Source organism: Agrococcus sp. KRD186 (assembly GCF_017168255.1).
GTDB lineage: Bacteria > Actinomycetota > Actinomycetes > Actinomycetales > Microbacteriaceae > Agrococcus.
Genome location: NZ_JABFAP010000001.1, coordinates 1,751,084 through 1,808,408, shown reverse-complemented (window position 1 = coordinate 1,808,408; position 57,325 = coordinate 1,751,084). Strand labels below are relative to the sequence as shown.

The window sequence follows — 57,325 nt, the reverse complement described above, 5'->3', positions numbered from 1 at the left end:
ACTTCGGCGGCCGCGCGAGCGTCGTCGAGCTCTACATCTCCTACCTGCGCAAGAAGATCGACACCCTCGGCCCTGCGATGATCCACACCGTGCGAGGCGTCGGCTACCAGCTGCGCGCTGCCGAGTGACCGCGAGGAGCATCACGGCGTGAGCCAGGCTGCGGCGTCCGCAGCCCAGCTGGGCCGACGCATCCAGAACCCGTCGTCGTGGTCGCTGCGGCGACGGCTGCTGGTCGTCGTGGTGGCCCTGTTCGCGCTGCTGACCGCCGCGGTCGCGATCGCGAGCGTGATGACCATGCGCGTGGTGCTCGAGACTCGTGTCGACGAGCAGCTCACCGACCTCTCGAGCCGCACCGCGGTCGACGTCGGGCGAGCGATGGCGAGTGAGCGGCAGGCGCTCGTCGATCCCAACACGCCGGCGATGTACGCCATGCAGTTCGGCGACCAGGTGGGCGAGAACTTCGTCGTCAACCGGCTCGGCCAGCAGCTCGGGCTCTCGGTGCTCGACCGGCAGGCCGTCATGGAGGCGCAGACGGATGTGGTCACGACCGTCTCGACGCCGACCTACGGGTCGTACCGGGTGATCGCGCGCGAGGTCGGCGACGCTCGGCTCATCGTCGGCCTCTCGCTCGCCGACGCGAACCAGACGCTCGCCGCGCTCGGCTTCGTCATCGCCGTCTCGGCCATCGCCGCGGTGACGATCGTGCTGCTGCTGGGTGACATGATCATCCGCCGCGCGCTGCGGCCGCTCACCTCCGTCATCGCCACCACCGAGCGCATCTCGCAGCTGCCGCTCGCCTCCGGCAACGCGCAGCTCACCAACCGGGTGCGCATCGAGGAGCCGGCGAGCGAGGTCGAGCGCGTGCAGGAGTCGATGAACCGCATGCTCAACCACATCGAGGAGGCCTTCGCGGCGCGGTCCCTCAGCGAGCAGCGGGTGCGGCAGTTCGTGGCGGATGCGTCGCACGAGCTGCGCACGCCGCTTGCGGCCGTGCGCGGCTACGCAGAGATCACCCGCAAGCACGACGCCGAGCTGAGCCCCGACTCCCGCGCCTCGCTGGAGCGCATCGAGGCGGCGGCGCATCGCATGCAGGCGCTCGTCGACGACCTGCTACTGCTCGCCAGGCTCGACGAGGGCCGCGAGCTGCTGCGCACCGAGGTCGACCTCTCGCTCATGGTCGTCGAGGCCGTCGCCGATGCGCAGGCTGCGGGCCGCGACCATCCCATCTCGCTCGAGCTGCCCGAGGAGCCCGTGCTCGTGGCCGGCGACCAGCTGCGGCTGCAGCAGATCGTCGCGAACCTGCTCGCCAACGCCCGCGTGCACACGCCCGAGGGCACTGCCATCGACGTGCACCTGCGCGCCGAGGGCGGCGATGCGGTCATCGACATCGCCGACGCCGGACCGGGCATCCCCGAGGAGCTGCAGCGCTCGGTCTTCGAGCGCTTCGCCCGCGGGGACACCAGCCGCTCGCGCATGACCGGCTCCTCCGGGCTCGGCCTCGCGATCGTGCAGGCGCTCGTCGAGGCGCATCACGGCACCATCTCGCTCGCGAGCGAGCCGGGCCGTACGGCCTTCACGGTGCGGCTGCCGCTGTGGCTGCCGCCGGGGGCGGAAGCGGCGGCAGCGCCGTCCGGCCCGGCCGCGCCCGAGCAGTGACCGCGCGCTGAGCTTGCGTCACGCATCCGTCGTGCCGTAGTCTGTCCGCATACCAAAGACCGCTGGTCGTTGGCGCGTGCTCGAAAGGTGCGCGGCAACCGAAGGCTTGCTCGTGAGAGCGAAGGCCCGCGCAGGTGCAGAAGTCCCGTCGAGGGCCGAGCTCCGTGCGCATGCGCCGGAGCTCATTTTCATGTGTGCGCCAGGGAAGCCAGCAACGATGCAAGGAGCACCATGGCGAACAAGGAAGCTGCGGTCGCCGAGCTCTCGGAACTCTTCGAGAGCTCGAACGCCGTTCTGCTGACCGAGTACCGCGGTCTCACCGTCGGCCAGCTGAAGACGCTGCGCCGTTCGATCAGTGAGCACGCGACGTACGCCGTGGTGAAGAACACGCTGACCAAGATCGCAGCCAACAACGCCGGTATCACGGCGTTCGACGAGTCGCTTGTCGGCCCGTCGGCGATCGCCTTCGTGCACGGTGACCCTGTCGCCGTCGCGAAGGAGCTGCGTGCCTTCGCCAAGGCGAACCCGGCGCTCGTGGTCAAGAACGGCTTCTTCGACGGGAACCCGCTCACGACCGACGACGTCAACAAGCTCGCCGACCTCGAGTCTCGGGAGGTGCTGCTGGCCAAGCTGGCAGGTGCCTTCAAGGCCTCGCTGTTCGGCGCTGCCTACATGTTCAACGCCCCGCTCGCCCAGGCCGTTCGCACGGTCGAGGCGCTTCGGGTCAAGCAGGAGTCCGCGGCCGAATAGGCCACGGTCAGTTCTAGAAACAAGGAGATGACGATGGCAAAGCTGTCGACTGACGAGCTGCTCGAGCAGTTCAAGGAGCTCACGCTCATCGAGCTCAGCGAGTTCGTGAAGGCATTCGAGGAGACCTTCGAGGTCACCGCTGCGGCTCCGGCCGCGGTCGCCGCAGCCCCGGCTGCCGGTGGCGCTGCCGCTGCTGAGGAGGCTGAGGAGCAGACGGAGTTCAACGTCGTCCTCGAGGCCGCCGGCTCGGCGAAGATCCAGGTCATCAAGGTCGTGCGCGCGCTGACGTCGCTCGGCCTGGGCGAGGCCAAGGCCCTCGTCGACGGTGCTCCCGCCAACGTGCTCGAGGGCGCGAAGAAGGAAGACGCCGACAAGGCGAAGGCTGACCTCGAAGAGGCCGGCGCGACGGTGACCGTCAAGTAGTCACCCGCTGCATCGCGAAGGGCCGCATCCATCTCGGATGCGGCCCTTCGTCATGTCGCCGTGCCGCCGTGCCGTGCCGCAGCGGCGCCACGCCGCCGGTGGCACACTGGCCCCCATGAGCACGCGTGCGACGCCCGAGCAGATCGGCGAGCTGCCGAAGATCGGCCGACCCGCCACCGCGGCGCTGCTCGCCGCCGACGTCACGACGCTCGACGGCGTCGCGGCGATGGGCGAGGCCGAGCTGCTCGCGCTGCACGGCGTGGGCCCGCGGGCGATCCGCATCCTGCGCGCGGCGCTCGAGCGGGAGGGCAGGAGCCTGGGTGCCTGAGCTGCTGCCGGTCGTGCCGGGCATCGACCGCTGGGTCATGCCGGAGGCGGCCATGAACGCGGTGGTCATCGCCGACGCGGGCGAGGCGCTCGTGATCGACCCCGGCACGCTGCCATCGCGCGCTGCCGAGCTGCGCGCGGCGATCGAGGCGCGCGGCGACCGCGTCGTGGGCGTGGTCATCACGCACGCGCACTGGGACCACTGCTTCGCGCTCTCCGCCTTCGGCGACGTGCCCTCGTTCGCGCATCCGTCCGCCATCGCCGAGCTGCGCGCGCACGGCGAGGCGCAGCGCGAGGCGGTGCTGGGCTTCTCCACGGGTGCCACGGCGGATGCGGTGCGTCACCTCGAGATCGTGCTGCCGGGCACCGCGGTGCCCGAGCCGCGCACGCTCCGCATCGGCGCGCTCGAGGTGGAGCTCGAGCCGCTCGGCCCGGCGCACACCGGCGGCGACCTGGTCGCGCACGTGCCGGCCGCCGCGGTCACGATCGCAGGCGACCTGGTCGAGACGGCCGACGACCCGCAGCTCGACGGCTCGACCGACGTCAGCGGATGGCTGCGCGCGCTCGACCGCCTGGCAGCCCACGCGCAGCCGCTGCTGGTGCCCGGCCACGGCGAGCCCTGCGGCCACGAGCGGCTCGCCCACCACCGCGCGCTGCTGGAGTCCGGCCGGTCAGGCGCCGCGCAGCGGCCATGAGCCGCGCGCCGGCCAGAGGGCAACGCCGCGCGTGACGACAGCGAGCACCCGGTCGCAGAACTGCCCCGCGGCATCCTCGAGCGACTCATCGCACGCGTCGCAGCCGCACATCGGCGCCGCCTCATCCACGTCGCCGCCGAGCCCTGCGCGCGACGCGCGAGTACGCATCCTCCGGCGGCCCGCCCATGCCCCAGCGAGACCCGAAGGGAATCTCGTGCCCGTCGTCATCGAGCCATCGTCCAGCCGGCAGCGGCGGCATCGCGAACGCGGCGGGAGGGGCCATGGCCACATCCTCGCACCCGCCGGGCAGGAGCGGTCGGTGCGCGGCGCTACGGTTGCCCCATGAGCATGCGGATGGGCGGGGGCGGCGGCGGACGCGTCGCGATGCGCGACGAGAAGGCGCAACGGCGGGCCAACGAGGACGCGCCCCGGGTGCCCGACCTGGGCAAGCGCATCGTCACGCTGTTCGCCCCGCACAAGCGGCAGCTCATCCTCACGATCGTGCTCGTGCTGGTGGTCGCGTCGATCGCGGTGTTCCCGCCGCTGCTGACCCAGCGCGTGTTCGACGAGGCGCTCTTCCCGCTCGCCGGCGGCGGCGTCGACCTGCAGCTGCTGTGGACGCTCGTGGGCATCATGGTGGTGCTGTGGGTCTCCTCCAGCCTGCTGGGGATCTGGCAGACCTGGATCACCTCGCGCGTCGGCAACCGCGTGATGGGGCAGCTGCGCACGAGCCTGTTCGACCGGCTGCAGGGCATGGAGCTGGCGTTCTTCACCCGCACGAAGACGGGCGTCATCCAGTCGCGGCTGCAGAACGACGTCGGCGGCGTCGCGAGCGTGCTCTCGAACACCGTCTCGTCGGTGGTCGGCAACTCGGTCACCGTCATCGCGAGCCTCGTGACGATGCTGATCCTGTCGTGGCAGCTGACCATCGCCGCCGTGCTGCTGACGCCGGTGCTGATCATCCTGCAGCGCCGCGTCGGCCAGGTGCGGGCCCGCATCGCCACGAAGACGCAGGAGTCGCTCAGCGAGATGACCGCGATCACGCAGGAGTCGCTGTCGGTCTCGGGCATCCTGCTGGCGAAGGCGTTCGGTCGGCAGACCGACGAGTCGCGCCGCTACCGCGACGAGAACGACCGGCAGATCGATCTGCAGGTGCGGCTGATGATGAGCGGGCAGACGTTCTTCGCGCTCGTGTCGATCTTCATCTCGATCCTGCCGGCGGTGATCTACGTGATCGCCGGCTACCTGATCACCGGCCAGGCACCGGGGGCGGATGAGGGAGTGACGGCAGGCACGCTCGTCGCGTTCACGACGGTGCAGGCACGGCTGCTGATGCCGCTCATGGGCCTGCTGCGCGTCTCGCTCGACCTGCAGACCTCCTCGGCGCTGTTCGCCCGCATCTTCGAGTACCTCGACCTGGTGCCGGCGATCGTGCCACCGGCAGAGCCCAAGCCGCTGCCGCGCGAGCGCGCCGGCGAGGTGGAGTTCGACAGCGTCGAGTTCCACTACCCGGATGCGCGCGAGGGCGAGCGCGCGACGCTCGACGGCGTCTCGTTCCTGCTCGAGCCGGGCACCTTCGCGGCCTTCGTCGGCCCCTCCGGGGCGGGCAAGACCACCATCGGCTACCTGCTGCCGCGCCTGCACGAGGTGACCGGGGGAGCGGTGCGGCTCGGCGGTGTCGACGTGCGTGAGCTCGACCCGGCGGCGCTGACCGACCACATCGGCATCGTCAGCCAGGAGCCGTACCTGTTCCACGCATCCATCGCCGAGAACCTGCGCTACGCCAAGCCCGAGGCGACCGACGCCGAGCTCGACGCCGCCACCAGGGCGGCGAGCATCTATGACACCATCCACCGGTTCCCGGACGGCTACGACACGATCGTGGGCGAGCGCGGCTACCGCCTCTCCGGCGGCGAGAAGCAGCGCATCGCCATCGCTCGCGTGCTGCTGAAGGACCCGGAGGTGCTGGTGCTCGACGAGGCCACCAGCGCCCTCGACACGGTCTCGGAGCGAGTGGTGCAGGCGGCGCTCGACGAGGCGGCGCGCGGTCGCACGACGCTCGCGATCGCGCACCGCCTCTCGACCATCCGCGACGCCGACGTGATCTTCGTCATCGATGCCGGCCGCGTCGTCGAGCGCGGCACGCACACCGAGCTGCTGGCGCTCGGCGGCACCTACGCGACGCTGTTCGCCCAGCAGTCGGCAGACTGAGGCGCACGGCGGCCATTCGATGACCACCACACGACCGGCTGTGTTCATTTCTTGACAGCAATCGGCCGGAACGTCACCATAGGCGACATGGCGACGAACCGCAGCCCCGGCTCCCAGGGCGCTCTGCGCGCGGCGAACCGGGCCCGGGTGGTGCAGGTGCTGCGGGCGGCTCCCGCCACGCAGTCCGAGATCGCCGAGCGCACCGGGCTGGCGCACGCGACGGTGTCGAACATCGTCCGCGACCTGCGCGAGCGCGGCGCGGTCTCGACCGAGCCGACCGTGCACCAGGGCCGGCGCGCCAGCCTCGTGACGCTCGAGCGGGCCGAGGGGCCGACCGTCGTGGGCATCGACTTCGGCAGGCAGCACGTGCGCATCGCCGTGGCCGCCGACGACCCGGTCGTGCTGGTCGAGGACGAGGTGGTGCTGCCGGTCGGGCACCGGGCGGACGACAGCCTCGCCATCGCGGCCGAGCGCCTCGACGAGCTGCTGCAGGATGCCGGGCTGCAGCGCGGCGACGTGGCCGCGATCTGCGTCGGCGTGCCATGCCCGATCGACCTGCGCACCGGCGCCATCCTCGGTCACTCGATCCTGCCGGAGTGGGACGGGGTGACGCAGGATCGCATCGGCGAGGCCTTCGGCATGCCGGTGGAGGTGGCGAACGACTCGGATCTCGGCGCGATCGCCGAGCGCGCGTTCGGCTCGCACAGCGAGGTCGACGACCTCATCTTCGTGAAGCTCGGCACGGGCATCGGCAGCGGGCTGGTGATCGGCGGCAGGCTGCACCGCGGCTCCTTCGGCATCGCGGGCGAGCTGGGCCACGTGCAGGTGGATCCGGCCGGGACGCTCTGCGTCTGCGGCAGCCGCGGGTGCCTCGAGACGCTCGCCTCCGTGCGGGTGATGGCGCAGTCGCTCTCCGCCGTGTTCGGCAGGCCCATCACCGCGGCCGACATCGTGCGGCAGGCGCTCGACGGCGACCCTGCCACGCGGCGCGTGGTCGCCGACGCCGGGGTCGCCATCGGGCGCGCCATCGCCAACGCCGCGAACCTGCTTGCGCCCTCGGTGGTGGTGGTGGGCGGGCCGCTCGCCGAGCTCGGCGACCTGCTGCTGGAGCCGGTGCGCGACGGCTTCGAGCGCTTCGCGCTGCATGCGCTCACGACGTCGACTCGGATCGTGGGCACCTCGCTGGGATCGCGCGCCGAGGTGCTCGGTGCGGTGACGCTCGCACGCCAGAGCGCCAGGGCAGCCGCGTTCATCTGAAGATAACGATTTGATTACTTGCGTTCAAGACTTGACGCAACGTTCCGTGCCGCGTAGGTTGATCCGCGTTCCCGCCGAGGCCGGCGGGCGTGCGAAAGGAGCCAAGGGTGGCTGAGCCGGTGATCCTGTCGATGCGGAGCATCACGAAGGAGTTCCCCGGCGTGCGCGCGCTCGATGCCGTCAGCCTCGAGGTGCGCAAGGGCACCATCCACGCGATCTGCGGCGAGAACGGCGCGGGCAAGTCGACGCTCATGAAGGTGCTCTCGGGCGTCTATCCGCACGGCACCTTCGACGGCGAGATCGTCTACCAGAGCGAGCCGGTGGCATTCGGCAGCATCAACGACTCCGAGCGCGCCGGCATCGTCATCATCCACCAGGAGCTCGCGCTCGTGCCCGAGCTGTCGATCGCCGAGAACATCTTCCTCGGCAACGAGCCGCGTCGCGGCATCGCGATCGACTGGGACACCGTGCGGGTGCGCGCCACCGAGCTGCTCGCGCGCGTCGGCCTCGACGAGGACCCGGACACGCCCATCAAGCACATCGGCGTCGGCAAGCAGCAGCTGGTGGAGATCGCGAAGGCGCTCGAGAAGCACGTGAAGCTGCTCATCCTCGACGAGCCCACCGCCGCGCTCAACGAGGCCGACTCGCAGCACCTGCTCGACCTGATCGTCGGCCTGAGGGCCAAGGGCGTGACATCGATCATGATCTCCCACAAGCTCAACGAGATCGAGCAGATCGCCGACGACATCACGATCATCCGCGACGGGAAGATGATCGAGACGCTCGACATCGCAGGCGGCGCCGTCGACGAGGACCGCATCATCCGCGGCATGGTCGGCCGCACGCTGGGTCAGCGGTTCCCCGAGCGCTCCCACACCACGGGCGAGGTCTTCTTCGAGGTGCGCGACTGGACGGTGCAGCATCCGCTCTCCGCCGAGCGGCTGGTCGCGAAGGGCTCGAGCTTCACCGTGCGGCGCGGCGAGATCGTCGGCTTCGCCGGCCTGATGGGCGCCGGCCGCACCGAGCTCGCCATGAGTGTCTTCGGCCGGCAGTACGGCACCTGGCTCGGCGGCACGATCCACAAGGACGGCAAGCAGATCAGGGTGCGCTCGGTGCCGGAGGCGATCGGCCACGGGATCGCCTACGTGAGCGAGGACCGCAAGTCGCTGGGGCTGAACCTGCTCGACACCATCAAGCGCTCGATCGTCTCGGCGAAGCTGTCGAAGATCGCCCGCGGCGGTGTCGTCGACGGCCTGCAGGAGGCCGAGACGGCAGAGCAGTACCGGCGCTCGCTGCGCATCAAGTCGCCCAGCGTCGAGCACGGCGTGGACACGCTCTCGGGCGGCAACCAGCAGAAGGTGGTGCTGGCGAAGTGGATGTTCACCGACCCCGACCTGCTGATCCTCGACGAGCCCACCCGCGGCATCGACGTCGGCGCGAAGAGCGAGATCTACCAGATCGTGCGCGAGCTGGCCGACGCCGGCAAGGGCGTGATCCTGATCTCCTCCGAGCTGCCGGAGCTGCTGGGGCTCGCCGACCGCATCTACACGATCTTCGAGGGTCGCATCACGGGCGAGCTGCAGGCCGCCGATGCCGACCAGGAGATGCTCATGCGCCGCATGGCGCCGACGAAGGGTGACTGAGACATGACCGATCGCGTGGACGAGCGCCGCGGCTTCCTGGCCGAGTTCAGCATGCTCTTCGGCAAGCGGGGCTCGCTGAAGGAGTTCGGCATCCTCGGCGCGCTCATCGTGATCGTGCTGGCCTTCCAGTTCGCCACCGGCGGCACGACCCTCGCCCCGGGCAACGTCATCAACATCGTGCAGTCGCAGTCGTACATCCTGATCCTGGCGATCGGCATGGTGATGGTGATCATCGCCGGCCACATCGACCTCTCGGTCGGCTCGGTGGCGGCGTTCGCGAGCGTCGTCGTGGCGATCTCGATGAACGACTGGGGACTGCCATGGGGCGTGGCGATCCTGATCGGCCTCGGGCTCGGCCTGCTGATCGGCGCCTGGCAGGGCTTCTGGGTCGCCTTCGTCGGGGTGCCGGCCTTCATCGTGACGCTCGCCGGCATGCTGCTCTTCCGCGGCCTGAACCAGGTCGTCGGGCAGTCGCGCGGCATCGGCGTCGACCGCGGCTTCGTCGACGCGCTCGCCGGCTACCTGCCGGAGGTGGGCCCCAACACCGGCTACAACAACCTCACGCTGCTGCTCGGCCTGCTCGCGATCGCCGCGCTGGTGGTCTTCGAGCTGCGCGGCCGTGCGCGCCGCAAGCGGATCGGCGCAGAGGTGCCCCCGCAGTGGGTCCTGATCACCCGGCTGGCGCTGCTCTCGGGCATCATCGTCGCGACCACCCTGCTGTTCGCCAGCGGTCGCCCCGGCACCAGCTTCCCGCTCTCGGGCATCCTGCTGGTCGCGTTCGTGCTCGGCTACGGCTTCCTGACGCAGCGCACCACGCTCGGCCGCCACATCTACGCCGTCGGCGGCAACCGCCGCGCGGCCCAGCTCTCGGGCGTGCGCTCGCGCTGGATCGACTTCTTCGTGATCGCCAACATGTCGGTGCTGGCGTCGGTCGCGGGCATGATGTGGATCGCCCGCGCCCAGGCCGCCGGCCCCGCCGACGGCGTCACCTGGGAGCTCGACGCGATCGCGGCGGTCTTCATCGGCGGCGCGGCCGTGGCCGGCGGCATCGGCACCGTCACCGGCAGCATCATCGGCGGCCTGGTGATGGCCGTGCTCTCGAACGGCCTGTTCGCGCTCGGCACCGGCTCCGACTGGATCCAGGTGATCAAGGGCCTCGTGCTGCTGATCGCGGTCGCCGTCGACGTGCTCAACAAGCGGCAGGGCCGCTTCTCGATCATCGCGCTGCTGCAGCGCGGGCTCACCCGCGGCCGTGACCGCGACGCACCGACGTTCGCGTCGTGATCCACGCAACTCAACCCATCCCACACCGAACACCACAGGAGTACTGATGAGGAAGACCACCATCGCGGCGCTGGCCGGCATCGCCGCCGTCAGCATCGCACTGACCGGCTGCGGCCGCGCCGACACCGGCACCGGCGCTGAGGGCGAGAGCGGTGAGCCGCAGGCCGGCTTCGCCGCCGACGCCACGATCGGCGTCGCTCTGCCCGACCGCACCAGCGAGAACTGGGTGCTGGCGGGCGACCTGTTCACCAACGGGCTGACGGATGCCGGCTTCACCGGCAACGTGCAGTACGCGGGCTCGTCGAACTCGGTCGGCGACCAGCAGCAGCAGATCCAGAGCATGATCGCCGACGGCGCAGAGGTCATCATCATCGGCGCCGCCGACACCGGGCAGCTGGCGACGCAGCTCGAAGCGGCTGACGCCGCCGACATCACGGTGATCGCCTACGACCGCCTGATTCAGGACAGCGAGCTGGTCGACTACTACGTCGCCTTCGACAACTTCAACGTCGGCGTGCTGCAGGCGCAGTCCCTGCTCGAGGGTCTCGAGGCGCAGCACGGCGATGTCGACACCTGGAACATCGAGCTCTTCTCGGGCTCGGCCGACGACTCCAACTCTGCGGTCTTCTTCGACGGCGCGATGAGTGTGCTGCAGCCGATGATCGACGACGGCACGCTCAACATCGTCTCCGGCCAGACCACCGTGCAGCAGACCGCGACCGAGGACTGGGCGGCCGAGAACGCGCAGAACCGCATGGACACGATCCTGCAGGCCTCGTACGGCGGTGAGGATCTGCACGGCGTGCTCTCCCCGAACGACAACCTCGCCCGCGCCATCCTCACCTCTGTCCAGAACGCCGGCCGCGACGTGCCGGTCGTGACAGGCCAGGACTCCGAGGTCGAGTCGGTGCAGTCGATCGTCGACGGCGTGCAGTACTCCACCATCTACAAGGACACGCGCGCGCTCGTCGCTGCGGCGATCGAGATGGCGCAGGCGCTGCAGGCGGGCGAGGAGCCCACCACCACCGGCACTCAGGACAACGGCGCCTACGAGGTGCCCTCGAACCTGCTCGAGCCGGTCATCGTGACGCAGGAGAACGCCGCCGAGGCGTACGCCGAGAACCCGGACCTGGCGCCGCTCACCGAGGGGTAGTCAGCGATCCCAGCGGCGGGCGGTCCCTTCGGGGGCCGCCCGTTCGCCGTTCCACCCGGGCGGAGGCGTCCAGGTCGCCGAGCGGGTGCGTCCGGGTCGTCAGGCGGATGCGTCCAGGTCGTCCGCGTCCGGGTCCGGCAGGTCGGCAGTCGCCGCCCGCCACCGCAGCTCGAGCTCACCCATGTCGGCGGCGTGGTCGGCGTAGCGGCAGCCCAGGCCGTTGGGCTTGACGGCGATGCCCTCTTCGTCCCAGTGGGGGAGCGCGTGCTGCAGCAGGTCGCCGCCGAAGTCGCCGGCGTGGTTGGTGATGCGCCACCAGGGCAGATCGCCCGAGTAGTGCCGCATGATCGAGCCCACCTGCCGCGGACCGATGCCGCAGATGGCCGCGATCGCGCCGTACGAGGCGACGCGCCCCTCCGGTACCAGCTCGACGCAGCGCAGCACCCGCTCGATCACCAGCTCTCGGCGCGCATCCACCCGTCCATCCTGCCGCAGCCGCCTCGCTCGGATGGCCGGCGCCGAGCGGTCGCCGACGTGCGACCGGCGTCCAGCCCTTCGCCGAGCGGACGCATCGGGCGCGGTTGCTCGCGACAACCGGGCCGTCCGCGCCGCGTCGCCGCGGCGCCCCTGGCCGAGCGGTCGCATCCGGCTCGGTTCCCCCCGCACCCGGGCCACTCTGCGCCAGCTCGCCGCGGCGGTACGCTCGAGCGGTGGCAGCAGACGGCATGCGATACGCGGCATCAATCCTCGACACGATCGGCGACACCCCGCTCGTGCAGCTCACCAAGGTCACCGAGGGCGTCGCGGCGACGGTGCTCGCGAAGGTCGAGTTCCTGAACCCCGGCGGCTCTGTGAAGGATCGCATCGCGCTGCGGATGATCGAGGAGGCGGAGGCCAGCGGCCTGCTGCAGCCCGGCGGCACGATCGTCGAGCCGACCAGCGGCAACACCGGCGTCGGCCTGGCGCTCGTCGCGCAGCAGAAGGGCTACCGCTGCGTGTTCGTCTGCCCCGACAAGGTCGCCGACGACAAGCTGGCCACCCTGCGGGCGTACGGCGCCGAGGTGGTCGTGACGCCGACGGCGGTCGCTGCCGACAGCCCCGAGAGCTACTACGGCGTCGCGAACCGACTCACCGACGAGATCGACGGCGCCTACCAGCCCAACCAGTTCTTCAACCCGGCCGCGCCCGCCGCGCACGAGGCCAGCACCGGCCCCGAGATCTGGCGCGACACCGCCGGCCGCGTCACGCACTTCGTAGCCGGCGCCGGCACCGGCGGCACCATCACCGGCACCGGTCGCTTCCTGCGCCGCATCTCCGAGGAGCGCGCGACCGGCGCCAGTGATGCAGCCGGGACCGGTGAGCCCAGCGCCGTCGCACCCGGCGCCGTCGCACCCGGCGCCGTCGCACCCGGCGTCGGCGAGCCCGGCGGCCGCGTGCGCATCATCGCCGCCGACCCCGAGGGCTCCATCTACTCCGGCGGCACCGGCCGCCCGTACCTCGTCGAAGGCGTGGGGGAGGACATCTGGCCCGGCAACTACGACCCGAGCGTCGTCGACGAGGTGATCGCCGTGAACGACGCCGAGTCGTTCGCCATGACCCGCCGACTCGCGCGCGAGGAGGGGCTGCTGGTCGGCGGCTCGAGCGGCATGGCCGTCGTCGCGGCACTGCGCGTCGCCGAGGATCTGCCCGCCGACGCGGTCGTCGTCGTGCTGCTGCCCGACTCCGGCCGCGGCTACCTGCAGAAGGTCTACTCCGACACCTGGATGCGCTCCTACGGGTTCGCCGCGCCCGATGCCGAGACGACGGTGCGCGACGTGCTCACGGGCAAGGGCGGCGGCGACGGCGCGGTCCCCGCGCTCGTCCATGCGCACCCCGGCGACACCGTGCACGACGCGATCGAGATCATGCGCGAGTACGGCGTCAGCCAGCTGCCGGTGCTCACCGCCGAGCCGCCGGTGGTGATCGGCGAAGTCGCCGGCGCCGTCGACGAGCGCTCGCTGCTCGACGCCGTCTTCGCCGAGCGCGCCCAGCTCGCCGACCCGATCGCCGAGCACGTGGGGGAGCGGCTGCCGCAGATCGGCATCGCCGAGTCGATCGAGGCCCTGCGCGCCGCGCTCAAGGACCACGACGCCCTGCTCGTGCTCGAGGACGCCAAGCCCGTCGGGGTCATCACCCGCACCGACCTGCTCACCCACCTCTCGAAGGAGGCCTGACATGACGACCGAGCCCAACGCATCCGCCGTGCCTGCCGAAACCACGGTGCCCGCAGAGCACGCAGTGCCCGAACAGCGGGGCTTCGCCACGCGGGCGATCCACGACGGCCAGCCGTTCGACCCGCGCACCGGCGCCGTCATCCCGCCGATCTTCATGACCAGCACCTTCGTGCAGGACGGCATCGGCGGCTTCCGCGACGGCTACGAGTACTCGCGCGGCGGCAACCCCAGCCGCGACGCGCTGCAGCAGCAGCTCGCGAGCCTCGAGGGCGGCACGCACGCGTTCACCTTCGGCTCGGGCCTCGCCGCCGAGGACGCCCTGCTGCGCGCCGTGCTCAAGCCCGGCGACCACGTGCTGATGGGCAACGACGTCTACGGCGGCACGCACCGGCTCGTCTCGCAGCTGCACCAGAAGTGGGGCGTCGAGATCTCGACCGCCGACGCCAGCGACCTCGACGCCGTGCGCGCATCCGTGCGCCCGAACACGAAGATCCTGTGGGTCGAGACGCCCTCGAACCCGCTCATGAAGGTCGCCGACATCGCCGGGCTCGTCGAGATCGGGCACGCGGCGGGCGCGATCGTGGTCGCCGACAACACCTTCGCGACGCCCTACCTGCAGCAGCCGCTCGCGCTCGGCGCCGACGCGGTCGTGCACTCCACCACGAAGTACATCGGCGGGCACTCCGACCTCGTCGGCGGCGCGGTGGTGACGGCGGATGCGTCCCTCGCCGAGAGCGTTGGGTTCCAGCAGTTCGCGGTGGGCGCCGTGAACAGCCCGTTCGACGCCTGGCTGACCAGCCGGTCGCTGAAGACCCTCGCCGTGCGGGTCGAGCGGCATTGCCAGAACGCGCAGGCGGTCGCCGAGGCGCTCGTCGGGCACCCGGCGATCACCGCCGTGCACTACCCGGGCCTGCCGGATCACCCGCAGCACGAGCTGGCCGGGCGGCAGATGCGTGGCACTGCGGGTCCCCTCTTCGGCGGCATGGTCTCGATCCAGCTCGCCGGCGGTGTGCCCGCGGTGCACGAGCTGGTGGGGCGCACGCGGCTGTTCCAGCTGGCGGAGTCGCTCGGCGGCATCGAGTCGCTCATCTGCTACCCGAGCGAGATGACGCACGCGTCGGTGAAGGGGACCGAGCTCGCCGTACCCGAGGACCTGCTGCGGCTCTCGGTGGGGCTGGAGGAGGCCGACGATCTGATCGCCGACCTGACGCAGGCGCTCGACTCGCTCGCGTAGGCCGAGTGCCGCCGAGATGTGCACGCCGCTGGCGGTCGGCATCCGCGAACGCGGCGAAACAGCGGGGTTGAACTGATCGTCGCGTGCACATCTCAGCGGCAGCGACGCCGCTCGCTCAGCTGAGCGGGCCGTTCGCTCAGCTGAGCGGCTTGCCGCGCTGCTCGGGGAGCGTCCAGGCGGCGATCGCCGCGATCGCGAAGGCGAGCGCGAACACTCCGAAGAGCGCGATCGAGCCGCTGCCGGCGATCAGGAACGGCACCGCGAGCGGGGCGATGATCGACGCGATGCGGCCGAAGCCGGCCGCCGCGCCCGTGCCGGTGCCGCGCACGTTGGTCGGGTAGAGCTCCGGCCCGATGGCGTAGAGCGCGCCCCAGGCGCCGAGGTTGAAGAACGAGAGCGTGCAGCCCGCCGCGATGATCATGGCCTCGGTCGAGGCCGTGCCGTACCAGGCGGCCGCGCACGCCGAGCCGATCAGGAAGACGGTGAGCGTGGGCCGCCGGCCCCACTTCTCGATCAGGAACGCCGCCGCCGCGTAGCCGGGCAGCTGCGCGACGGTGATGATGAGCGTGAACTCGAACGAGCGCACCAGCGAGAAGCCCTGCTCCACCAGCAGCGACGGGATCCAGATGAACGCCCCGTAGTACGAGAAGTTGATGCAGAACCAGACCGTCCACAGTGCGATCGTGCGGCGGCGCAGCGTCGGCGACCAGATCGAGAGCTTCGGCTCGGATGCGGCCAGCTCGGTGGCTGCACGGGCGGATGCGGCTGGTGACGCCGCGGACGCCGCGGGCTCCGTGCGCGCCGACGGCGACGCATCCGTCATCTGGGTCTCCCGAGACGGCCCGGCCGGCTCGGGGATGCCCGCCGCCGCCTCGAACTCGCGCACGGTGCGCTCGGCCTCGTCGACGCGGCCCTTCGCCAGCAGGTAGCGCACCGACTCGGGCATGCCCCAGCGCACCACGATCGAGAACAGCGCCGGCGCCATGCCGATCGCCAGGCCCCAGCGCCAGCCGTCGTCCGAGGCGCTGACGACGAAGGTGCCGATGACCGCCGCGAGAATCCAGCCGAGCGCCCAGAAGGCCTCGAGCCAGACCACCACGCGGCCGCGGATCTTCTTGGGTGCGAACTCGCTGATCAGGGTCGACGCGACCGGCAGCTCGGCGCCGAGGCCCAAGCCGACCACGAAGCGCAGCACCAGCAGCGCCGCGAGCGAGCCGACCAGGGCGGAGGCGCCGGTCGCGATGCCGTAGACGAGCAGGGTGAGCGCGAAGACGCTGCGGCGGCCGATGCGGTCGGCGAGCAGGCCGCCGACGGTCGCACCGATGGCCATGCCGACGAAGCCGATCGAGGCGATCCAGCTGGCCTCGATGCTCGTGAGCTGCCACTGCTGCGCGAGCGCGGCGATCACGAACGAGATCAGACCGACATCCATCGCGTCGAGCGCCCAGCCGATGCCCGAGGTGCCGAGCAGGCGGCCGTGCTTGCGGGTGAAGGGCAGCCGGTCGAGCCGCTCGGAGCGGGTCAGGCCGTCGGTGCTGGGCAGGGCGCTCATGCTGTGGTCTCTCGTCGAGGGCGCGGGATTCGCCGGACGGCACCACGATAGTGCGGCGGGCACCCCGCCCGGATAGCGTGGCGGCATGAGCGAGCCCATCGAGATCCCAGCCGAAGCCGAGCGCACCGAGATCACCGCGTTCGTCGTGGCGTCGACGGATGCGGTGTGGCAGCTGTTCACGACGCCGGCCGGCCTCGCCCAGTGGTGGTGGCCGCAGTTCGACGATGCGCAGTACGAGCTCGACGTGCAGGAGGGCGGCATGTACCGCTTCCGCACCGCGACCGGCGGCTTCGGCGTGCAGGGCCGCTACCTGCAGCTCGACGAGCGCTCGCGCATCGTGCAGACCTGGGACTGGCTCGGCGGCGGCGAGGAGCTGCAGGGCGAGGAGCAGCTGGTGATCATCGATCTGCGCGAGACGGGCGACGGCACGCTCGTGCGCGTGACGCAGACCGGGCCGCTCGACGAGCTCGACGACCTGCGGGACGGCTGGCAGGACACCCTGACTCGGCTCGAGGAGCACTTCGACGACTGAGCGCCGCCGCGCGAGACGACGTCAGACGGATGCGTCGGCGCCGGTCGCGCGGGTGCCGCGCCACCCGCTGACGGCGTGGCCAGCGCCGAAGGCGAGCAGCGAGAGCGGCTGCAGGGTGCTCAGCAGAAGGGCGCCGTCGGCACCGGCCTGGCCGAGGCCGATGATCAGTGCGTAGGCTCCGTAGGTGGCGAGCCCGAAGCAGGCCGCGACGATCAGCATCGACCAGCTGTTGAAGCCGCTCGCGGGCCAGCTGGTGGCGATCGCGACACCGGCGGCCACGCCGATGATGAGGCGCGTGGCGTTCCAGACCTCCCCGCCGCTGGCCCCGAGCAGCCACAGGTCGGCGGGCACCAGCACGACCGCGAGCCACCAGCAGTGGAAGAGGATCAGCAGGATGCCGCCGAGCTTGGCCAGGCTGAACGGCGCCCGGTCGCCGACGAAGGCCTTCGCCAGCAGCACCGCGGCGACCACCATCAGCAGTCCGCCGGCGATCGTGCCCACCTGCCCGAGCGGGAGCGGGCTCGCCATCGGGAGCATGAGCAGCAGTTGGGGCGCCAGGCCGAGCAGCGTGCCGACGATCGCCGCGCCGCCGCCCCACAGCTGCAGCCGCCGGTGCACCGCGTGGCCGCGAGCAGCGGTCGTGTCGTGAGCGATCGGCGTGCTGGATGCCGTCATGGCCGGGCCTCTCCATCAGGTGCTCCGATCTTGCCACAGCCCGGCCGAAAGCGGCGCGAGACTCGTTCGCTGGGCTAAGCAGGCGTAGGCTGGCGCGACGCTGTCTGACACGAAGAGGATTCCCATGCTGCTCGCCATCGTCAACGCCCACGTCGTGCCCGTGGAGGGCGAGGAGTTCGAGGGCACGATCCTGGTGCGAGACGGGCGGATCGCCGAGCTCGGCGCCGACGTGACGGTGCCCGAGGGCGCGACGGTGCTCGATGTGGCCGGTGCGCAGGTGACGCCGGGGCTGGTCGACGCGCACGTGCACCTGGGCGTGCACCCCGAGGGTGACGGCAACGGCGCCAGCGATACCAACGAGATGACGAACCCGAACACGGCGGGCGTGCGCACGATCGACGCCATCGACCCCTTCGACGAGGGCTGGGATCTGGCGCTCGCGGGCGGCGTCACGACCGTCAACGTCAACCCCGGCTCCGGCAACCCGATCGGCGGCCAAGCCACCACGCTCCACACGCACGGCCGCATCGTCGACCACATGGTGCTGCGCGAGCCCGCCGGCATCAAGAGCGCGCTGGGCGAGAACCCCAAGCGCGTCTACGGCGAGAAGAAGCAGACCCCATCCACGCGCCTCGGCACCGCGAAGATCATCCGGGATGCCTTCGTCGCGGCGCAGAACTACCAGCGGCGCCACGCCGACCCCGACAACGACAAGCGCCACGACGTCGACCTGACGATGGAGGCGCTCGGCAAGGTGCTCGCCCGCGAGATCCCCTGGCGCCAGCACGCGCACCGCGCCGACGACATCGTCACGGCCCTGCGCCTCCAGGCCGAGTTCGGCTACGACCTCGTCATCGACCACGGCACCGAGGCGCACCTGGTCGCCGACCTGCTCGCAGAGCGGGGTGTGCCGGTGCTCATCGGCCCGCTGTTCACGACGAAGTCGAAGATGGAGCTGCGCGGCCGCTCGATCGCCAACCCCGGCAGACTCGCGGCCGCGGGCGTCGAGATCTCGATCATCACCGACCACCCGGTCATCCCCATCTCCTTCCTGGTCCATCAGGCCGCCTTCGCCGTCCGCGAGGGCCTCGACCGCGAGACGGCCCTCAGGGCCATCACCATCAACCCCGCGAAGGTGCTCGGCATCGCCGACCAGGTGGGCACGCTCGAGCCCGGCAAGCGCGCCGACCTGGTCGTCTGGAGCGGCGACTGGATGGACCCGATGGCCCGCCCGCGCACCGTGCTCATCGACGGTGCCGTCGTCTTCGAGCACGACGCGACGACCGGCGAGGAGCGCGTCGCCCCGCGCAGCGACGTGCCGCTCGTGCTCGCGCAGGAGTGAGCAGCGCCCCCGGCGCCGAGTTCAGCAGGCGGCACCGCGTCACGACGCTGATCGTGCTCGGGCTGCTCGCCGGCCTCGGCCCCTTCACGATCGACCTCTACCTGCCGGCCTTCCCGGCGGTGAAGGACGACTTCGGCACGACGGATGCGGTGGTGCAGCTGACACTGTCGGCCACCACGCTCGGGTTCGCATTCGGGCAGTTGGTGATGGGGCCGCTTTCCGACCGTGTCGGCCGGCGCAGGCCGCTGCTCGTCGCCACGGCCGTGCACGTGCTCGCGAGCGTCGCCGTCGCCATGGCGCCCGACATCGTGACGCTCATGCTCATGCGCGTCGTCCAGGGGTTCGGCGCGGCCGCCGGCACGGTGGTCGCGATGGCGATGGTGCGCGACCTCTTCGGCGGCAAGCAGCTCACCACGGCGCTGTCGCGGCTCGCGCTCGTGATCGGCATCGCCCCGATCGCCGCCCCGGTGATCGGCTCCTGGCTGGTCGGCTTCCTGCACTGGCGCGGGCTGTTCTGGGTGCTCGCCGCGTACGCCGTGCTCGTGATCGTGCTGCAGCTGCTCTTCCTGCGCGAGACGCTCCCGCCGCACCTGCGGCACGAGCGCGGCCACTCGACGCTCGGGCAGCGCTACCGCGCGGTGCTCACCGATCGCGTCTTCGTCGGCGTCGTGATCATCGGGGCGAGCATCTTCGGCGGCATGTTCGCCTACATCTCCACCGCCTCGCTGCTGCTGCAGGAGGTCTACGGCTTCACGCCGGGGCAGTTCGGCCTGGTGTTCGCGCTCTGCTCGGTCGGCGTGCTGATCGGCACGCAGACGGCAGGCCGTGCCGCCAACCGCTTCGGGCCGCAGTGGGTGCTGGCGGTCTCCACCGCGCTGCTGGTGGTCTCGGCGGCCGGCATCGTCGCGCTGGATCTCGCGGGGCTCGGCGTCGCAGGGCTGGTGCCGCCGCTGGCGGTGTTCGCCTTCGCCTTCGGGCTGTCGATGCCCTGCGTGCAGACGCTGGCGCTCGTCGGCCACTCCAGCGAGGCCGGCACCGCGGCGTCGCTGCTGGGCGCCTGCAACATGTCGATCGCCGGCCTGGTCAGCCCGATCGTCGGCCTGTTCCGCATCGAGAACGCGATCCCGATGGGCACGATCATGTTCCTGTGCGGACTGCTGGCGACCGCGTCCCTGTGGTTCGTCGTGCGACCGCGCACGGTGCCGGCGATCGAGTGAGGCGTGCGAAGATGGCGCCATGACTGACGAGCTCTCGAAGGCCCAGGCTGCACTGGAAGCGGCCCGCAAGGCGCAGCTCGAAGCGGCGGCGAGGCTCGCGGAGCTGCAGGCGAGCGAGGCGCGTGTGAAGAAGGACTCGCCGCCCGCACCCGCCGACATCGACTCGCCGGGCGAGGCGCCGCCGGTGGCCGAGAGCTTCGAGGAGGCCCCGGTCTCCGCGCCGCAGCCCGCCGACCCCGAGCAGCCGGTCGAACCGGGCGAGACGGTCGAGGAGCATGCGCTCGTCGGGCCGCTCAGCGCCGACGCCGTCGGTGAGATCCGCGCCGGCTACGCCTTCGACGGCGCCGCGCTCGAGATGGGCGCGCTCGTCAACGGCGAAGCCGACGCCGAGACGCCGGTGCGCATCCCGCTGTCCATGGTCAATCGCCACGGCCTCGTCGCCGGCGCCACCGGCACCGGCAAGACCAAGACGCTGCAGGTGCTCGCCGAGCAGCTCTCCGCCGCCGGCGTGCCCGTGTTCGCCGCCGACATCAAGGGCGACCTCTCCGGCATCGCGACGGCTGGGGAGTCGAGCGACAAGCTGCTCGCGCGCACTGCCGGCATCGGGCAGGCCTGGGAGCCTGCGGCGTCCCCGGTCGAGTACTTCGCGCTGGGCGGCATCGGCCACGGCGTGCCCATTCGCGCCACCGTGCTCGACTTCGGCCCGACGCTGCTGTCGAAGGTGCTGGGGCTCAACGACACCCAGGAGTCGAGCCTCGGCATCGTGTTCGCCTACGCCGACGAGCAGCAGCTGCCGCTGATCGACCTCAAGGACCTGCGGGAGCTGCTGCTGTGGCTCACCAGCGACGAGGGCAAGGACGACCTGCGCAGGCTCGGTGGCATCTCGACGCAGACCGCGGGCGTGATCCTGCGCGAGATCACCGCCTTCAGCGGCCAGGGGGCGGATGTCTTCTTCGGCGAGCCCGACATCGACACCCGCGAGTTCCTCCGCACCACCCCCGACGGCCGCGGCGTCATCAGCCTGCTCGAGGTGCCGGGCGTCGCCGACCAGCCCGCGCTGTTCTCCACCTTCCTCATGTGGCTGCTCGCCGACCTGTTCGAGGATCTGCCGGAGGTCGGCGACGTCGACAAGCCCAAGCTGGTGTTCTTCTTCGACGAGGCGCACCTGCTGTTCAAGGACGCCTCGAAGGACTTCCTGGCGGCCATCGTGCAGACCGTGCGACTGATTCGCTCCAAGGGCGTGGGCATCTTCTTCGTCACGCAGACGCCGAAGGACGTGCCCGACGACGTGCTCGCGCAGCTCGGCTCCCGCGTGCAGCATCAGCTGCGCGCGCACACGCCCGACGCCGAGAGCGCGCTGCGGGCGACGGTGCGCACCTACCCCAAGAGCGACTACGACCTCGAAGAGGTGCTGACGAGCCTCGGGATCGGCGAGGCGATCGTCACCGTCATGAACGAGAAGGGCGCGCCGACGCCGGTCGCCTGGACGCGCCTGCGCGCACCGCAGGGCTCGATGGACCCCACTCCGGCCGCCGAGATCGATCGCACGGTGCAAGCCTCGGCGCTGCTGGCGAAGTACGGCGAGGCCGTCGACCGTGAGTCCGCCTACGAGCGCCTGCAGGCCAAGCTGCAGGCGGCGCAGAAGGCGGAGCAGGACGAGCAGGCGCGCGAAGCCGCCGAGGAGGAGGCGAAGCGGCTGGAGGCGGAGGCGAAGCGCAACCGATCGAGCCGCGGCTCCGGCCGCTCTAGCTCCGGTGGCTCGAGCGCCGGCGGCGGCAACGTGATCACCGACTTCCTCGGGTCTCGCTCGGGCCAGGCCATGATCCGGGACGTCGTGCGCGGCATCTTCGGCAACCGGCGACGGTGAGCCAGCCTGCTCCGCGCTCCCGCGACATCCGGCCCCGCGACATCCGGCCCCGCGTCATCGGGGCATTGCGGCTCCGGGAGGTGCAGCTGGCCCTGACGCTGATGGTGGCGCTGGTGCTGGTGGCGCTCTCGGTCGTCAGTGCGAACGTCTGGGATCAGCCGTGGCCGTGGATCGTGGCGATCGGCATGGCAGCGGCGACCGCGCTCGCGGTGGCCTCGCCCTCTGCCGGTGTGCAGATGCGCATCATCGTGCCCGCGCTCGACCTGCTGGCGCTGACGGCGCTCATCGCCGATCCGCAGGCGCCGCGCATCGTGGCGCTGCTGGCCGTGATGCCGGCGTTCTGGCTCGGCGTCACGGTGCGCAGCCGAGGCATCGGCATCGTCGCGATCGCCGGCGCGGCGCTGCTCGTGCTGATGGCGCTGCGCATCCCGCAGTCCACCGGTGTCACGCTGACCGCCAACGTGGTGGGCGTCGTGATCGTGCCGCTGGCGCTCGTGGCCACCGCGTGGTTCGCCTACAGCTACGCCCGCACGATCGAGCGGCAGCAGCTCTCCATCCTGCAGCGGGAGCGCGCGATGCAGGCGATCGCGAAGCAGCGCGAGGCCGACGCAGGGCTGCTCGACGCGATCTTCGAGACGGCTCGCGTCGGTCTGCTGCTGCTGGACGCGGATGGCAGCGTGCTGCGCGTGAACTCCACGCTCAGGGGGCATGAGGCGCTCGCGGGCGACGGCATCGACGCCATGCTGGACGGCGCGCGCTTCCTCGAGCTCGACACGCGCCGCGAGCTGCCGCCCGCTGACGCGCCGTTCCTGCGGGCTGCTCGAGGCGAGGCCTTCGACAACGTCGTCTGCTGGGTGGCGCGCCCCGGCCAGGAGATGTTCGCGATCACGATGTCGTCGCGGCCGCTCTTCATCGACGAGGAGTTCCGCGGCTCGATCGCCTCGGTCGACGACGTGACCGTCTACATGCGCATGCTGGAGGATCGCGACGACTTCGTCGCCCTCGTCTCCCACGAGCTGCGCACGCCGCTGACCTCGATCGCCGGGTTCCTCGAGCTGGCCCTCGACGAGGAGCTGCCCGACTCGCTGCGCTCGTGGCTGTCGATCGTGCAGCGCAACGCCGACCGGCTGCGGGCGCTGGTCGAGGATCTGCTGATCGTCGGCGAGATGAGCCGGGGCGAGGTGCACCTGCAGGCCCGGCCGACCGAGCTCCGGTCGCTCGCCGAGGAGGCCGTCGCGACGCTCGACCACCGCGCGCGCCGCCGGGGCGTCGCGCTGCGCCTGGTCGACGGCCCGCCCGTGCAGCTCGAGGCCGATGCTCGACGCATCACGCAGGTGATCGAGAACCTGGTCTCGAACGGCATCAAGTACACGCGCGAGCACGGCCGCGTCGACGTGCACGTCGAATTGGAGGGGACGGATGCGGTGGTGCGCGTCGTCGACGACGGCCCCGGCGTGCCGCCGGACGAGGCGGCACGCGTCTTCGAGCGCTTCTACCGCGCCGCCGAGGCGCGGGCATCCGGCGTGCAGGGCGCGGGCCTGGGCCTGTGGATCTGCCGCATGATCGTGCACGCCCACGGCGGCACGCTCGATTTCACGAGCGAGCCGGGCACGGGTTCAACCGCGTCCTTCCGCGTCCCCGGCGCGGCCTGACGCATCCGTCGTCCCGGCGAAGCCGGCGCGCGTCATCTCTCCCCAGACCTGCGTGCGGCCCGTCAGGCCCGCCCACCAGCCCTGCAGGCGCCAGACGGCGGTGAGCTGGCGGTAGCCGAGGCTCTCGGCCAGCACCGCCCAGAGCGTCGCGCCCAGGTCGCGCCAGCGCTCGTAGCGGTGGAAGCTCGCCTCCTCGACGATGACCGCAGTGAGCGTCACGAGCGTGCCGTAGCCGTAGGAGACGACGATCAGGAACACGGCCATGCCGGTGTTGAGGGCGCCGGTGGCGAAGCCGAGCACGATCAGCACCAGCCCCAGGATCTCGAGCAGCGGCGCGAACAGCTCGAACAGCCAGTAGTACGGCAGCGCGACCGCGCCGATGCGGCCGTAGCGCGGGCGCAGCAGCATGCCGCGGTACTTCCAGAGCACCTCCCACAGGCCGCGATGCCAGCGGCGCCGCTGCCGGGCGAGCACCTGCAGCGTCGATGGCGCCTCCGTCCAGCTGACCGGCTCCGGCACGTAGACGACCCGCTTGTCGCGCCTGCCGTCGCGGATCCAGCGCTGGATGCGCATCACGAGCTCGAAATCCTCGCCGATCGAGTCGGGGTCGAGCCCGCCGACCTCGAGCAGCACGTCGCGGCGGAACATGCCGAACGCGCCGGAGATCAGCACGAGCGCCTGCAGATCCGACCACGCCGTGCGGCCGAGCATGAAGGCCCGCAGGTACTCGACCACCTGGATGCGGGCGATGAGCTGCTTCGGCATGCGGATCTCGACGATGCGGCCGCCCAGCACGCGGCTGTTGTTCACGATGCGGATGGCGCCGCCGGTCGCGACGACGCGGTCGGGGTCGTCGGCGAAGGGCTTCGAGACCGACAGCAGCGCATCCGGCTCGAGGATCGAGTCGGCGTCGACCATCACCACGAGGTCCTTGCTCGCGAGGTCGAGGGCCGCGTTGACCGAGTCGGAGCGGCCGGAGTTCTGCTTGTCGATGACGGTCAGCGGCACGACGCCGCCCCGCGAGCGCCACACCGCGACGATCTCGCCGCGCACCGGCAGGCGGCCCGGGATGTCGCGGTCGTCCGGCACCAGGTCGAACGCCTCGCGCAGCACCTGCATGGTCGCGTCGGTGCTGCCGTCGTTGACGACGATGACCTCATGGTCGGGATAGCGCAGGTCGAGCACCGAGCGCACGCTCGTGCGGATCACGGCGGCCTCGTTGTAGGCGGGCACCAGCACGCTCACGCCCGGGCTGAGCGGCGACGCGGCCATCGCCTCGCGACCGGTGTGGTCGCTCTCGCGCAGGTGGCGCACGAAGTGCCGCGACGCCAGCAGCACCAGCACGAGCATCGCGGTGTTCGAGAGCAGGAAGTAGATCGCGCTGGGCCAGGACAGGGCGAGGATGATCGTCGAGACCGCGTCGTGCAGCCAGCTCATGCCAGGGCCTCCCGAGCGATGCCGGCGGCGCGGCGCACGGCCGGCACGCCCTGCGCCTCGATGCGCGCGAGCGCGCCGGTCGTCCACGCCGGCGGCATCGCGGCGAGCGTCGCCGCCGCAGCCTCGCCGTCGCGGCCGTCGGCGAGCGCGGCCTCCAGCAGCACCGGCACCGCCGCGGCGACCGGCAGCCGCTCGAGCGAGCGGATGGCGGCCAGCCGCACCGACTCGTCGTCGTCGTCGAGCAGCCCGACCAGCCGCTCGCCGACGCCCGGCGCCTGCAGCAGGCCGGCGACGCGCGCGGCACCGCGCCGCACCCCCGCGTCGGGATGCTCGAGCGCCAGGCGCACGCGGTCGCCGGCGGCGAGGCCCTGCTGCAGCAGCGCCGAGGCGGCCGCGTTGTTGGGCACGCCGCTGTCGGTCGCGAGGGCGGCGATGACGCGTTCGACCGCCTCGGGCTCGGTGTATGCGCCCAGGGCGCGGATCGCGACGGTGCGCACAGCCGGCACCGGGTCCTCGGCCAGCCGGCACAGCAGCGCGAGCGCGCCGGGCGGCTGCAGCAGGCCCAGCGCCTCGGCGGCGTCGGCCCGCAGCGCGGGGCTGCGATCCTCGGAGAGCGCGAGCACGCGCGGCACGATGCCGGCGGCGTCGCCGACCGCGCGCAGGCGGTCGGCTGCCTCGCCGGTGACATCGCGCAGCATGGCGAACACGGTGCGGCGCACGTGTGCCCGCTCGTCGGCACCGAGCGCGCGCACCCGCGCGAGCAGCGCATCCGTCTCATCGTCCTCGGCGACGGTCGCGGCCAGCACGAGGGGGCGGATGCGCTCGTCGAGTCGCGCGCGCACGCTCGCCCGCCGACGGCGCAGGGTGCGCTGCACGACCAGCGATGCGAGCATGCCGAGCGTGATGCCGGCGGTGATGAGCAGGACCGCCTGCATCACCCCGTCGGTCAGCCAGCTCATCCCAGCGCGGCGGTCACGCGCGCGAGCAGGGCGCGCGGGCTGAACGGCTTGGTCACGTAGTCGTCGGCGCCGGCGGCGAAGCCCGCCTCGATGTCCTTCTCCTGGCCGCGCGCCGTCAGCAGGATGACGGGCGTGCGGTCGCCGCGCTCGCGCACCGCTCGCAGCACGTCGATGCCCGACATGCCGGGCATCATCACGTCGAGCACGATCACCGACCAGCCGCCGGCGAGGGCGGCCTCGAGGCCCTGCGAGCCATCGGGCTGCATGACCACCTCGTGCCCGGCCGACTCGAGCTTGATCGCGACCAGGTCGCGGATGTCACGGTCGTCATCGACGACCAGGATGCGGGCGCTCACGACGGGCTCCCCGCGCGGCGCCGTGACCGCGGATCGCTCTGTCGCATGCGAACTCCATCGTGACTGGATGCATTGTCGGCGGAGGATAGGGGATTCGAACCCCTGAGGGCTTGCACCCAACACGCTTTCCAAGCGTGCGCCATAGGCCACTAGGCGAATCCTCCATGCTGACCCCGAGAGGCCAACCCTGCGATTCTAGCCCGAGACGGAAGGAGGCGGGGACCGCAGCCCCCGCCTCCCCTCGGAATCGCTCCTGCTACGGCAGCTGGCCGCGGCCCGTCGAGGCGCCCGGTGCCGACTCCGCGTACACGTAGGTGCGGTCGGTCGAGCCGTTCACCTCGTAGAGCACGACACCCAGGTACTGCTCGTTCGCACCCAGGCCGTTCCACGTCACCTCGACGTCGAACGCCTCACCCGTGCTCACCTGCTGGCTGGCAGGGCTCGCCGTCAGCTTGCCCTTCCCGCCGTTCGGCGAGACCGCGGCGTGCTCGAGGAGGAACGGCGTCTCGGCGCCGCCCGCCACCGAGTACACCTGCACCAGCGCCAGGTAGTTGCCCGGCTGCGGGTCCTCGAGCATGACGACCTCGTCGGCCGATGCGGTGCCGCCGACCCACTGCTCTACCGCCTGGCCCGCATCGTTCAGGCGGTAGATGTACAGGTCGAGGTCGGCGACGCTCTCGTCGCCGTTGAGCACGAAGTCGTGCACGAGCTCGCCCTCGCGGATCGTCACCGGGTAGACGAACTGGTCGCCCGTGACACCGCTCTCGTCGGCAAGGCCCTGGTACGGGGCGAGGCCGGCCGTGGCGACCGTGAGCTCGCCGGTGGTGCCGGCCAGTCCCTCGACCTCGATCACGTCGCGGCGACCCTCGCCCTCGACCCACTCGGGGACGACGATGGCGAGCGGGCGCACGGCGATCGGGGAGCGCACCGCGTTCGTGTCGTTCGACCAGGTGAGGAAGCCCGTCGCCCACTGCTCGGGCTCGGCCGACTCGGTGGTGAAGGTGACCTCGTACGAGACCTCCTCGCCCACCTCGGTGAACTCGAGCGTCGACGGCGTGACTTGCACGTCGATGCCGGCGACACCCTCGACCGACACCTGGTAGGTGCCGGTCTCGAGCGCGGTCAGCGTGCGCGTGACGGTCTGCGTGCCGGCGAGCGAGCCGATGCCGATCGACGGGATGTTGAGGTCGCTCGCATCGAACGCCTCGCCGACCCAAGCGTCGGGCAGGCCGTAGCCGAGCCCGCGCAGGTAGCCGTACCAGTCCTCCTTGTCGTTCTGGTAGATCAGCCCCGGGTTCAGGTACGACGGCGACTCGATGATGCCGGCGCCCTGCGAGAACGGGTCGGTCTCGCGGGTGTCGTCGGCGCGCACGGTGTCAGCCGCGCTCGTCATCATCGCGCTCTTGACCTCTGCCGGCGTCGCGAGCGGGTGCTCGGACAGGTAGACCGCTGCCAGGCCCGCGATGTGCGGTGCTGCCATCGACGTGCCCGACAGGAACGCATAGCGGTCGGGACCGCCCGGCGCCTGGTACGAGCCGGCGACGATGCCCACACCGGGGGCGGCGATGTCGGGCTTGATGATGTCCGAGCCCTCAGCCTCCACCGGTCCGCGCGACGAGAAGCCCGCCACCACCGGAGCCGGCGTCGCCACACCGGACGTGTTGCCCGGGGTGAAGGTGACCGTCTCGTTCGCCTCCGCGGCAGCCAGTGCCTGGTCGCGGAACTGCGCGTCGATGTGCACCGTCGGCACCGTGTGGTCGTCGAGGTCGATCGAGCTGGGCGTCACGTTCGCGAGGAGCACGCCGATGGCACCGGCGTCGCCGGCGACCTCCGACTTCTCGACGCGCGCGTTCATGCCTCGGTCGCACAGCACGATCTTGCCCGCGGCGCCCGCGGGGTCGAGCGAGCCGGGCAGGCAGAGCGCCGCGTTCGCGATGCCCTCTTCGGTCGCGGCGGAGGGGATGTCGCCGGCGTAGACGAGCGTGCCGCGCACCTCGCCGTCGAAGGGCACCGTGATCGAAGCACCAGCGACCATCGACTCGTCGGCGAAGGTGACCGTCGCCTCGTAGTTCGGGATGGTCGTGGCCGCGACGGTCGTGTACCAGGGCGCTGCGTGGTCGAGCGTCGAGGAGCCGGGGCCGGAGTTGCCGGCCGAGGCCGACACGAAGATGCCGGCCGCGGCCGCACCGAGGAACGAGACATCGGTGGCGGTGGCCACCGAGGTCGCCGCGCCGCCGCCGATCGAGTAGTTGATCACGTCGACGCCGTCGACCACAGCCTGGTCGATCGCCTGGACGAGGTCGCTCGTGGCGCAGCCGTCATCGGTCGTCACTGCGGGGTCCGGTCCCGACCAGCACACCTTGTACGCGGCGATGCGCGCCTCGGGTGCGACGCCCGACATCGTGCCCAGGTCGGCGCCGCCGACCGAGGTGATCGCGACATCCGCGTTGCCCGCTGCGGTCGATGCCGTGTGCGAGCCGTGGCCGTCGCCGTCGCGCGGCGAGACGTACTCGCCGGGCACCTGGTCGGCCGAGCCGAGGCGGTCGACGCCGAAGCCGTCGACGTAGTAGCGCGCGCCGACGATCTTGGTCGAGCAGTCGGCGGCGGTGAAGCCGTCGCCCACCTGGCAGACGCCGGTGAAGGTCGATCCGTCGCTCTTGGCGTACGTGATCGTCTCGCCGTCGAGGTAGGGCTCGTCGCCCGCCACGGTGCCGAGCGGCTCACCCGCGAAGAAGGGGTTCTCGGGCGCGATGCCCGTGTCGATCACGCCGACGACCACGCCGTCGCCGGCCTCGCCCATGCCGCCCACCTGATTCCACAGCTCATCCAGCTGCAGGTAGTCGTTGGCGGGGGAGCTCTGCGTCTGCAGGATCTCGTTCGCCTCGACCGAGCGCACGCCCGCAAGTCGGGACAGCTCGGTGGCCTGCTCGGCCGTCAGGTCGGCGACGAAGCCGTTCATGGCGGCCGTGAGGCTGGCATCGATCGTCGCGCCGACCTCGGCCGCGACATCCTGCTGACGGTCGTTGAGGTGCGCCGAGTAGGCGCGAGCCGCGCGCGAGTCGGTGTCCAGGTCGCTGCCGCGCTGCGGTGCGGTGGCTGCGAACCCGGAGACGCCGCCCTCATAGGTGGCGAGGGCGTCCTCTGCGAGGACGACGATGTAGCGTCCGTCCTCGAAACTGAGCGCGGAGCCTGGAGATGCGGCTGCGTTCGCGGTGGTCGCGCTCAGGACTGCGCCGCTCGCGCAGAGCGCGACCGCCGTCCCGATCGCAGCCACGCGGCGCAGCGTCGTCCGCGCTGTGCTGTGTGAAGTCACGTTCTTCCCTTCAGTGGCGTGCCGTCGTTGGCACTGCCGTCCATGATGAACCTATGCTCAGGATATGCTGAAGATCAGCGCGAACCGTTATCGTTTCGTAACCTTCGAGTGGCGCTAGCCTGGGCGCGTGCCGACACGAATCGTCATCGCTTCTCCTGAGGGCCACGCCGGAAAATCGATCGTCGCGCTCGGGCTCGTCGAAGCCCTCGGCCGCCGCGTCGGCAGGGTCGGCGTCTTCCGCCCCATCGCCCGCTCCGAGCAGGAGCGCGACCGGGTGCTCGAACTGCTGCTCGCGCACGAGGCCGTCGACCTCTCGTACGAGGAGGCGATCGGCACCACCTACGCCGCCGTGCACGACGACGCCGAGGCGGCGCTGGCGACCATCGTCGACCGCTATCACCGCATCGATGAGCGCTTCGACGCGATCGTGATCGTCGGCTCCGACTACACCGACGTCGGCAGCCCGACGGAGCTCGGCTTCAACGCCCGCGTCGCGGCCAACCTGGGCGCATCGGTGCTGCTGGTGCTCGGCGGTCGCGACCCGGAGACCGACACGCCCCGCAGCGCCGACGACCTGCGGCAGCTCGCCGACGTCACCACCGCAGAGCTCGCGCAGGCACACGCATCCATCGCCGGCATCATCGTCAACCGCGCGGAGCCCGCGGCCATCGAGGGCATCCCGGAGGCGCTGGCGGATGCGGTGCCCCCGGGCGTGCCCATCTGGTCGATCCCTGAGGATCGGCTGCTGAGCGCGCCGAGCGTCGGCTCGCTGTTCGCCGCCGCCGACGCCGAGCTGGTGCGCGGTGACGCCGAGCTGCTCGCGCGCGAATCGCTCGGCACCGTGGTCGCAGGCATGTCGATGGAGCACGTGCTCGAGCGGCTGATCGAGGGCGGCATCCTGGTGATGCCGGGGGATCGCTCGGACGTGGTGGTGGGCACGCTGCTGGCCCAGCAGTCGGAGACCTTCCCGTCGATCGCCGGCATCATCCTCAACGGAGGCTTCGAGCTGCACCCGGCGGTGCAGCGACTGCTCGACGGCCTTGAGCTCGAACTGCCCATCGGTGCCAGCCCGCACGGCACCTACGAGACCGCCAGGCGCATCGCCACCACCCGTGGCTCGCTCATCGACGGCACGCAGCGCAAGCGCGACACGGCGCTGGCGCTGTTCGAGCAGCACGTCGACGCGGATGCCCTGCTCGAGCGGCTCGAGGTCGCCACCACCGACGTCGTCACGCCGCTCATCTTCGAGCACAGCCTGATCGAGCGGGCGCGCCAGGACGTGCGGCACATCGTGCTGCCGGAGGGCGACGACGACCGCATCCTGCAGGCCGCGTCCACGGTGCTCGCCCGCGGCATCGCGCGGCTCACGATCCTCGGCGACGAGGCCACGATCCGGCAGCGCGCCGCGGGGCTCGGGCTCGACATCTCGGCCGCCCGCATCATCGCCACCGACGACGCCGAGCTGCGGCCGAAGTACGCCGCCGAGTACCAGCGCCTGCGCGCGCACAAGGGCGTGCGCGAGGAGCAGGCGATGGAGCGACTGCTCGACGTCAGCTACTTCGGCACCCTGATGGTGCACCTGGGCGACGCCGACGGCATGGTCTCCGGCGCCGCCCACACCACCGCCCACACGATCAAGCCCTCCTTCGAGACCATCAAGACCAAGCCGGGCGTGTCGGTGGTCTCGAGCGTGTTCCTGATGGCGCTCGCCGACCGCGTGCTGGTCTACGGCGACTGCGCCGTGATCCCCGAGCCGACCGTCGAGGAGCTCGCCGACATCGCCGTCTCCTCCGCGGCGACGGCGAAGGAGTTCGGCATCGAGCCGCGCGTGGCGATGCTCTCCTACTCGACGGGCGAGTCGGGCACGGGCGCCGAGGTCGAGCGGGTGCGCGCGGCGACCGAGCTGGTGCGCGAGCGCGCACCCGAGCTGCCGGTGGAGGGCCCGATCCAATACGACGCGGCGGCGGATGCGGCGGTGGCGCAGAAGAAGATGCCCGAGTCGCAGGTGGCCGGCCGGGCGACCGTGTTCGTCTTCCCCGACCTCAACACCGGCAACAACACCTACAAGGCCGTGCAGCGCTCGGCCGGCGCGCTCGCGATCGGGCCGGTGCTGCAGGGGCTCAACAAGCCGGTCAACGACCTCTCGCGCGGTGCGCTCGTGGGCGACATCGTCAACACCATCGCGATCACCGCGATCCAGGCGCAGGGAGCCGGGACGGACGCGCCCGGCACCGACAATGACGGCGCCCAGGAGGCATCCGCATGACCGCATCCGTCTTCGTCATCAACGCCGGCTCGTCGAGCCTGAAGTACCAGCTGGTCGAGGTGGAGTCGGGGAAGGCGCTCGCGAGCGGCCTGATCGAGCGCATCGGCGAGACCACCGGCGTCGCCACGCACGAGGTGCCAGGGCAGGACGACGTCACCGAGCGCCGCATGATCGCCGACCACGAGCACGCCTTCGGCTGGGTGCTGCAGCAGTTCGACCGGCACGGACCCGACCTCGACGGGTCGAACCTGCTCGGCATCGGGCACCGGGTCGTGCAGGGCGGCGCGCGCTTCGACACGGCGGTGCGCATCGACGACGACGTCGCGCAGCAGATCGACGACCTCGCCCCGCTTGCGCCGCTGCACAACCCCGCGAACCTGCAGGGCATCCGCTCTGCGCGCGCGACCTTCGCCGGCTACCCGCACGTGGCCGTGTTCGACACCGCCTTCCACCTGACGATCCCGCCGGCGGCGCACCGCTACGCGATCGAGGCGCAGGTGGCCGCCGAGCATCGGGTGCGCAAGTACGGCTTCCACGGCACCAGCCACCAGTTCGTCTCGCGCCGCATGGCCGAGCTGCTGGAGCGGCCCCTCGATGAGGTCAACTCGATCGTGCTGCACCTCGGCAACGGCGCTTCGGCGACCGCGGTGCGGGGCGGGCGCAGCGTCGAGACCTCGATGGGCATGACGCCGTTGGCGGGGCTCGTGATGGGCACGCGCTCCGGCGACATCGACCCGGGCGTGATCTTCCACCTGCACCGCGTCGCGGGCATGTCGATCGACGAGATCGACGTGCTGCTCAACAAGCGCTCCGGGCTGCTCGGCATGACCGGCACCGGCGACATGCGCGACGTGCAGCAGGCCGCGGCTGCGGGGATCGAGCGGGCTGTCGAGGCTCTGGATGTCGTGGCGCACCGGCTGCGCGGCACGGTCGGCGCCTATCTGGCGCACCTGGGTCGCACGGATGCGATCGTGTTCACTGCGGGCATCGGCGAGAACTCGGCGCCGGTGCGGGCGGCGGCGCTCGCGGGGCTCGAGGGGCTCGGCATCGTCCTCGATGCGGAGCGCAACGCCGGCCGGGGCGAGCGCCGGATCTCAGCCGACGCCTCGGCCATCGAGGTGTGGGTCGTGCCGACGAACGAGGAGCTGGAGATCGCCCGGCAGGTGGCGGCGCTGGTGAGTTGAGCCGCGCCCGACCGGCCGGTCAGCGCTCGGCGAGGGCACCGATCGCGAACTGGCTGAGCTGCTCGGTCGGCAGCGCGTCGCCCTCGTGCTCGCCCATGAAGTCCTCCGTCGCATCGGTGCCGCAGACGGCGAGGATGCGCTCGGGGCCGCCCGGGTGCAGCGGGATCCACTCGGTGACGTCGTACACCGTGCCCTCGATCGCGACCCAGCAGGAGGCCGAGTCGTCGTGCTGCGCGACTTCGGAGATGCCGATGCCTTCGGCGCCGTCGGCCGGCGCCTCGGGGGTGGGCGAGGCGGGCGAGGCGGGCGAGGGGGTGCCGCCCGTGCTGGGCGCGGCGGGCGATGCGACGGTGTCCTGCCAGACCTGGGTCGCGCCGGTGTGGCCGGTGAGCACCGCCACGATGATCGAGCCGAGCGCGAGCGCGGCGAGCACCGTGCCGATGACGAGGCCGACGACGCCGTTGGATCGGCGGCGACGTGCCAGGCGGCGCTGCCACAGCCACCAGGCGAGCGTGCCGGCGAACAGGATCGCCGACATCGCCAGCACCCAGTTGCCGAGCTGCTCATGCCGTCCGGGATCGCCGACCCGCTGTGCGAGCGCCTCGCCCGAGAGCTTCGCGACCGGCGCACCGGCCGTCGCGATGCCGAGCACCGCGATCACCGGCCATGCGAGCGAGGCGCGCCAGCGCGGCACCAGCAGCACCAGCAGCACGCCGATGGCCCCGAGGGGCAGCAGCACCACCGGCACGTGCACCGCGAGCGGGTGCAGCGGCAGGCCGAACGCGAGGTCGAAGGGGCTCTCCGAGCCGCCGAGCGGATGCATGCGGCAACGCTACAGCGCGCTCGGCTTCGCGCTCGCCGCCGCGTTCGGTAGGATGGATGCGGCTCCCCGCGTGGCGCCATCCAGGCCAAATCCCCCAGGTCGGAGACGAAGCAAGGGCAACCGGGCTCTGGCGGGTGCGCGGGGAGTCCTTCGCGTCTGTGGAGGCGTCGGCGCGCGTCACCGGCGGCAAGTAGCCTGGGGCACATGGTCGCCGCCCTCTACCGCCGCTATCGGCCGGAGTCGTTCGCCGAGCTCATCGGGCAGGCGCACGTCACCGATCCGCTGCGCACGGCGCTGCGCGCCGACCGCGTGAACCACGCCTACCTCTTCTCGGGCCCGCGCGGCTGCGGCAAGACCACCAGCGCGCGCATCCTGGCCCGCTGCCTCAACTGCGCCGAGGGGCCGACGCCCGAGCCGTGCGGCGTCTGCGACTCGTGCGTCGAGCTCGGCCGCGACGGCGGGGGATCGCTCGACGTGGTCGAGATCGACGCGGCGAGCCACGGCGGTGTCGACGACGCGCGTGACCTGCGCGAGCGTGCCACCTTCGCGCCCAGCCGCGACCGCTACAAGGTGTTCATCATCGATGAGGCCCACATGGTCACCAGCGGCGGCTTCAACGCGCTGCTGAAGATCGTCGAGGAGCCGCCCGAGCACATCAAGTTCATCTTCGCGACCACCGAGCCCGACAAGGTGATCGGCACGATCCGCTCGCGCACGCACCACTACCCGTTCCGCCTCATCGCGCCCGCGCCGATGCTCGAGTACGTGCAGCAGCTCTGCGCGCAGGAGGGCGTCGAGGTCGACCCCGGCGTGCTGCCGCTGGTCGTGCGCGCCGGCGGCGGCTCGGCCCGCGACACGCTCAGCCTGCTCGACCAGCTGATCGCCGGTTCCGAGGCTCGCGTGACGTACGAGAGCGCCGTCGCCCTGCTCGGCTTCACGCATGGCGAGCTGCTCGACGAGATCGTCGGCGCGATGTCGGCGACGGATGCGTCCCAGTTGTTCGCGTCCATCGACCGCGTCGTGCAGTCGGGGCAGGATCCGCGCCGCTTCGTGGAGGACCTGCTCGAGCGGCTGCGCGACCTGATCGTGGCGCGCGCGGCCGCCGACCCGGCCGCCATCCTGCACGGTGTGCCGGAGGACGAGCTGCGCACGCTCGTCGAGCAGGCGGGCGGCTTCGGTGCGGCCGAGCTCTCGCGCGCGGCCGACATCGTCGCGAAGGCGCTCACCGACATGGCCGGTGCCACCAGCCCGCGCCTGCACCTCGAGCTGATGGCCGCGCGCCTGCTCGTGCCCGAGACCGGCGAGCCCGAGGTGGGCACGCTGGCGCGCGTCGAGCGGCTGGAGCAGCGCCTCGACGGCGCCGCACCGGCGCCGCGGCCGGCCGCTGCTGTCGCGCCCGCCGCGCCCGCTGCCGTCGCGCCCGCCGCGCCCGCTGCCGTCGCGCCCGCCGCAGCCGCCGCGCCCGCCCGCACAGAAGCAGCGCCGGCCGCTGCGCCCGAGGACCCGATCGAGATCGCCGGACCCGATGCGGCGGGTCCACCCGTCCCGGCGGGGTCCACGGCTGCGCGTGCTCCCGCGTCCGCAGCAGCAGCGGCGTCCGCCGATGAGCCTGCGCCTGGGTCAGCTGCCGCGCCGCCTGCAGCTGCCCCCGCGGCCGCGCCGCCTGCAGCTGCCCCCGCGGCCGCGCCGGTGGTCGCGGCTCCGGCCGCGCCGATCACGTTCCAGCAGCTGCGCGACTCGTGGGACGAGGTGCTGCAGCAGCTCGCCGAGCAGCACCGCGCCGCCTGGATGCTCGTCTCGAACACCACGCCGGTCGAGCTCAAGGACGGCGACGTGCTGGTGCTCGGCTTCCAGTCGGATGCCGACGTGCAGCGCTTCCGCGAGGCGCAGGGCGGCAAGCCCAGCGTCGCCGACCTGCTTCGCACGGCGATCAAGTCGCTGCTCGGCATCGAGGTCAAGTACATCCCCCGCACCCGCCAGGGGCAGCGCGGCAGCGGCTCCGCGGCCGAGCAGCCGTCCGCAGCCGGCGACGACGTTCACCGAGCCGGGTCAGCACCGGCGCCCTCGGTCGCAGCACCGGCGCCTTCGGGCCCCGCACCGGCACCCGCCGAGGCACCCACCCCGGGCGCCTCGGTGTCGCCAGGAGCGCCCGGCTCTCGCATCGCATCCGCACCTGCACCCTCCTCGGCTTCCGTTCCCACCACGCCCGCGTCACCCGCAGCGTCCGGCGCCCGCGGCTCCCGCAGCGCGGCGGCGCCCGCGACTGCCGCGGCGGTCACCGGCTGGGCGGTCGCCGCCATCCCGAGCGATGCCGAGGCGCCGCCGGAGGACCTGCCGGAGCAGCCGCTGCCGGACCAGCCCGAGCCCGACCCGCTGTCGTTCGTCTCCGCGCCGGAGGCGCCCGCGCTGCCCGTCTCGGCGCCCGCAGAGGCGACCGCGCGCCCGGCGCCCGCCGGCCCGTCGCTCGACGAGCTCGCGCAATCTGCTCCGGCACCCGAGCCGGCGCTGTCGGCGTCGCAGGCGGCCCGCTACGGCGAATCGGTCGTGCGCGAGGAGCTCGGCGCCGAGCTGATCGAGGAGCGCCCGCGGGTGCGAGGGGAGCGCTGACATGTACGACGGCATCGTGCAGGACCTGATCGACGAGCTCGGCAGGCTGCCGGGCGTGGGCCCGAAGTCGGCCCAGCGCATCGCGTTCCACATCATCCAGACCGAGACCTTCGACGTCGACCGGCTGGCGACCATCCTGCACACCGTGCGCGAGCGGGTGCGCTTCTGCGTCATCTGCGGCAACGTCGGCGAGCAGGAGCGCTGCGCCATCTGCCGCGACCCGCGCCGCGTGCCCACCACCATCTGCGTGGTCGAGGAGGCGAAGGACGTCGTCGCGATCGAGCGCACCCGCGAGTACCGCGGGCTCTACCACGTGCTCGGCGGGGCGCTGAACCCCATGCAGGGCATCGGCCCAGACCAGCTGCGGGTGGCATCCCTCATGACCCGACTGCAGGATGCCGCGATCGAAGAGGTCATCATCGCCACCGACCCCAACGTCGAGGGCGAGGCCACCGCGACCTACCTCATCCGCTCGCTGCTGCCGCTGGGCGTGAAGGTGTCGCGCCTGGCGAGCGGGCTGCCCGTCGGCGGCGACCTCGAGTTCGCCGACGAGATGACGCTGGGCCGCGCATTCGAGGGGCGTCGCGCCGTCGAGCGCTGACCACGGGGGCGGATGCGGCACCCACCGACGCCTAGACTTGGGAGGTCCAGGGGTGCAGAGGAGCGGTGTGAGCCTCATCGTGCAGAAGTACGGCGGGTCCAGTGTGGGCGACGCCGAGGGGATCAAGCGCGTCGCGAAGCGGGTCGTCGAGTCGCGCCGACGCGGCGACGACGTCGTCGTGGTGGTCTCGGCGATGGGCGATACGACCGATGAGCTGCTCGACCTCGCGCACCAGGTGGTGCCGAGCCTGCCCACGGGCGGGCGAGAGCTCGACATGCTGCTGACCGCCGGCGAGCGCATCTCGATGGCGCTGCTGGCGATGTCGATCAAGGCGCAGGGCGCCGAGGCGGTCTCGTTCACCGGCAGCCAGGCCGGCATGCTCACCGACGACAAGCACGGCGCCGCCCGCATCATCTCCGTCACGCCCGGCCGCGTGCGCGACGCCCTCGACAAGGGCCAGATCGCGATCGTGCAGGGCTTCGCCGGCTTCAACAAGGTCACCGGCGACATCACCACGCTCGGCCGCGGCGGCTCCGACACCTCCGCGGTCGCCCTGGCGGCAGCGCTCGGCGCCGATGTCTGCGAGATCTACACCGACGTGGACGGCGTCTTCTCCGCCGACCCCCGCGTCATCCACCGAGCCCGACGCATCCCTCGTGTCACGAGTGAGGAGATGCTCGAGCTCGCCGCCGGCGGTGCGAAGGTGCTGCACATCCGCAGCGTCGAGTACGCGCGCCGCCACGGCGTCACCCTTCATGTGCGCTCGTCGTTCACCAACGACGAGGGCACCATCGTCTACGACCCAGAGAGAGTGGGGTCCACTATGGAAGAGCCGATGATCGTGGGAGTCGCCCACGACCTGTCCCAGGCGAAGGTCACCGTCGCCGGCGCACCGGACGTGCCCGGCACCGCGGCGGGGATCTTCACCATCGTCGCCGAGACGGGCGCCAACATCGACATGATCGTGCAGAACGTCTCGGAGGTCGGCACCGGCCGCACCGACATCTCGTTCACGCTGCCGATGGAGGAGGCCGGCGCCGTGCTCGACGCGCTCGAGGCGCACCGCGAGTCGGTCGGCTTCGAGCAGCTGCGCTACGACGACCAGATCGGCAAGCTCGTGCTGGTCGGCGCGGGCATGCGCACGAACGCCGGCGTCTCGGCGCGACTGTTCACGGCGCTGTCGGATGCAGCCATCAACATCGAGATGATCTCGACCTCCGAGATCCGCATCTCGGTCGTCACGCGGGCCGACCAGCTGATCGAGGCCGTGCGGGTCGTGCACACGGCGTTCGAGCTGGACGCCGAGCAGGAGGCCATCGTGCACGCGGGGACCGGACGATGATCCGCGTGCTTCGCGATGAGCCGGGCCCGGTGCGCCCGGTGCGCATCGGCGTGGTCGGCGCCACCGGGCAGGTGGGCGGCGTGGTGCTGCAGCTGCTGGCTCAGCGCGAGCTGCCGATCGAGCAGCTGCGACTGTTCGCCTCCGCGCGCTCGGCCGGCAGGACGCTCGAGTTCCGCGGCACCGAGATCACCATCGAGGACGCCGAGCAGGCCGACCCGAGCGGGCTCGACATCGCGATCTTCTCGGCCGGCGGCGCCACCTCGCGCCGACTGGCGCCCACGTTCGCCGAGGCCGGCGTCATCGTCATCGACAACTCCTCCGCCTGGCGGATGGACCCGGACGTGCCGCTGGTGGTCTCCGAGGTCAACCCGCACGCCATCACCGGTGCGGTCAAGGGCATCATCGCGAACCCCAACTGCACCACCATGGCCGCGATGCCGGTGCTGAAGCCGCTCGACCTCGCCTCCGGGCTCGTGCGCCTCGTGGTCGCCACCTACCAGGCAGTCTCCGGTTCTGGCGTCGCCGGCGTCGAGGAGCTGCGCGGGCAGCTCGAGCGCGCCTCCACGCAGCACCCCGAGCGGCTCACGCACGACGGCTCGGCGATCGACTTCGGCGAGCCCGGCGTCTACACCCAGACCATCGCGCACAACGTGCTGCCGCTGGCCGGCTCGATCGTCGACGACGGCTCCGGCGAGACCGACGAGGAGCAGAAGCTGCGCAACGAGTCGCGCAAGATCCTGCAGCGGCCCGAGCTGCGCGTCGCCGGCACCTGCGTGCGGGTGCCGGTCTTCACCGGCCACTCGCTCGCGATCCACGCGGAGTTCGAGCGCGACCTGAGCCCCGAGCAGGCGCGCGAGCTGCTCGCGCAGGCGCCCGGCGTGCAGCTGGTCGACGTGCCGACCCCGCAGCAGGCTGCAGGCGCCGACCCCGCGCTGGTGGGACGCATCCGTGCCGACCAGTCGGCGGAGCCCGGCAAGGGCCTGGTGCTGTTCGTCGCGAACGACAACCTGCGCAAGGGAGCCGCCCTCAACACGGTGCAGCTCGCCGAGCTCGTCGCGCAGCGGCTCGACTAGCGCGCTGCTCCCGCAGCGACGCCAGCGCCCCGGCCCGTCTCGGGCCGGGGTCACGGCGCGATCAGACGATCCGGTCGTCCGCTTCCTCAGCGCCGACCTCGTCGGCATCCGCCTGCGGGGCGGCCGCGCCCGCGTCCGTGGACACATCCACCCATTCGGTCGCGAACTCGCCCCCGCCACCGCTGCGCGCCTCGGGTGCGCTGGAGCCCGCGTCGGCACCGCCGACCCGCGACTCCACCCAGTGCTTGGCGTCCGCGGCCTTGCCGCCGATCGTCTGCCCGGCGTCCTGCGCCTGATCACCGATCTGCTCCGCACGGTCCTTGACCCAGCCGGCGGCGTCGCCGAGCTTGTCCTTCGCGTCGTCCAGGATTCCCATCTCCGGCTCCTCTCGCCACTGCCGACCGTTCGGTGTCGACGCGCCAATGGTAGGCCCGTCCCCAGGGCTGCTCCTGTGTACCCCGAATTCCGGTTGTCGACGCTTGTTCTAGAATCGGACCCGTGAGCAAGTCCATCGATGTCGCCCTGATCGGCGGAGGGATCATGAGCGCGACGCTCGGAGCCCTCCTGCACCGCCTCGAGCCGTCGTGGTCGATCGAGGTGTTCGAGCGACTGCCCGAGGTCGGGATGGAGTCCTCGAACCCGTGGAACAACGCCGGCACCGGGCACGCCGCGCTGTGCGAGCTCAACTACATGCCCGAGGGCGCAGACGGCTCGATGACGACCGACAAGGCCGTCACCATCAACGAGCAGTTCCAGCTCTCGCGCCAGCTCTGGTCGTCGTTCGTCGAGGACGGCACGCTGCCCGACCCGAAGGGCTTCATCTCGCCCACCCCGCACATGACCTTCGTCTGGGGCGAGGACAACGTCGACTACCTGCGCCGCCGCTGGGAGCTGCTGAAGGACGAGCCGCTGTTCTTCGGGCTCGAGTACTCCGAGGACGCAGAGGTCATCCGCGAGTGGGCGCCGACGCTCATCCCCGGGCGCAAGAAGTCGCAGCCGATCGCCGCCACCCGCTCGACCGACGGCACCGACGTCGACTTCGGCGCACTGACGCGGATGCTGATCGGGAAGCTGGCGGAGGACGGCGCGCGGGTGCACACCAACGTCACCGTCACCGGCCTCAAGCGCCGCTCGGACGGCGACTGGCGGCTGCGGGTGCGCAGCGAGGTCGGGCAGACGGCCAACGAGGTGCACGCGCGCTTCGTCTTCGTCGGCGCGGGCGGCGGCGCGCTCAAGCTGCTGCAGCAGTCGGGCATCCCGGAGGCCAAGGGCTTTGGCGGCTTCCCCATCACGGGCGCCTTCCTGCGCACCGACAACCCTGAGGTGGTCGCCCGCCACACCGCGAAGGTGTACGGCAAGGCCAGTGTCGGCGCACCGCCGATGTCGGTGCCGCACCTCGACACGCGCGTGGTCGACGGCGAGGCGAGCCTGCTGTTCGGCCCGTACGCGGGCTTCAGCCCGAAGTACCTGAAGACCGGCAGCTACACCGACATGTTCGAGACGATCAAGGGCCACAACCTCTGGCCCATGATCCGCGCGGGGCTCGCGAACTTCGACCTCGTCGGCTACCTGATGGGCGAGGTCTTCGCCTCCCGCCAGCAGCGCCTGGATGCCCTGCGCGAGTTCATGCCGGACGCGAAGGACGAGGACTGGCGCCTCATCACCGCCGGCCAGCGGGTGCAGGTGATGAAGCGCGACCCCGACAAGGGCGGGGTGCTGCAGTTCGGCACCGAGGTGGTCACGGGCGCCGACGGCACGATCGCCGGCCTGCTCGGCGCATCGCCGGGGGCATCGACCGCCGTGCACATCATGCTGACGATCTTCGAGCGATGCTTCCCTGAGCGCATGCCGGCGTGGAAGACGACGCTCACCGAGCTGATCCCGAGCTACGGCACCAAGCTCAACGACGACGCCGGGGCCGCGCGCGAGGTGCTGGCGCGCACCGCGCGCACGCTGCGCCTGGTGGAGACACCGGAGCCCGAGCTCGCTCCGGGCGCTGCGCGCTCGACCGCATGAGGTGATGGCAGATGACTGCGACCGCCGCAGAGACCGGCACTCCCCGCACCGTCTCCATCGTCGCGAGCGGCACGCTCGGCGCGGCCCTGCGCGCCGCGGTCACGGCTGATCCCCGGCTGCGACTGAGCGCCGTCGCCCCGCGCTTCACCGACCTGGTCGTCGACGCCGGCTTCCCCGGCGATGTCGTTGTGCTGGCGGAGGAGCCCGGTCGTCAGCTGTTCGCCCACGCGGTCACCGCCGCGGCCGCCGGCGCCTTCGTGGTCGTGCACGCCGATGCCGATGACGAGCTGCGGCAGTCGCTGGAGGAGGCCGGAGCCGTCATCGTGCCGCTGGCCGATGCGGCGACGGGCGTCGTCGAGCGGCTCGCGACCGTGCGCCAGGGGCGTCGTCGCGGCAATCGCGTTGCCATGGACGACTCGCCCCCGCGTCCGCGGCTGTCGCCGGGGGAGCGGCGCGCGCTCGCGCACTACGTGCAGGGACTCACGACCGTGCAGGTCGCCGCCGAGATGGGCGTCGGCTACGAGACGGCGAAGACCTTCCTGCGCCGGGTGCGCGCGAAGTACGCCGCAGTGCAGCGCCCCGCGGGCAAGCGCATCGAGCTGAGCCTCCGCGCTGAAGAGGACGGCATCCTCTAGTCGTGGCGAAGCTCTACTTCCGCTACGGCGCGATGAACTCCGGCAAGTCCACCGGCCTGCTGCAGACCGCCTTCAACTACGAGGAGCGCGGCCAGCGCGTGCTGCTCGCCAAGCCGGCCATCGACACGAAGGGCGAGCACGGCATCGTCTCGCGCCTGGGGGTGACGCGACAGGTCGACTTCGTGGTCGCGCGCGACGAGTCGGTGATCGAGCGCTTCGAGCAGGCGGCGGCGCGCAGCGACGAGCCGGTCGCGTGCCTGCTGGTCGACGAGGCGCAGTTCTTCACCTCGGCGCAGGTCGACGAGCTGCTGCGCATCGCGGTCGAGCGCGGCGTGCCGGTGCTGGCCTACGGCCTCCGCACCGACTTCCTCACGCACGCGTTCCCCGGCTCGGCGCGGCTGCTCGAGCTCGCGCACTCGCTCGAGGAGCTCAAGACCATCTGCCGCTGCGGCCGCAAGGCGATGTTCAACGCCCGCAAGGTCGGTGACGGATTCGTCTTCGACGGCGACCAGGTCGCCATCGACGGCGAGGCGGTCACCTACGAGTCGCTCTGCGGCTCGTGCTACCTGCAGGAATCGGCCGGCCGGCTGGGTTCCCCGCTGGCCGAGTAGGCCGCCGGGCCGTATTGAGGCCACGGACGACGAGAGCCCCCGCCTGTCGGCGAGGGCTCTCACATCTGGTCGGGGTGACAGGATTTGAACCTGCGACCTCGTCGTCCCGAACGACGCGCGCTACCAAGCTGCGCCACACCCCGATGTCACTGCGCCAGAGCGGAGACCCCGGTGAGCAACCGCACCAGTCTACCCGATGTCGCGGGGCCGCAGCGACACCGCGACCGCCTCCGGGGGAGTGCCGAGCCGGAACGGCGCGTAGATCGAGGCGCCGATGCCCTGCGAGACGTTCAGCGGCACCGCGCGCCCCTCGTGCGCCCAGGTGCTGAGGCCCGAGGCCTGCTCGCGCGGGATGTCGCAGTTGGTGACGAGCGCGTGCCCGCCTGGCACCCGCACCTGGCCGCCGTGCGTGTGCCCGGCGAGGATCGCATCCGCCCCCAGGTCGACGAAGGCGTTGAGGATGCGCTGGTACGGCGCGTGCGTGACGCCGAGGGTCACGCGGGGCCCGTCGCCGAGCGCCTTGCGCATGCTCGAGAGCGCGGCTTCGGTCTCGTCGAGCCGATCCCAGTGGCGGTGCGCGTCGGCGACGCCGAAGGCCGCGACGCTCGTGCCGCGCACCTCGATCGCGCGGGCGGCGTTGTTGAGGTCCAGCCAGCCGAGCGCTGCGTAGGCGCGCTCGAGGCCGGCGGTGTCGAGCCGGCTCGCGTGCGACTCGCCGGGCGGCTTCGAGGGCCCGCCGAAGTAGCGCAGCGGATTCTTGGGCTCGGGCCCGTACACGTCGTTCGAGCCGTGCACGAAGAAGCCGGGCACGCCCTGGAAGACGCGCAGGGCATCGGCCAGCGCGGGCACCGCGGCTCGGTGGCCGAGGCTGTCGCCGGTGTTGACGATGAGATCCGGCTCGAGGCTCGTGAGGCCCTCGAGCCACTCGAGCTTGCGCTCCTGCCAGGGCGCCAGATGGATGTCGGCCAGGTGCAGCACCAGGATCGGCCGGGCGCCCGCGGGCAGCACCCGCAGCGTCTCGTGACGGATGCGGAAGGCCTGCGGCTCGATCGCGGTCGCGTAGGCGGCCACCGCGGCGCCGGCGGCGAGCACGCCGCCGAGACCCAAGCCGAGCGCTCTGGGGCTAGCAGCCAGGGTCGCCTCCCGAGGCGTTGGTGCCGACGACGACCGAGATCGGGTCGCCGGGTGCGCCGGGAGCTTCGGGCAGCGGATTCTGCGCGAGCACGGTGCAGAGGTTCGCCTCGCCGTGATCCTGCCAGGTGATCTGCACCAGGTCGGGGTTGAAGCCGGCGCTGGACAGCGTGGATCTGGCATCGCTGATCGACTGCGCCGAGAGGTCCGGCCAGGTCTGGCCGGCCGCATCCGGCGGAGTCGTCTCCTCCGGCTGCTCGGCGTCGGGCGCCAGCGCTCCGTTGGAGGGGTAGATGATGATCGGCGTCTGCGTGGTCACCAGCGAGCCCGCGCCGGGCGCGGTGTATTCGACCATGCCGCTCGCCTGGATGCCGTCGATCGGGTCTGCGACCTGCACCTCGAAGCCGGCGGCCGCGAGCGTGGCCTGCGCGTCGGCGACGCTCTGGCCGGTCACGTCCGGCAGCGCGTTCGCGTCACCCTGCAGGGTGTCCTGGTCGGGGGAGAGGAACTGCCCACCGGGGTAGCGGTTGATCGCCTCTGTCATCACGCCGCGGAAGATCTGCGAGCGCACGTTCCAGAGGTTGAGCTCGTCGAGGTTGTTGCTGCCCTTGATGTTGCCGACCCACACGGAGGTGGCGACGGTCGGACTCGCACCGTTGACCCAGGTGTGGCGGACGCCGTTGGTCGTACCGGTCTTCGAGATGACCGGGGTGCTGCCGGCCGGGTTGTTCAGCGGGTTGCGCTGCGTCACCTCGTCCAGCACGAGCTGCATGACCGACGCGACCTCGGGGGTGATCGCCTGCTGGCAGTCCTGCCCCGGGGGTGCGACCTCGGAGCCGTCGCGGGCGACGATGCGGTCGATCGCGATCGGCTCGCAGTGGATGCCGCCGTTCGAGATGGTCGCGAAGGCCTCCGCCATGCTCATCGGCGTCACGGGCCACGCTCCGCCGATGATCGCGGAGGGCAGCGGCACGAGGTTGTTCTCGATCACCTCGCGGGTATTCGGGTCGATCGAGCCGGCGTCGCCACGCTCCACGCCCATGGCGGCCGCGGTGTCCATCACGTCGCAGAGATCGAGCTGGCTCGCCATCCGCAGGGTGCCGGTGTTGACGGAGTTCACCATGATCTCCGTCGGCGTCATGCGCGAGTACTGGTTGCCCTCGTTGTTCTGCGGCTCCCAGCCGCCGGCTTCGATGGCGGTGGCTCCGGGGTTGCACGAGGCGGTGAACTCACCCGTCGTCCAGTTCTCCTCGGTCGCATCGACCTGCTCGTTCACCGAGCGCCGGTCGATGATCCACTGCGCGAGGGTGAAGATCTTGAACCCGGAGCCCGGCTGGAAGCCGATCGAGCGGCCATCGCGGTAGTCGACGTTGTAGTTCACCGCCGTCGCCGTCATCGACGGCACCTCCTCGCCCTCGGGCAGCGCGGGGTCGGCGCGCGGGTCGTAGTCCTTGTTCTGCACCATGGAGAGGATGCGTCCGGTGCCGACCTCGAGCTGCGTCACCGCGCCGCCGAACCAGTCTGCGTAGTCGTTCGGCGCATAGGCGTCGACGACTGCCTGGTTGGCGTCGTTCAGGCTCAGGTCGATCGAGGTGTAGATGCGGTAGCCGCCCTGGAAGAGGGCTCGCGCGTTGTCGGCCTGCTCGGCGCCGAGGATGTAGTGGCCGTCGACCTTGTCGTTCTGCAGCACGCGCTGCACGTAGTCGCAGAAGAACCGCGCGGAGTCGTGCCCGGCGATGCAGCCGTTGTTCGCCGGCGAATAGGTCACGAAGTTCTCGTCGACCGGCGTCGCGAGCGCCTCGGCCTGCTCGTCGGCGGTGATGTAGCCCTCGCCCGCCATGCTGTTGATGATGAAGTCGCGGCGCTCCTGGTTGCGCGGCCAGTTCTCGGCGTTGAAGAGGTTGCGCGTGGAGGGGTTCTGCACGGTGGCGATGAGCGCCGCCGACTCGGCGACCGTCAGCTCCGACGCCGACTTGCTGAAGAGGCGCTGCGCACCCGACTCGATGCCGTAGACGTTGCCGCCGAAGTTGGCGAGGTTGAGGTAGGCCAGCACGATCTCGTTCTTCGTGTACACCTGCTCGAGGCCGATCGCGAGCCGCATCTCGGCGAGCTTGCGCTGGTACGACTCGGTGTACTGCGCAGCGCAGGTCGCCTGGGCGGCCTCATCCTCGGGATCGGCGAGGCACGCGTCGATCGCGATCTGCATGCGCACGAGCTGCATGGTGAGCGTCGAGGCTCCCGAGTCGCCGCCGAAGCCCAGCTGCGACATGCCGGCGCGGATGACCGAGGGCGCGTCGACGCCGCCGTGGGTGTAGAAGCGGCGGTCCTCGCCGGCGACCAGGGCGTTCACGGCGTTGGTGGGCACGTCGCTCCACTGCAGCACTTGGCGGTCCTGGGCGTAGAACTGGGCCATCTCGACCGGCTGGCCGTCGCGCATGCCGTAGATGCGGTTGCGCTCGGCCTGCTGGTTGATCTGCGCGTACGAGGGGAGGCTCTCGAAGAGGTCGAGGCCGCTGTTCGCGGTGCTGCTCGCGACCGCGAGCGCGGGCGTCAGGGTCGCCGAGATGAGGATCCCGGCGATCGCGGAGAACCCGATGATCCCGAGGATCGAGCCCAGCAGGCTTCCTGGCTTGTGTCGTGTTGCGGCCATAGCATGCCAGGGTACGGGAACAACCTATGAGGGCGGGGACGACAGACGATGGCAAGAACGACGTGGGAGTACGTGACGACACCGCTCCTGATCCACCGGGAGACGGCGATCCTGAACACCTGGGGCACCGATGGCTGGGAGCTCGTGCACGTCGCGAACGGCCCAGAGGGCGGCATGGTCGCGTTCCTGAAGCGCCCGGTCGAGTCGGAGGAGCCGGCATGAGCGTCGCCGAGCGGCTGAGCGAGCTCGGCATCACGCTGCCGACGGTGGTGCCGCCGGTGGCCTCCTACGTGCCTGCGGTCTCGGCGAACGGGTTCGTCTACACCTCCGGCCAGCTGCCGATGGTCGATGGTGCGATGCCCCGCACCGGCAAGGTCGGTGGCGAGGTCTCGGCTGAGGATGCCAAGGCCGATGCGCGCCAGTGCGCACTCAACGCGCTCGCCGCGATCGAGGCCGAGATCGGCTCGCTCGACCGCGTCACCCGCATCGTCAAGGTGGTCGGATTCGTCGCCTCGGCCGAGGGCTTCACGGGCCAGCCGGGCGTCGTCAACGGCGCGAGCGACGTGCTGGGCGAGATCTTCGGCGACGCTGGCAAGCACGCGCGCAGCGCCGTCGGCGTCTTCGAGCTGCCGCTCGGCGCGCCCGTCGAGGTGGAGCTCATCGTCGCCTACGCGTAGGCGCTCCGCGGAGCGCCCACGCACATGCCCTACGCGCGGAACTGCTCCTTGATCGCGTCGACCACGCTCTGGTCGGCGAGCGTCGTGGTGTCGCCGAGCGCGCGGCCCTCGGCGAGATCACGCAGCAGCCGCCGCATGATCTTGCCCGAGCGGGTCTTGGGCAGATCCGGCACGATGAACACCTGCCGCGGGCGAGCGATCGCGCCGATGTCCTTCGCCACGTGCTGCCGCAGGATCTGCTCGGCCTCCTCGACCGAGTGCTCGTTCGACGCCGACTCCTTCAGGATCACGAAGGCGACGACCGCCTGGCCCGTGGTCGCATCCGTCGCCCCCACCACCGCCGACTCGGCGACCCCCTCGTGCGCGACGAGCGACGACTCTATCTCGGCGGTCGAGAGCCGGTGGCCGGAGACGTTCATGACGTCGTCGACGCGGCCGAGCATCCAGATCTCGCCGTCCTCGTCCTTGCGGGCGCCGTCGCCGGCGAAGTAGGTGTCGCCGAACTTCTCCCAGTAAGTCTGGCGGTAGCGGTCGTCGTCGCCCCAGATGGTGCGCAGCATCGACGGCCACGGCTCGGGGATGACGAGCAGCCCGCCATCGCCGTTCGCGACCGGCGTGCCCGACTCGTCGTACACATCCGCTTCGATGCCCGGGATCGGCACCTGCGCGCTGCCGGGCTTGAGCGTCGTCACCGAGGCGAGCGCCGAGATCATGATCGCGCCGGTCTCGGTCTGCCACCACGTGTCGACCACCGGGGTGTGGCCGCCGCCGATGACGTCGCGGTACCAGATCCAGGCCTCGGGGTTGATGGGCTCGCCCACCGAGCCGAGCACGCGCAGGCTCGAGAGGTCGCTCGTCTGCGTGTGCTGGCGGCCGAGCTTCATGAAGGTGCGGATGGCCGTGGGGGCGGTGTAGAAGATCGTCACGCCGTAGCGCTCGATCATCTGCCACGGGCGCTCGGGCGTGGGGGTGTCGAAGGTGCCCTCGTGCATCACCTGCGTCGTGCCGTTGGCCATCGGCCCGTAGACGGTGTAGCTGTGACCGGTGACCCAGCCGATGTCGGCGGTGCACCAGAAGACATCCGACGCGGGCTTCAGGTCGAACACGTGGCGATGCGTGAACGAGGTCTGGGTCAGGTAGCCGGCGCTCGTGTGCAGGATGCCCTTCGGATTGCCCGTCGTGCCGGAGGTGTAGAGGATGAACAGCGCGTGCTCGGCGGGGAAGGCCTGTGCCACGTGCTCGGCGGGCGCATCCGCCATCGCCTCGTGGTACCAGACGTCGCGGCCGTCCACCCAGTCGATCTCGTTCTCGCCGCGCTTGACGACCAGCACGTTGCGCACGCCGTGGCCCGGCTCGCGCAGCGCCTCGTCGACGGTCGGCTTCAGTGCGAAGACCTTGCCCTTGCGCCAGGCGCCGTCGGTGGTGATGACGAGCGTCGCGCCGGCGTCGTCGATGCGGCCGCGCAGGTTCGAGGGGCTGAAGCCGCCGAACACGGCCGTGTGCACGGCGCCGATGCGGGCGCAGGCGAGCATCGCGGCGACCGCCTCCGGCAGCATCGGCAGGTAGATGGCGACGCGGTCGCCGGCCTTGACGCCGAGCTCCTCGAGCACGTTGGCGAGCCGCTTGACCTCGGCGGTCATGTCGGCGTACGTGAGGGTGCGCCGGTCGCCCGGCTCGCCCTCCCAGTGGAAGGCGACGCGGTCGCCGTTGCCTGCCTCGACGTGCCGGTCGAGGCAGTTGACGGCCACGTTGAGCGTGCCGTCGTGGAACCACTTCGCGTGCGGCGGCTGCCAGTCGAGCACCTCGGTGAAGGGCTTCTCCCACTGCAGCTGCCTCGCCTGCTCGGCCCAGAAGCCCAGGCGATCCTCGCTCGCCTGCTCGTAGAGCGCGGCGGACGTCGCGGAATCGCCTGCCAGCGCCTCCGGCGGCGCGAAGCGGCGGGTCTCGTTCAGCAGGTGATCGATGCGGTCAGACACTGGTTCTCCTCACAGACGGCACTGTCGGGGCGAGCCTACTCGCGCGCCGCTGTCAGATTGCGTCGTGTTGCGCTCACCGGCTGAGCGCTTCCCGCCTACCATGGTCTGCGTCGGCCTGGCCGACGTGAGCAGGTGCACGGCGGATCCCCCATTCGCCTTCCTGCGGCGGCGCCCCCTTCCCCCAAGGTGGGCGCCGCCTTCTCTCACCCGCCTGGCGCGCCCCCGACCGGCCTGCGCTCGTGCTTCGCTGCACCGGGTCGCCCGCGGTTCTCCACAGACGGATGCGTCCCGGCCGCGGGCGGGTGCGGTGCGGCCCTACCGTGCGAGCCATGACTGCACGAGCCGGGCCCGCGTTCGGGCGGGGGACGGGCATCCCGTTCGTCGCCGGCGCGCGGCCGGCCGTGCCCACCGCTTCGCCCGCCAGGACCGGCTCGGGCGGCGGCTCGCTGCGCGAGTTCGGCGAGCTGGCCCCGCTGGTCGCGGAGGCCGCGGTGACGGATGTGTTCGTGACGGCCGGGCAGGTCTGGGTCGACCGGGGTGCGGGTGCCGAGCGCGCGCCGCTGCTGCTCGACGCGGCGCGGGCGCGCTCGCTCGCCATCGCGCTGGTGGCCGCCGGCGGCAGGCACGTGGACGAGGCGACGCCGTGCGTCGACGTGCGGCTGCACGACGGCATCCGGGTGCACGCGGTGCTGCCGCCGGTCGCCGTGGCGGGCGCGCAGCTGTCGATCCGGCTGCCGCGGGTGGCGGCGCTGTCGCTCACAGAGCTCGAGGCGAGCGGTGCCTTCGCGCTCGTGCCGCTCGAGCGGGTGCGGGCGCTGGTCGATCGGCGCGCGAACGTGCTCGTGACCGGTGCCGGCGGTTCGGGCAAGACGACGCTGCTGGGCGCGATGCTCTCCGGCGCCGCCAGCACCGAGCGCATCGTGACGATCGAGGATGTCGCCGAGCTGCGCATCCGGCACCCCCATGTCGTATCGCTCGAGGCGCGGCAGGCGAACGCCGAGGGCGCCGGCGCGATCGGGCTCGAGCAGCTCGTGCGCGAGGCGCTGCGCATGCGGCCCGACCGGCTGGTGCTGGGGGAGTGCCGCGGTGCGGAGGTGCGCGAGCTGCTGTCGGCGCTCAACACGGGCCACGACGGGGGCGCCGGCACGCTGCACGCGAACTCGCTCGACGACGTGCCGGCCAGACTCGAGGCGCTCGGCGCGCTCGCAGGGCTGACGCCGACGGCACTCGCGCGCCAGGCGGTCAGCGCGATCGACGCGGTGCTGCACGTCGAGCGATCCGACGGCGAGGGAACGCCGATTGCCGAAGCGGATGCCGACCACCCGCCGGGCCCGGTGCGGCGGGTGGCGGCCATCGGCGAGCTGGCGCTCGACGGCGAGCGGCTGGTGGTGCGGCCGACGTGAAGCGCGAGGCAAACGAGGCCGCGGCCACCGTGCACCGCGTGGCGGCGCTCGTGGCCGGCGGGCTGCCGATCGAGCGGGCGTGGGCGGTGCTGGGCACGGATGCGGCTGCGGTCGCCGCGCAGGTCGGCGGCGGGCAGGCGGGCGGCGGGCTGATCACCGCAGTGCTCGCGGTCGCGCAGCAGACGGGCGCGCCGATGGCGCCCACGCTCGAACGGCTGGCCGGGCTGCTGCGGGAGCAGGCGGCGCAGCGACGCGCGCTGGAGTCGGCGCTCGCCGGTCCGCGGGCGACTGCGAAGCTCGTCATGCTGCTGCCGATCGTCGGCCTCGGCTTCGGGCTGGCGCTCGGGCTCGATGTGCTCGGTGCTGCGCTCGGTGGCGGCATCGGCACAGGGTCGGTGCTCGCGGGTGCGGTGCTGCTGGTCGCGGCCTGGGCATGGTCGCGGGCGATCGTGCGCAGAGCAGCGCGCGGCGACCCGGCGCCCGGGCTCGCGCTCGACCTGGTCGCGGTGGCGCTCGCGGGCGGCGGGGCGGCCGATCGTGCGCGGGAGCTCGCAGCCGCTGCGCTCGCGGATGCCGGCGTGCTCGCGAGCGGCTGGGAGGATGTCGATGCCGCACTCGATTTGGCGCGCCGGGCGGGCGTGCCTGTGCGCGGCCTGCTGCTCGCGGAGGCGTCGGCTGCGCGCACCCGGGCGCGGCTCGACGGCGAGGCGCGCGCGCAGCGGGCCGCCGTGCAGCTGGCGCTGCCGCTGGGCGCCTGCGTGCTGCCCGCCTTCTCGCTGCTGGTAATCGTGCCGCTCGTGGTCTCGATGCTCTCGGGTGCGCTCACGCCGCTCGCGTAGCCGCCGCCCCGCCCGCGGCACCGCGCAGGGAATGACGGTCCTGCGCAGGAGTGACGCATCACTCGTGCAGCAAGTCGGCATTCCTGTGCAAGGCGTGGCCGTAGCGCCCATGGCTCGCCGCCGCGGATCCGTGGCGGGATGACCGCAGTCATCCACAGGCGGGGCTCGCAGCCGCACGCGGGTGCACTCGCATGTCGCACCCTTGGGGCTCCCAATGGAGAGGAGGCGAGCATGAGGATGCTCGAGAGACTGGTGCAGGAAGAGGACGGCGCGGCGACCGCCGAGTACGTCATCGCGACGATGGCGGCGGTGGGGTTCGCCGGGCTGCTGGTGGTGATCCTGCGCTCGGATGAGGTGCGCGGCATGCTCACCGACATGGTGCAGCGCGCACTGACGGTGCAGTGACCGATGCTCGAGCAGGTGGCTGCGGGTCGTAGGGGGCAGGCCCGGCCCGGTCGTCGCCTGCGCGGGCTGCTCCGCGGCGAGCTCGGGGCAGTGACCGCCGAGCTCGCCGCGGCGCTGCCCGCAGCGGTGCTCGCGATCGCGATCGCGGTCGGCGCGGTCGCCGCGACGGCCGCGCAGGTGAGCCTCGAGCAGTCGGCGGGTGCGGCGGCCCGCGCCGCCGGTCGCGACGATGACCCGGCGGCGTACGCCGACGGAGCGGCGCTGAGGCTCGAGCAGCAGGGCGAGCTCGTGTGCGCGGTGCTCTCGCGCGACGCGCTCGGGGGAGCGCTGACGCTGACGGCGCGGAGCTGCGCGCACGGGGGCGGGCGGTGAGACACTCCGGTGGTCGAGTAGCTCGACGGAGTCGGGCGTATCGAGACCGGCAGCGAGTGTCGTCTCGATACGCCCCTCCGGGGCTGCTCGACGAGCACGTGAGCGGCGAGCGCGGGGCGGGGGCGGCGCTCGCGCTCGCGGTGGCGACGGCGGCGCTGCTGCTGGCGATGCTGGTCGTGGGCGCTGGCACCGCGGCGATCGCGCAGGCGCGTGCGGCGGCGGCCGCCGATGCGGCGGTGCTGGCCGCGGCGGACGCGCTCGCCGGGTTCGCCGACGGCAGCCCCTGCGCGCTGGCGCAGGCGGTGGCGACCGCGAGTCACGCGAGGCTCGCCGACTGCCGGATCGACGGGCTGGAGGCGCGCGTGACGGCCACCGTCCCGGTCGGGCCGCTCACCGCATCCGTCACCGCCCGTGCAGGGCCGCCACCGTGACGCAGCACCCCGTGCGCGGCCCTCCGCCGCCAGCGAACGCGGTGCACCCGGCTGTGAGCGCGCAATGACACCGTGTGTACAGTGTCGAATCGTGGCCCGGTCGGGCCGACACCCCTTTTTTCTATAGAGCAGTGAGCGTGAGCATGGGCAAGAAGCTCGTCATCGTGGAGTCCCCGGCGAAGGGGAAGACGATCGAGCGGTACCTGGGCGATGGCTACCAGGTGCTGGCATCGGTCGGGCACATCCGCGACCTCGTGAGCCCTCGCGACCTGCCGGCCGAGCTGAAGAAGGGCTCGTACGGCAAGTTCGCCGTCGACGTCGACAACGGCTTCGCCCCCTACTACGTGGTGAGCGACGAGAAGAAGAAGACCGTGAGCGAGCTGAAGAAGGCGCTTAAGGATGCAGACGAGCTCATCCTCGCCACTGATGAGGACCGCGAGGGAGAGGCCATCGCCTGGCACCTGCTCGAGGTGCTCAAGCCCAAGGTGCCGGTGAAGCGGATGGTGTTCCACGAGATCACCGAGGAAGCCATCCAGCAGGCCAAGGACGAGATGCGCGAGCTGAACATGCCGCTCGTCGACGCGCAGGAGACCCGCCGCATCCTCGACCGCCTCTACGGCTACGAGGTCAGCCCGGTGCTGTGGCGCAAGGTGCGGCAGGGCCTCTCGGCCGGCCGCGTGCAGTCGCCCACTGCGCGCCTGATCGTCGACCGCGAGCGCGAGCGCATGGCGTTCGTCGCCGCCGACTACTGGAGCCTCACCGCGCAGTTCGAGGCCCCTCAGTCGACGACACAGGGCAGCCGCTTCGGGGCGCGTCTCGTGCGGCTCGACGGCGCGCGGGTCGCCACCGGCAGCGACTTCGACGACCGCGGCCAGATCAAGGGCGTGCGCACCGTTCTTGATGCCGCCGCCGCCGAGACGCTTGCCGCCGAGCTCTCGCGATGCGCCTTCAAGGTCTCGGGCGTCGAGTCGAAGCCCTACCGCCGTCGCCCCTCGGCGCCGTTCACGACCTCGACGCTGCAGCAGGAGGCCGGCCGCAAGCTGAAGCTCTCGGCGAAGCAGACGATGTCGGTCGCCCAGTCGCTCTACGAGCAGGGCTACATCACCTATATGCGCACCGACTCGCCCGCACTGTCGAAGCAGGCCATCAATGCCGCACGCACGCAGGCGACCGCGCTGTACGGCGCCGGCTCGATCCCGCAGGCCGCGCGGCACTACGCCGGCAAGTCGAAGTCGGCGCAGGAGGCGCACGAGGCCATCCGCCCCTCGGGCGAGAGCTTCCGCACCCCGAGCGAGGTGCGCTCGTCGCTCACCCCGAACGAGCAGCGCCTGTACGAGCTGATCTGGAAGCGCACGGTCGCGAGCCAGATGATCGACGCGACCGGTCAGACCGCGACCATCACCATCGCCTCTGGGACGACCAGCCGCGGCGTCGCCGAGTTCACCGCATCCGGCACCGTGATCACCGAGCCGGGCTTCCTGCAGGCCTACGAGGAGTCGAAGGACGCCGCCCGCTACGCGGACGAGGCACAGGCGGATGCGTCCTCGGGCGAGTCGAGGCTGCCGGACGTCAAGGAGGGGGGCGCCGTCGACCTCGCCGAGCTGGAGCGCAAGGCGCACGCCACGACGCCCCCGCCGCGCTACACCGAGGCGAGCCTCGTGAAGGCGCTCGAGGAGCTCGAGATCGGTCGCCCGTCGACCTACGCGTCGATCATCGACACGATCGTGCGGCGCGGCTTCGTCACGCAGCGCGGCGGCGCGCTGGTGCCGAACTGGATCGCGTTCTCGACCATCAAGCTGCTCGAGGAGAACCTGGGCGACTACGTCGATTACGACTTCACCGCCGCGATGCTCACCGATCTCGACCGCATCGCCGACGGCGAGCTCGACCGCAACGACTGGCTGCAGCGCTTCTACTTCGGCAGCGACCAGCACCCTGGCCTGCAGTCGACGGTGGCGAACCTCGGCGACATCGATGCCCGCGCGGTCAACTCGATCCCGGTCGCCGAGGGTGTCACGCTGCGCGTGGGCCAGTACGGCCCCTACCTCGAGGGCACCGACGCCGATGGCGAGGTCAAGCGCGCCAACATCCCCGAGGACCTGACGCCCGACCAGCTCACGCCTGAGAAGGCGCAGGAGCTGTTCGCCGCCGAGCCTGTGCAGGATCGGATGCTCGGTCAGCACCCCGAGACCGGACTCGACGTCGCAGTGAAGAACGGCCGCTTCGGACCGTACATCGAAGAGGTCCTGCCGGTCGAGCTCGACGACGACGGCAAACCCGTGCCCCCGAAGAAGGGCAAGGCCGCGCCCAAGCCGCGCCGCGCATCCCTCTTCAAGTCCATGGAGCCGGAGTCGGTCGACCTGCCGACGGCGCTGAAGCTGCTCGGGCTGCCCCGGGTGGTGGGCGTGGACCCGGAGTCGGGCACCGAGATCACCGCGCGGCCCGGCCGCTACGGCCCGTTCCTGTCGAAGGGCACCGACACCCGTTCGCTCGACGACGAGGAGCAGATCTTCACGATCACGCTCGAGGGCGCGCTCGAGAAGTTCGCGCAGCCCAAGTACGGCGCGCGCAAGGCGGCATCGGCGCTCAAGGAGTTCGACGCCGACCCCGTGAGCGGCAAGCCGATCAAGCTGCGCGACGGCCGCTTCGGCCCGTACGTCACCGACGGCGAGACGAACGCGACCATCCCGCGCGGCGAGGACGTCGAGGCCGTCACCTTCGAGCGTGCGGTCGAGCTGCTGCAGATCAAGCGCGACAAGGGACCGGCGAAGAAGCCCGCGCGCAAGCCCGCTGCGAAGAGGCCGGCCGCGAAGAAGCCCGCTGCGAAGAAGCCGGCCGCCAAGAAGCCGGCCGCGAAGAAGTCTGCCGCGAAGCAGACCCCGCCGACCGAATGAGCGAGCACCGATCCCAGCAGCAGCGACGCATGAGCAGCAACGCATGACCGGCGCCTTCATCACCCTCGAAGGCGGCGACGGCTCCGGCAAGTCGACGCAGGCTGGCCTGCTGCAGGCGTGGCTCGAGGACCGCGGCCGCACGGTCGTGCGCACGCACGAGCCAGGCGGCACCGAGCTCGGCGTCGAGATCCGCCGGCTCGTGCAGCACACCGAGGGGCACGTCGCGCCGCGCGCGGAGGCGCTGCTGTTCGCCGCCGATCGCGCGCACCATGTCGCGACGCTCGTGCGGCCTGCGATCGAGCGCGGCGACGTGGTGGTGCAGGATCGCTACCTCGACTCCTCGGTCGCCTACCAGGGTGCCGGGCGCGAGCTCGACCCGCAGCAGGTGCGCGATCTGTCGCTGTGGGCGATCGACGGGCTGCTGCCGCACCTGACGATCCTGCTCGATATCGACCCGGCGGTCGGCCGTGAGCGGATGGCCGGCCGCGAGCACGCGCCCTACGACCGGCTGGAGGACACGGGCCTCGACTTCGCGCAGCGCGTGCGCGATGCCTACCTGTCGCTCGCCGAGGCCGAGCCGAACCGCTTCGTCGTCGTCGACGCATCCGCTGCACCCGAGAGCGTGCACGCGAGCGTCGTGTCGCATGTGCGTGCGATGCTCGACATGCAGCGCTGAGCGCTGCACGGGACGGTTGACGGTGGGGGAGCGCGCATGACGGGCGGCTGGAGCGAGATCGTGGGGCAGACCGACGCGGTCGCGCAGCTGCAGCGCGCGGCCAGCGATGCTCCCGGCTCGACGACCCATGCCTGGCTGCTGACCGGGCCGCCCGGATCGGGCCGCTCGAATCTCGCCTACGCGTTCGCGGCCGCACTGCTCTCGCCGCCGAGCGGCATCGACCCCGAGATCGAGACGCTCGTCACCGCGCGCACGCACCCCGATCTGGTCACGCTCTCGACCGAGGGCGTGCTCATCACCATCGCGCAGGCCCGCGCCGTCGTGCAGCGGGCATCGCTCGCGCCCTCGAGCTCGCGCCACCGCGTGGTGGTGGTGGAGGACGCCGACCGGATGGCCGAGCGCACCTCGAACGCACTCCTGAAGGCGCTCGAGGAGCCGCCGCCCGAGACGGTCTGGATCCTCTGCGCGCCGAGCGAGGCAGACCTGCTGCCGACCATCCGCTCGCGGGTGCGCACCCTCACGCTGCAGGTGCCCGACCCCGATGAGGTGGCACGGCTGCTGGTGGAGCGCGACGGGGTGGAGCGGGACGTCGCCGAGCGCGCGGCCCGCGAGGCGCAGAGCCACATCGGGATGGCGCGCCGGCTGGCGCAGAGCCCGGAGGCGCGGGCCCGCCGAGCGGAGACGCTCGACATCGCCATGCGTGTGTCGACGTCGGCGTCGGCGGTGCTGGCCGCTGCCCGCTACGTCGAGATCGCGACCGCCGACGCCGACGCGCTCTCCGCCGAGCGCGACGAGGTCGAGCGCGCGCAGGCGCTGCGGCAGCTGGGCATCGAGCCCGGCGGCACGGTGCCACCGCAGCTGCGCAAGCAGCTGAAGGAGCTCGAGGAGGCGCAGAAGCAACGGGCCAAGCGGGGCATGCGCGATGGCGTCGACCGCATCCTCGTCGACCTGCTCTCGCTCTACCG

General features: G+C 71.7%; 50 protein-coding genes, 2 tRNA genes and 1 other RNA gene (2 of these 53 cut by a window edge). 38 read left to right on the top strand and 15 right to left on the bottom strand.

Annotated features, from left to right (window positions below):
* The 6 genes from J1M46_RS08655 to J1M46_RS08630 all read left to right on the top strand — a co-directional run.
* Positions 1–128 carry the final stretch of a response regulator transcription factor gene (locus tag J1M46_RS08655; RefSeq protein WP_092917692.1) on the top strand. The gene continues 616 nt to the left of window position 1, outside the view, so the window shows 128 of its 744 coding nt (coding positions 617–744); its start codon lies off the left edge, out of view; its stop codon occupies positions 126–128.
* Between the two features lie 19 nt (positions 129–147).
* Positions 148–1,656 (top strand): ATP-binding protein, encoded by a 1,509-nt coding sequence (locus J1M46_RS15780; RefSeq protein WP_206447441.1) that lies wholly within the window; start codon positions 148–150, stop codon positions 1,654–1,656.
* Positions 1,657–1,887: 231 nt separating this feature from the next.
* Positions 1,888–2,406, top strand: a complete 519-nt coding sequence (gene rplJ / locus J1M46_RS08645; RefSeq protein WP_092916379.1) for a 50S ribosomal protein L10 — start codon at positions 1,888–1,890, stop codon at positions 2,404–2,406.
* A 33-nt stretch (positions 2,407–2,439) separates the two neighbouring features.
* On the top strand, positions 2,440–2,829 hold the full coding sequence (rplL, locus tag J1M46_RS08640) for a 50S ribosomal protein L7/L12 (RefSeq protein WP_206447440.1): 390 nt from the start codon (positions 2,440–2,442) through the stop codon (positions 2,827–2,829).
* A gap of 115 nt (positions 2,830–2,944) precedes the next feature.
* A complete protein-coding gene (locus tag J1M46_RS08635; protein ID WP_206447439.1) occupies positions 2,945–3,157 on the top strand; it encodes a hypothetical protein in 213 nt (70 codons plus the stop codon).
* Positions 3,150–3,851 carry an MBL fold metallo-hydrolase gene (locus tag J1M46_RS08630; protein ID WP_206447438.1) on the top strand — a complete coding sequence of 234 codons (702 nt, stop codon included), beginning with the start codon at positions 3,150–3,152 and terminating at the stop codon, positions 3,849–3,851. The genes J1M46_RS08635 and J1M46_RS08630 overlap by 8 nt, the downstream gene beginning before the upstream one ends.
* A gap of 121 nt (positions 3,852–3,972) precedes the next feature.
* On the opposite strand, the gene J1M46_RS08625 is transcribed toward J1M46_RS08630, so the two are convergent.
* Positions 3,973–4,134, bottom strand: a complete 162-nt coding sequence (locus J1M46_RS08625) for a DUF6226 family protein (RefSeq protein ID WP_206447437.1) — start codon at positions 4,132–4,134, stop codon at positions 3,973–3,975.
* Positions 4,135–4,193: 59 nt separating this feature from the next.
* Between J1M46_RS08625 and J1M46_RS08620 the strand changes: the two genes are divergently transcribed.
* The 5 genes from J1M46_RS08620 to J1M46_RS08600 all read left to right on the top strand — a co-directional run bounded on the left by J1M46_RS08620 (position 4,194) and on the right by J1M46_RS08600 (position 11,399).
* Positions 4,194–6,062 (top strand): ABC transporter ATP-binding protein, encoded by a 1,869-nt coding sequence (locus J1M46_RS08620; protein WP_206447436.1) that lies wholly within the window; start codon positions 4,194–4,196, stop codon positions 6,060–6,062.
* Positions 6,063–6,149: 87 nt separating this feature from the next.
* A complete protein-coding gene (locus J1M46_RS08615; protein ID WP_206447435.1) occupies positions 6,150–7,319 on the top strand; it encodes an ROK family transcriptional regulator in 1,170 nt (389 codons plus the stop codon).
* Between the two features lie 131 nt (positions 7,320–7,450).
* Positions 7,451–8,962, top strand: a complete 1,512-nt coding sequence (gene mmsA, locus J1M46_RS08610) for a multiple monosaccharide ABC transporter ATP-binding protein (protein ID WP_206448652.1) — start codon at positions 7,451–7,453, stop codon at positions 8,960–8,962.
* A gap of 36 nt (positions 8,963–8,998) precedes the next feature.
* Complete coding sequence (gene mmsB, locus J1M46_RS08605; protein WP_446698591.1) at positions 8,999–10,246, top strand: multiple monosaccharide ABC transporter permease; 1,248 nt, start codon at positions 8,999–9,001, stop codon at positions 10,244–10,246.
* 46 nt (positions 10,247–10,292) lie between these two features.
* Positions 10,293–11,399 carry a substrate-binding domain-containing protein gene (locus tag J1M46_RS08600; RefSeq protein ID WP_206447434.1) on the top strand — a complete coding sequence of 369 codons (1,107 nt, stop codon included), beginning with the start codon at positions 10,293–10,295 and terminating at the stop codon, positions 11,397–11,399.
* Positions 11,400–11,498: 99 nt separating this feature from the next.
* Here the strand turns inward: J1M46_RS08600 and J1M46_RS08595 are convergent, their stop codons facing one another.
* Entirely contained in the window at positions 11,499–11,876 is a 378-nt protein-coding gene (locus tag J1M46_RS08595) for an MGMT family protein (protein ID WP_342384327.1), read from the bottom strand.
* 248 nt (positions 11,877–12,124) lie between these two features.
* Between J1M46_RS08595 and J1M46_RS08590 the strand changes: the two genes are divergently transcribed.
* Positions 12,125–13,612 carry a pyridoxal-phosphate dependent enzyme gene (locus J1M46_RS08590; RefSeq protein WP_206448649.1) on the top strand — a complete coding sequence of 496 codons (1,488 nt, stop codon included), beginning with the start codon at positions 12,125–12,127 and terminating at the stop codon, positions 13,610–13,612.
* Between the two features lies 1 nt (position 13,613).
* On the top strand, positions 13,614–14,846 hold the full coding sequence (locus J1M46_RS08585; RefSeq protein WP_206447433.1) for a cystathionine gamma-synthase: 1,233 nt from the start codon (positions 13,614–13,616) through the stop codon (positions 14,844–14,846).
* Between the two features lie 136 nt (positions 14,847–14,982).
* Here J1M46_RS08585 and J1M46_RS08580 read toward each other — a convergent pair whose 3' ends face one another.
* Complete coding sequence (locus J1M46_RS08580; RefSeq protein ID WP_206447432.1) at positions 14,983–16,398, bottom strand: MFS transporter; 1,416 nt, start codon at positions 16,396–16,398, stop codon at positions 14,983–14,985.
* Between the two features lie 85 nt (positions 16,399–16,483).
* Between J1M46_RS08580 and J1M46_RS08575 the strand changes: the two genes are divergently transcribed.
* On the top strand, positions 16,484–16,930 hold the full coding sequence (locus J1M46_RS08575) for an SRPBCC family protein (RefSeq protein WP_206447431.1): 447 nt from the start codon (positions 16,484–16,486) through the stop codon (positions 16,928–16,930).
* Positions 16,931–16,951: 21 nt separating this feature from the next.
* On the opposite strand, the gene J1M46_RS08570 is transcribed toward J1M46_RS08575, so the two are convergent.
* Positions 16,952–17,605: a hypothetical protein gene (locus J1M46_RS08570; RefSeq protein ID WP_206447430.1), complete on the bottom strand. Its 654-nt coding sequence runs from the start codon at positions 17,603–17,605 to the stop codon at positions 16,952–16,954.
* Positions 17,606–17,729: 124 nt separating this feature from the next.
* Here J1M46_RS08570 and J1M46_RS08565 point away from each other — a divergent pair, with 124 nt between their 5' ends.
* The 4 genes from J1M46_RS08565 (at position 17,730) to J1M46_RS08550 (ending at position 23,683) form a co-directional block, all read left to right on the top strand.
* Positions 17,730–18,947: an amidohydrolase gene (locus J1M46_RS08565; RefSeq protein WP_206447429.1), complete on the top strand. Its 1,218-nt coding sequence runs from the start codon at positions 17,730–17,732 to the stop codon at positions 18,945–18,947.
* Positions 18,944–20,164, top strand: coding sequence for a Bcr/CflA family efflux MFS transporter (locus J1M46_RS08560; RefSeq protein WP_206447428.1), 1,221 nt, complete (start codon positions 18,944–18,946; stop codon positions 20,162–20,164). The genes J1M46_RS08565 and J1M46_RS08560 overlap by 4 nt, the downstream gene beginning before the upstream one ends.
* 19 nt (positions 20,165–20,183) lie before the next feature.
* A complete protein-coding gene (locus J1M46_RS08555) occupies positions 20,184–22,031 on the top strand; it encodes a helicase HerA-like domain-containing protein (RefSeq protein ID WP_206447427.1) in 1,848 nt (615 codons plus the stop codon).
* 80 nt (positions 22,032–22,111) lie between these two features.
* Positions 22,112–23,683 (top strand): ATP-binding protein, encoded by a 1,572-nt coding sequence (locus J1M46_RS08550; RefSeq protein WP_206447426.1) that lies wholly within the window; start codon positions 22,112–22,114, stop codon positions 23,681–23,683.
* Here J1M46_RS08550 and J1M46_RS08545 read toward each other — a convergent pair.
* From J1M46_RS08545 to J1M46_RS08525, 5 genes are all read right to left on the bottom strand, one after another.
* Complete coding sequence (locus tag J1M46_RS08545) at positions 23,648–25,120, bottom strand: glycosyltransferase family 2 protein (protein WP_206447425.1); 1,473 nt, start codon at positions 25,118–25,120, stop codon at positions 23,648–23,650. The genes J1M46_RS08550 and J1M46_RS08545 overlap by 36 nt on opposite strands.
* The gene (locus J1M46_RS08540; RefSeq protein ID WP_206447424.1) at positions 25,117–26,079 is read right to left on the bottom strand and encodes a HEAT repeat domain-containing protein; all 963 of its coding nucleotides are present in this window, start codon (positions 26,077–26,079) and stop codon (positions 25,117–25,119) included. Before J1M46_RS08540 ends, J1M46_RS08545 begins: the two co-directional genes overlap by 4 nt.
* Complete coding sequence (locus J1M46_RS08535; protein ID WP_206447423.1) at positions 26,076–26,435, bottom strand: response regulator; 360 nt, start codon at positions 26,433–26,435, stop codon at positions 26,076–26,078. Before J1M46_RS08535 ends, J1M46_RS08540 begins: the two co-directional genes overlap by 4 nt.
* A 79-nt stretch (positions 26,436–26,514) precedes the next feature.
* A tRNA-Ser gene (locus tag J1M46_RS08530) sits at positions 26,515–26,599 on the bottom strand.
* Between the two features lie 92 nt (positions 26,600–26,691).
* Positions 26,692–29,709 (bottom strand): S8 family serine peptidase, encoded by a 3,018-nt coding sequence (locus J1M46_RS08525; RefSeq protein WP_206447422.1) that lies wholly within the window; start codon positions 29,707–29,709, stop codon positions 26,692–26,694.
* Positions 29,710–29,875: 166 nt separating this feature from the next.
* Between J1M46_RS08525 and pta the strand changes: the two genes are divergently transcribed.
* Together pta and J1M46_RS08515 are read left to right on the top strand one after the other, a co-directional pair.
* The gene (gene pta, locus J1M46_RS08520) at positions 29,876–32,014 is read left to right on the top strand and encodes a phosphate acetyltransferase (RefSeq protein WP_206447421.1); all 2,139 of its coding nucleotides are present in this window, start codon (positions 29,876–29,878) and stop codon (positions 32,012–32,014) included.
* Positions 32,011–33,198, top strand: coding sequence for an acetate/propionate family kinase (locus J1M46_RS08515; RefSeq protein ID WP_206447420.1), 1,188 nt, complete (start codon positions 32,011–32,013; stop codon positions 33,196–33,198). Before pta ends, J1M46_RS08515 begins: the two co-directional genes overlap by 4 nt.
* Positions 33,199–33,217: 19 nt before the next feature.
* Here J1M46_RS08515 and J1M46_RS08510 read toward each other — a convergent pair whose 3' ends face one another.
* Entirely contained in the window at positions 33,218–34,021 is an 804-nt protein-coding gene (locus J1M46_RS08510; RefSeq protein ID WP_206447419.1) for a cytochrome b5-like heme/steroid binding domain-containing protein, read from the bottom strand.
* 57 nt (positions 34,022–34,078) lie between these two features.
* On the opposite strand from J1M46_RS08510, the gene ffs reads away from it, so the two are divergent.
* The 5 genes from ffs to J1M46_RS08485 all read left to right on the top strand — a co-directional run bounded on the left by ffs (position 34,079) and on the right by J1M46_RS08485 (position 39,644).
* Positions 34,079–34,175, top strand: an RNA gene (gene ffs, locus J1M46_RS08505) — signal recognition particle sRNA small type.
* A 50-nt stretch (positions 34,176–34,225) separates the two neighbouring features.
* Positions 34,226–36,628, top strand: a complete 2,403-nt coding sequence (locus tag J1M46_RS08500; protein ID WP_206447418.1) for a DNA polymerase III subunit gamma and tau — start codon at positions 34,226–34,228, stop codon at positions 36,626–36,628.
* Between the two features lies 1 nt (position 36,629).
* On the top strand, positions 36,630–37,229 hold the full coding sequence (gene recR, locus J1M46_RS08495) for a recombination mediator RecR (protein ID WP_206447417.1): 600 nt from the start codon (positions 36,630–36,632) through the stop codon (positions 37,227–37,229).
* A gap of 67 nt (positions 37,230–37,296) precedes the next feature.
* Positions 37,297–38,571, top strand: a complete 1,275-nt coding sequence (locus J1M46_RS08490; protein ID WP_206447416.1) for an aspartate kinase — start codon at positions 37,297–37,299, stop codon at positions 38,569–38,571.
* Between the two features lie 5 nt (positions 38,572–38,576).
* Entirely contained in the window at positions 38,577–39,644 is a 1,068-nt protein-coding gene (locus J1M46_RS08485; RefSeq protein WP_342384326.1) for an aspartate-semialdehyde dehydrogenase, read from the top strand.
* Between the two features lie 61 nt (positions 39,645–39,705).
* Here the strand turns inward: J1M46_RS08485 and J1M46_RS08480 are convergent, their stop codons facing one another.
* Positions 39,706–40,020, bottom strand: a complete 315-nt coding sequence (locus J1M46_RS08480) for a hypothetical protein (protein WP_206447414.1) — start codon at positions 40,018–40,020, stop codon at positions 39,706–39,708.
* A 122-nt stretch (positions 40,021–40,142) separates the two neighbouring features.
* Here J1M46_RS08480 and J1M46_RS08475 point away from each other — a divergent pair, with 122 nt between their 5' ends.
* The 3 genes from J1M46_RS08475 to J1M46_RS08465 are packed head-to-tail and all read left to right on the top strand — an operon-like array spanning position 40,143 to position 42,906.
* Positions 40,143–41,660, top strand: a complete 1,518-nt coding sequence (locus J1M46_RS08475; RefSeq protein ID WP_206447413.1) for a malate:quinone oxidoreductase — start codon at positions 40,143–40,145, stop codon at positions 41,658–41,660.
* Positions 41,661–41,671: 11 nt separating this feature from the next.
* Entirely contained in the window at positions 41,672–42,295 is a 624-nt protein-coding gene (locus tag J1M46_RS08470; protein WP_206447412.1) for a helix-turn-helix transcriptional regulator, read from the top strand.
* A gap of 2 nt (positions 42,296–42,297) precedes the next feature.
* Positions 42,298–42,906, top strand: a complete 609-nt coding sequence (locus J1M46_RS08465; protein WP_206447411.1) for a thymidine kinase — start codon at positions 42,298–42,300, stop codon at positions 42,904–42,906.
* 66 nt (positions 42,907–42,972) lie between these two features.
* On the opposite strand, the gene J1M46_RS08460 is transcribed toward J1M46_RS08465, so the two are convergent.
* The 3 genes from J1M46_RS08460 to J1M46_RS08450 all read right to left on the bottom strand — a co-directional run bounded on the left by J1M46_RS08460 (position 42,973) and on the right by J1M46_RS08450 (position 46,687).
* A tRNA-Pro gene (locus tag J1M46_RS08460) sits at positions 42,973–43,049 on the bottom strand.
* 46 nt (positions 43,050–43,095) lie between these two features.
* Complete coding sequence (locus J1M46_RS08455; protein ID WP_206448763.1) at positions 43,096–44,013, bottom strand: metallophosphoesterase; 918 nt, start codon at positions 44,011–44,013, stop codon at positions 43,096–43,098.
* A 16-nt stretch (positions 44,014–44,029) separates the two neighbouring features.
* The gene (locus J1M46_RS08450; RefSeq protein WP_206447410.1) at positions 44,030–46,687 is read right to left on the bottom strand and encodes a transglycosylase domain-containing protein; all 2,658 of its coding nucleotides are present in this window, start codon (positions 46,685–46,687) and stop codon (positions 44,030–44,032) included.
* 48 nt (positions 46,688–46,735) lie between these two features.
* On the opposite strand from J1M46_RS08450, the gene J1M46_RS08445 reads away from it, so the two are divergent.
* Positions 46,736–46,909: a hypothetical protein gene (locus J1M46_RS08445; RefSeq protein WP_206447409.1), complete on the top strand. Its 174-nt coding sequence runs from the start codon at positions 46,736–46,738 to the stop codon at positions 46,907–46,909.
* Positions 46,906–47,364 carry a RidA family protein gene (locus J1M46_RS08440; protein ID WP_206447408.1) on the top strand — a complete coding sequence of 153 codons (459 nt, stop codon included), beginning with the start codon at positions 46,906–46,908 and terminating at the stop codon, positions 47,362–47,364. Before J1M46_RS08445 ends, J1M46_RS08440 begins: the two co-directional genes overlap by 4 nt.
* A 29-nt stretch (positions 47,365–47,393) precedes the next feature.
* Here J1M46_RS08440 and acs read toward each other — a convergent pair whose 3' ends face one another.
* Positions 47,394–49,340: an acetate--CoA ligase gene (acs, locus tag J1M46_RS08435; RefSeq protein WP_206447407.1), complete on the bottom strand. Its 1,947-nt coding sequence runs from the start codon at positions 49,338–49,340 to the stop codon at positions 47,394–47,396.
* A 329-nt stretch (positions 49,341–49,669) separates the two neighbouring features.
* Between acs and J1M46_RS08430 the strand changes: the two genes are divergently transcribed.
* From J1M46_RS08430 to J1M46_RS08395, 8 genes are all read left to right on the top strand, one after another.
* Positions 49,670–50,743, top strand: coding sequence for a TadA family conjugal transfer-associated ATPase (locus J1M46_RS08430; protein ID WP_241249067.1), 1,074 nt, complete (start codon positions 49,670–49,672; stop codon positions 50,741–50,743).
* On the top strand, positions 50,740–51,582 hold the full coding sequence (locus J1M46_RS08425) for a type II secretion system F family protein (protein ID WP_206447405.1): 843 nt from the start codon (positions 50,740–50,742) through the stop codon (positions 51,580–51,582). The genes J1M46_RS08430 and J1M46_RS08425 overlap by 4 nt, the downstream gene beginning before the upstream one ends.
* Before the next feature lie 231 nt (positions 51,583–51,813).
* On the top strand, positions 51,814–51,987 hold the full coding sequence (locus tag J1M46_RS08420) for a DUF4244 domain-containing protein (RefSeq protein ID WP_092916267.1): 174 nt from the start codon (positions 51,814–51,816) through the stop codon (positions 51,985–51,987).
* 3 nt (positions 51,988–51,990) lie between these two features.
* Complete coding sequence (locus tag J1M46_RS08415; RefSeq protein WP_206447404.1) at positions 51,991–52,359, top strand: hypothetical protein; 369 nt, start codon at positions 51,991–51,993, stop codon at positions 52,357–52,359.
* 56 nt (positions 52,360–52,415) lie between these two features.
* The gene (locus J1M46_RS08410; protein ID WP_342384325.1) at positions 52,416–52,790 is read left to right on the top strand and encodes an Rv3654c family TadE-like protein; all 375 of its coding nucleotides are present in this window, start codon (positions 52,416–52,418) and stop codon (positions 52,788–52,790) included.
* A 143-nt stretch (positions 52,791–52,933) separates the two neighbouring features.
* Positions 52,934–55,684: a type I DNA topoisomerase gene (gene topA / locus J1M46_RS08405; RefSeq protein ID WP_241249515.1), complete on the top strand. Its 2,751-nt coding sequence runs from the start codon at positions 52,934–52,936 to the stop codon at positions 55,682–55,684.
* Positions 55,685–55,727: 43 nt separating this feature from the next.
* Positions 55,728–56,360, top strand: a complete 633-nt coding sequence (gene tmk / locus J1M46_RS08400; RefSeq protein WP_206447402.1) for a dTMP kinase — start codon at positions 55,728–55,730, stop codon at positions 56,358–56,360.
* A gap of 36 nt (positions 56,361–56,396) precedes the next feature.
* Positions 56,397–57,325, top strand: the 5' portion of a protein-coding gene (locus J1M46_RS08395) for a DNA polymerase III subunit delta' (RefSeq protein ID WP_206447401.1). It continues 220 nt past the right edge of the window; only the first 929 of its 1,149 coding nucleotides appear in the window; the start codon lies at positions 56,397–56,399; its stop codon lies off the right edge, out of view.

Excerpts from the sequence above, each read along its gene's own strand:
- rplJ (WP_092916379.1), top strand. The coding sequence starts at position 1,888 with ATGGCGAACAAGGAAGCTGCGGTCGCCGAGCTCTCGGAACTCTTCGAG.
- rplL (WP_206447440.1), top strand. The coding sequence starts at position 2,440 with ATGGCAAAGCTGTCGACTGACGAGCTGCTCGAGCAGTTCAAGGAGCTC.
- J1M46_RS08635 (WP_206447439.1), top strand. The coding sequence starts at position 2,945 with ATGAGCACGCGTGCGACGCCCGAGCAGATCGGCGAGCTGCCGAAGATC.
- J1M46_RS08625 (WP_206447437.1), bottom strand. The coding sequence starts at position 4,134 with ATGGCCCCTCCCGCCGCGTTCGCGATGCCGCCGCTGCCGGCTGGACGA.
- J1M46_RS08620 (WP_206447436.1), top strand. The coding sequence starts at position 4,194 with ATGAGCATGCGGATGGGCGGGGGCGGCGGCGGACGCGTCGCGATGCGC.
- J1M46_RS08615 (WP_206447435.1), top strand. The coding sequence starts at position 6,150 with ATGGCGACGAACCGCAGCCCCGGCTCCCAGGGCGCTCTGCGCGCGGCG.
- mmsA (WP_206448652.1), top strand. The coding sequence starts at position 7,451 with ATGCGGAGCATCACGAAGGAGTTCCCCGGCGTGCGCGCGCTCGATGCC.
- J1M46_RS08600 (WP_206447434.1), top strand. The coding sequence starts at position 10,293 with ATGAGGAAGACCACCATCGCGGCGCTGGCCGGCATCGCCGCCGTCAGC.
- J1M46_RS08590 (WP_206448649.1), top strand. The coding sequence starts at position 12,125 with ATGCGATACGCGGCATCAATCCTCGACACGATCGGCGACACCCCGCTC.
- J1M46_RS08585 (WP_206447433.1), top strand. The coding sequence starts at position 13,614 with ATGACGACCGAGCCCAACGCATCCGCCGTGCCTGCCGAAACCACGGTG.
- J1M46_RS08580 (WP_206447432.1), bottom strand. The coding sequence starts at position 16,398 with ATGAGCGCCCTGCCCAGCACCGACGGCCTGACCCGCTCCGAGCGGCTC.
- J1M46_RS08575 (WP_206447431.1), top strand. The coding sequence starts at position 16,484 with ATGAGCGAGCCCATCGAGATCCCAGCCGAAGCCGAGCGCACCGAGATC.
- J1M46_RS08570 (WP_206447430.1), bottom strand. The coding sequence starts at position 17,605 with ATGACGGCATCCAGCACGCCGATCGCTCACGACACGACCGCTGCTCGC.
- J1M46_RS08565 (WP_206447429.1), top strand. The coding sequence starts at position 17,730 with ATGCTGCTCGCCATCGTCAACGCCCACGTCGTGCCCGTGGAGGGCGAG.
- J1M46_RS08555 (WP_206447427.1), top strand. The coding sequence starts at position 20,184 with ATGACTGACGAGCTCTCGAAGGCCCAGGCTGCACTGGAAGCGGCCCGC.
- J1M46_RS08545 (WP_206447425.1), bottom strand. The coding sequence starts at position 25,120 with ATGAGCTGGCTGCACGACGCGGTCTCGACGATCATCCTCGCCCTGTCC.
- J1M46_RS08540 (WP_206447424.1), bottom strand. The coding sequence starts at position 26,079 with ATGAGCTGGCTGACCGACGGGGTGATGCAGGCGGTCCTGCTCATCACC.
- J1M46_RS08515 (WP_206447420.1), top strand. The coding sequence starts at position 32,011 with ATGACCGCATCCGTCTTCGTCATCAACGCCGGCTCGTCGAGCCTGAAG.
- J1M46_RS08510 (WP_206447419.1), bottom strand. The coding sequence starts at position 34,021 with ATGCATCCGCTCGGCGGCTCGGAGAGCCCCTTCGACCTCGCGTTCGGC.
- J1M46_RS08500 (WP_206447418.1), top strand. The coding sequence starts at position 34,226 with ATGGTCGCCGCCCTCTACCGCCGCTATCGGCCGGAGTCGTTCGCCGAG.
- recR (WP_206447417.1), top strand. The coding sequence starts at position 36,630 with ATGTACGACGGCATCGTGCAGGACCTGATCGACGAGCTCGGCAGGCTG.
- J1M46_RS08480 (WP_206447414.1), bottom strand. The coding sequence starts at position 40,020 with ATGGGAATCCTGGACGACGCGAAGGACAAGCTCGGCGACGCCGCCGGC.
- J1M46_RS08470 (WP_206447412.1), top strand. The coding sequence starts at position 41,672 with ATGACTGCGACCGCCGCAGAGACCGGCACTCCCCGCACCGTCTCCATC.
- J1M46_RS08450 (WP_206447410.1), bottom strand. The coding sequence starts at position 46,687 with ATGGCCGCAACACGACACAAGCCAGGAAGCCTGCTGGGCTCGATCCTC.
- J1M46_RS08445 (WP_206447409.1), top strand. The coding sequence starts at position 46,736 with ATGGCAAGAACGACGTGGGAGTACGTGACGACACCGCTCCTGATCCAC.
- J1M46_RS08440 (WP_206447408.1), top strand. The coding sequence starts at position 46,906 with ATGAGCGTCGCCGAGCGGCTGAGCGAGCTCGGCATCACGCTGCCGACG.
- J1M46_RS08430 (WP_241249067.1), top strand. The coding sequence starts at position 49,670 with ATGACTGCACGAGCCGGGCCCGCGTTCGGGCGGGGGACGGGCATCCCG.
- J1M46_RS08420 (WP_092916267.1), top strand. The coding sequence starts at position 51,814 with ATGAGGATGCTCGAGAGACTGGTGCAGGAAGAGGACGGCGCGGCGACC.
- J1M46_RS08415 (WP_206447404.1), top strand. The coding sequence starts at position 51,991 with ATGCTCGAGCAGGTGGCTGCGGGTCGTAGGGGGCAGGCCCGGCCCGGT.
- topA (WP_241249515.1), top strand. The coding sequence starts at position 52,934 with ATGGGCAAGAAGCTCGTCATCGTGGAGTCCCCGGCGAAGGGGAAGACG.
- tmk (WP_206447402.1), top strand. The coding sequence starts at position 55,728 with ATGACCGGCGCCTTCATCACCCTCGAAGGCGGCGACGGCTCCGGCAAG.